General features: G+C 62.9%; 43 protein-coding genes and 11 pseudogenes (1 of these 54 running past the window's edge). 24 read left to right on the top strand and 30 right to left on the bottom strand.

Annotated features, from left to right (window positions below):
* From C9990_RS00005 to C9990_RS00015, 5 genes and pseudogenes are all read right to left on the bottom strand, one after another.
* Positions 1–560 (bottom strand): phosphatase PAP2 family protein (locus C9990_RS00005; protein WP_177410323.1); only part of this gene is annotated, 560 nt, incomplete at its 3' end.
* Between the two features lie 2 nt (positions 561–562).
* Positions 563–1,029 (bottom strand): annotated as a pseudogene (locus C9990_RS32950) (class I SAM-dependent methyltransferase family protein).
* Positions 999–1,505: pseudogene (locus C9990_RS32595) on the bottom strand (class I SAM-dependent methyltransferase family protein); the annotation flags it as partial. The pseudogenes C9990_RS32595 and C9990_RS32950, both read right to left, overlap by 31 nt.
* A gap of 266 nt (positions 1,506–1,771) precedes the next feature.
* Positions 1,772–2,305 (bottom strand): alpha/beta fold hydrolase, encoded by a 534-nt coding sequence (locus C9990_RS32605; RefSeq protein ID WP_256595044.1) that lies wholly within the window; start codon positions 2,303–2,305, stop codon positions 1,772–1,774.
* A gap of 11 nt (positions 2,306–2,316) precedes the next feature.
* A pseudogene (locus C9990_RS00015) lies at positions 2,317–2,925 on the bottom strand (CDP-alcohol phosphatidyltransferase family protein).
* Between the two features lie 304 nt (positions 2,926–3,229).
* Between C9990_RS00015 and hflK (C9990_RS00020) the strand changes: the two are divergent.
* From hflK (C9990_RS00020) to cfaB, 9 genes and pseudogenes are all read left to right on the top strand, one after another.
* A pseudogene (gene hflK / locus C9990_RS00020) lies at positions 3,230–5,150 on the top strand (protease modulator HflK).
* A 12-nt stretch (positions 5,151–5,162) separates the two neighbouring features.
* Positions 5,163–6,140, top strand: a pseudogene (hflC, locus tag C9990_RS00025) (protease modulator HflC).
* Positions 6,137–7,168, top strand: a pseudogene (hflK, locus tag C9990_RS00030) (protease modulator HflK). Before hflC ends, hflK (C9990_RS00030) begins: the two co-directional pseudogenes overlap by 4 nt.
* Positions 7,165–9,029 (top strand): annotated as a pseudogene (locus C9990_RS00035) (heavy metal translocating P-type ATPase). The pseudogenes hflK (C9990_RS00030) and C9990_RS00035 overlap by 4 nt, the downstream one beginning before the upstream one ends.
* A gap of 115 nt (positions 9,030–9,144) precedes the next feature.
* Positions 9,145–9,396, top strand: a complete 252-nt coding sequence (locus C9990_RS00040) for a hypothetical protein (protein WP_065902641.1) — start codon at positions 9,145–9,147, stop codon at positions 9,394–9,396.
* Between the two features lie 68 nt (positions 9,397–9,464).
* Positions 9,465–10,110: pseudogene (locus C9990_RS00045) on the top strand (DUF692 family multinuclear iron-containing protein).
* Complete coding sequence (locus tag C9990_RS32955) at positions 10,076–10,291, top strand: DUF692 family multinuclear iron-containing protein (protein ID WP_371920608.1); 216 nt, start codon at positions 10,076–10,078, stop codon at positions 10,289–10,291. The pseudogene C9990_RS00045 and the gene C9990_RS32955 overlap by 35 nt, the downstream one beginning before the upstream one ends.
* Positions 10,282–11,067: pseudogene (locus C9990_RS00050) on the top strand (putative DNA-binding domain-containing protein). The gene C9990_RS32955 and the pseudogene C9990_RS00050 overlap by 10 nt, the downstream one beginning before the upstream one ends.
* Before the next feature lie 86 nt (positions 11,068–11,153).
* Positions 11,154–12,336, top strand: a pseudogene (cfaB, locus tag C9990_RS00055) (C17 cyclopropane fatty acid synthase CfaB).
* A 137-nt stretch (positions 12,337–12,473) separates the two neighbouring features.
* Here the strand turns inward: cfaB and cls are convergent.
* Positions 12,474–13,911 (bottom strand): annotated as a pseudogene (cls, locus tag C9990_RS32960) (cardiolipin synthase).
* A gap of 130 nt (positions 13,912–14,041) precedes the next feature.
* On the opposite strand from cls, the gene C9990_RS00065 reads away from it, so the two are divergent.
* Complete coding sequence (locus tag C9990_RS00065) at positions 14,042–14,563, top strand: DUF3617 domain-containing protein (protein WP_065902631.1); 522 nt, start codon at positions 14,042–14,044, stop codon at positions 14,561–14,563.
* Here C9990_RS00065 and C9990_RS00070 read toward each other — a convergent pair.
* The 7 genes from C9990_RS00070 to folE2 are packed head-to-tail and all read right to left on the bottom strand — an operon-like array spanning position 14,560 to position 20,185.
* A complete protein-coding gene (locus tag C9990_RS00070) occupies positions 14,560–15,897 on the bottom strand; it encodes a dihydroorotase (RefSeq protein WP_106802244.1) in 1,338 nt (445 codons plus the stop codon). The genes C9990_RS00065 and C9990_RS00070 overlap by 4 nt on opposite strands.
* A gap of 3 nt (positions 15,898–15,900) precedes the next feature.
* Positions 15,901–16,461 (bottom strand): DapH/DapD/GlmU-related protein, encoded by a 561-nt coding sequence (locus tag C9990_RS00075; protein WP_048721911.1) that lies wholly within the window; start codon positions 16,459–16,461, stop codon positions 15,901–15,903.
* On the bottom strand, positions 16,458–16,871 hold the full coding sequence (gene hisI, locus C9990_RS00080) for a phosphoribosyl-AMP cyclohydrolase (protein WP_065902628.1): 414 nt from the start codon (positions 16,869–16,871) through the stop codon (positions 16,458–16,460). Before hisI ends, C9990_RS00075 begins: the two co-directional genes overlap by 4 nt.
* On the bottom strand, positions 16,868–17,746 hold the full coding sequence (locus C9990_RS00085; RefSeq protein ID WP_106802245.1) for a metal ABC transporter substrate-binding protein: 879 nt from the start codon (positions 17,744–17,746) through the stop codon (positions 16,868–16,870). Before C9990_RS00085 ends, hisI begins: the two co-directional genes overlap by 4 nt.
* 11 nt (positions 17,747–17,757) lie before the next feature.
* Positions 17,758–18,624, bottom strand: coding sequence for a metal ABC transporter permease (locus tag C9990_RS00090; protein ID WP_065902624.1), 867 nt, complete (start codon positions 18,622–18,624; stop codon positions 17,758–17,760).
* A complete protein-coding gene (locus C9990_RS00095; RefSeq protein WP_106802246.1) occupies positions 18,624–19,292 on the bottom strand; it encodes a metal ABC transporter ATP-binding protein in 669 nt (222 codons plus the stop codon). Before C9990_RS00095 ends, C9990_RS00090 begins: the two co-directional genes overlap by 1 nt.
* The gene (gene folE2, locus C9990_RS00100; RefSeq protein ID WP_106802247.1) at positions 19,289–20,185 is read right to left on the bottom strand and encodes a GTP cyclohydrolase FolE2; all 897 of its coding nucleotides are present in this window, start codon (positions 20,183–20,185) and stop codon (positions 19,289–19,291) included. Before folE2 ends, C9990_RS00095 begins: the two co-directional genes overlap by 4 nt.
* A 128-nt stretch (positions 20,186–20,313) precedes the next feature.
* Here folE2 and C9990_RS00105 point away from each other — a divergent pair, with 128 nt between their 5' ends.
* Positions 20,314–21,525 carry an N-acetylmuramoyl-L-alanine amidase gene (locus tag C9990_RS00105; protein ID WP_106802248.1) on the top strand — a complete coding sequence of 404 codons (1,212 nt, stop codon included), beginning with the start codon at positions 20,314–20,316 and terminating at the stop codon, positions 21,523–21,525.
* Here the strand turns inward: C9990_RS00105 and C9990_RS00110 are convergent.
* The gene (locus C9990_RS00110; protein ID WP_065902616.1) at positions 21,522–21,890 is read right to left on the bottom strand and encodes a glutamine synthetase; all 369 of its coding nucleotides are present in this window, start codon (positions 21,888–21,890) and stop codon (positions 21,522–21,524) included. The two genes, C9990_RS00105 and C9990_RS00110, sit on opposite strands and share 4 nt — an antisense overlap.
* Before the next feature lie 125 nt (positions 21,891–22,015).
* Between C9990_RS00110 and dksA the strand changes: the two genes are divergently transcribed.
* Genes dksA through C9990_RS00130 form a run of 4 tightly spaced genes read left to right on the top strand, consistent with a single transcriptional unit; the run spans position 22,016 to position 25,306 of the window.
* Positions 22,016–22,420 carry an RNA polymerase-binding protein DksA gene (dksA, locus tag C9990_RS00115; protein WP_106802249.1) on the top strand — a complete coding sequence of 135 codons (405 nt, stop codon included), beginning with the start codon at positions 22,016–22,018 and terminating at the stop codon, positions 22,418–22,420.
* A 26-nt stretch (positions 22,421–22,446) separates the two neighbouring features.
* Complete coding sequence (gene zigA / locus C9990_RS00120) at positions 22,447–23,655, top strand: zinc metallochaperone GTPase ZigA (RefSeq protein WP_106802250.1); 1,209 nt, start codon at positions 22,447–22,449, stop codon at positions 23,653–23,655.
* Entirely contained in the window at positions 23,655–24,299 is a 645-nt protein-coding gene (locus C9990_RS00125) for a DUF1826 domain-containing protein (RefSeq protein WP_106802251.1), read from the top strand. Before zigA ends, C9990_RS00125 begins: the two co-directional genes overlap by 1 nt.
* Before the next feature lie 44 nt (positions 24,300–24,343).
* A complete protein-coding gene (locus tag C9990_RS00130) occupies positions 24,344–25,306 on the top strand; it encodes a GTP-binding protein (RefSeq protein WP_106802252.1) in 963 nt (320 codons plus the stop codon).
* On the opposite strand, the gene C9990_RS00135 is transcribed toward C9990_RS00130, so the two are convergent.
* Positions 25,300–25,695: a DUF3301 domain-containing protein gene (locus tag C9990_RS00135; protein ID WP_106802253.1), complete on the bottom strand. Its 396-nt coding sequence runs from the start codon at positions 25,693–25,695 to the stop codon at positions 25,300–25,302. The two genes, C9990_RS00130 and C9990_RS00135, sit on opposite strands and share 7 nt — an antisense overlap.
* Before the next feature lie 117 nt (positions 25,696–25,812).
* Between C9990_RS00135 and pdxY the strand changes: the two genes are divergently transcribed.
* Positions 25,813–26,685, top strand: coding sequence for a pyridoxal kinase PdxY (pdxY, locus tag C9990_RS00140; RefSeq protein ID WP_106802254.1), 873 nt, complete (start codon positions 25,813–25,815; stop codon positions 26,683–26,685).
* 82 nt (positions 26,686–26,767) lie between these two features.
* Positions 26,768–27,799, top strand: coding sequence for a hypothetical protein (locus C9990_RS00145; protein ID WP_106802255.1), 1,032 nt, complete (start codon positions 26,768–26,770; stop codon positions 27,797–27,799).
* A 21-nt stretch (positions 27,800–27,820) separates the two neighbouring features.
* Here C9990_RS00145 and C9990_RS00150 read toward each other — a convergent pair whose 3' ends face one another.
* Positions 27,821–28,303 carry an acyl-CoA thioesterase gene (locus C9990_RS00150; protein WP_065902603.1) on the bottom strand — a complete coding sequence of 161 codons (483 nt, stop codon included), beginning with the start codon at positions 28,301–28,303 and terminating at the stop codon, positions 27,821–27,823.
* 291 nt (positions 28,304–28,594) lie between these two features.
* Between C9990_RS00150 and C9990_RS00155 the strand changes: the two genes are divergently transcribed.
* On the top strand, positions 28,595–30,358 hold the full coding sequence (locus tag C9990_RS00155; protein ID WP_065902601.1) for a cation:proton antiporter: 1,764 nt from the start codon (positions 28,595–28,597) through the stop codon (positions 30,356–30,358).
* A 79-nt stretch (positions 30,359–30,437) separates the two neighbouring features.
* On the opposite strand, the gene C9990_RS00160 is transcribed toward C9990_RS00155, so the two are convergent.
* From C9990_RS00160 to uvrD, 3 genes are all read right to left on the bottom strand, one after another.
* The gene (locus C9990_RS00160) at positions 30,438–30,845 is read right to left on the bottom strand and encodes an SMI1/KNR4 family protein (RefSeq protein WP_017739032.1); all 408 of its coding nucleotides are present in this window, start codon (positions 30,843–30,845) and stop codon (positions 30,438–30,440) included.
* 136 nt (positions 30,846–30,981) lie between these two features.
* Complete coding sequence (locus C9990_RS00165) at positions 30,982–31,854, bottom strand: Tim44 domain-containing protein (RefSeq protein WP_065902599.1); 873 nt, start codon at positions 31,852–31,854, stop codon at positions 30,982–30,984.
* A 263-nt stretch (positions 31,855–32,117) separates the two neighbouring features.
* Positions 32,118–34,301 (bottom strand): DNA helicase II, encoded by a 2,184-nt coding sequence (gene uvrD / locus C9990_RS00170; RefSeq protein WP_106802256.1) that lies wholly within the window; start codon positions 34,299–34,301, stop codon positions 32,118–32,120.
* A 279-nt stretch (positions 34,302–34,580) separates the two neighbouring features.
* Here uvrD and C9990_RS00175 point away from each other — a divergent pair, with 279 nt between their 5' ends.
* The 3 genes from C9990_RS00175 to C9990_RS32625 all read left to right on the top strand — a co-directional run bounded on the left by C9990_RS00175 (position 34,581) and on the right by C9990_RS32625 (position 38,900).
* Positions 34,581–37,454, top strand: coding sequence for an EAL domain-containing protein (locus C9990_RS00175; protein WP_065902596.1), 2,874 nt, complete (start codon positions 34,581–34,583; stop codon positions 37,452–37,454).
* Between the two features lie 162 nt (positions 37,455–37,616).
* On the top strand, positions 37,617–38,483 hold the full coding sequence (gene hexR / locus C9990_RS00180; protein WP_010168370.1) for a transcriptional regulator HexR: 867 nt from the start codon (positions 37,617–37,619) through the stop codon (positions 38,481–38,483).
* A gap of 219 nt (positions 38,484–38,702) precedes the next feature.
* Positions 38,703–38,900, top strand: coding sequence for a PA3496 family putative envelope integrity protein (locus C9990_RS32625; protein ID WP_106802257.1), 198 nt, complete (start codon positions 38,703–38,705; stop codon positions 38,898–38,900).
* On the opposite strand, the gene C9990_RS00190 is transcribed toward C9990_RS32625, so the two are convergent.
* Complete coding sequence (locus tag C9990_RS00190; protein ID WP_065902594.1) at positions 38,830–39,804, bottom strand: LysR family transcriptional regulator; 975 nt, start codon at positions 39,802–39,804, stop codon at positions 38,830–38,832. The two genes, C9990_RS32625 and C9990_RS00190, sit on opposite strands and share 71 nt — an antisense overlap.
* A 195-nt stretch (positions 39,805–39,999) precedes the next feature.
* Here C9990_RS00190 and C9990_RS00195 point away from each other — a divergent pair, with 195 nt between their 5' ends.
* On the top strand, positions 40,000–41,415 hold the full coding sequence (locus C9990_RS00195) for an acetyl-CoA carboxylase biotin carboxylase subunit (RefSeq protein ID WP_003195732.1): 1,416 nt from the start codon (positions 40,000–40,002) through the stop codon (positions 41,413–41,415).
* A gap of 102 nt (positions 41,416–41,517) precedes the next feature.
* Positions 41,518–43,326, top strand: coding sequence for a sodium-extruding oxaloacetate decarboxylase subunit alpha (gene oadA / locus C9990_RS00200; protein ID WP_106802258.1), 1,809 nt, complete (start codon positions 41,518–41,520; stop codon positions 43,324–43,326).
* An 83-nt stretch (positions 43,327–43,409) separates the two neighbouring features.
* On the opposite strand, the gene C9990_RS00205 is transcribed toward oadA, so the two are convergent.
* The 4 genes from C9990_RS00205 to C9990_RS00220 form a co-directional block, all read right to left on the bottom strand.
* Positions 43,410–44,711, bottom strand: a complete 1,302-nt coding sequence (locus C9990_RS00205; RefSeq protein ID WP_106802259.1) for an autotransporter domain-containing protein — start codon at positions 44,709–44,711, stop codon at positions 43,410–43,412.
* Positions 44,712–44,890: 179 nt separating this feature from the next.
* A complete protein-coding gene (locus C9990_RS00210) occupies positions 44,891–45,571 on the bottom strand; it encodes a GNAT family N-acetyltransferase (protein ID WP_106802260.1) in 681 nt (226 codons plus the stop codon).
* A 10-nt stretch (positions 45,572–45,581) separates the two neighbouring features.
* A complete protein-coding gene (locus C9990_RS00215; protein WP_106802261.1) occupies positions 45,582–46,028 on the bottom strand; it encodes a GNAT family N-acetyltransferase in 447 nt (148 codons plus the stop codon).
* The gene (locus C9990_RS00220) at positions 46,025–46,663 is read right to left on the bottom strand and encodes an FMN-binding negative transcriptional regulator (RefSeq protein ID WP_106802262.1); all 639 of its coding nucleotides are present in this window, start codon (positions 46,661–46,663) and stop codon (positions 46,025–46,027) included. The genes C9990_RS00215 and C9990_RS00220 overlap by 4 nt, the downstream gene beginning before the upstream one ends.
* A gap of 87 nt (positions 46,664–46,750) precedes the next feature.
* Between C9990_RS00220 and C9990_RS00225 the strand changes: the two genes are divergently transcribed.
* The gene (locus C9990_RS00225; protein ID WP_106802263.1) at positions 46,751–48,292 is read left to right on the top strand and encodes a PLP-dependent aminotransferase family protein; all 1,542 of its coding nucleotides are present in this window, start codon (positions 46,751–46,753) and stop codon (positions 48,290–48,292) included.
* A 2-nt stretch (positions 48,293–48,294) separates the two neighbouring features.
* Here the strand turns inward: C9990_RS00225 and C9990_RS00230 are convergent, their stop codons facing one another.
* From C9990_RS00230 to C9990_RS00250, 6 genes are all read right to left on the bottom strand, one after another.
* On the bottom strand, positions 48,295–52,680 hold the full coding sequence (locus C9990_RS00230; protein WP_256595045.1) for a dermonecrotic toxin domain-containing protein: 4,386 nt from the start codon (positions 52,678–52,680) through the stop codon (positions 48,295–48,297).
* Positions 52,681–52,776: 96 nt separating this feature from the next.
* Positions 52,777–52,902 (bottom strand): hypothetical protein, encoded by a 126-nt coding sequence (locus C9990_RS32630; protein WP_256595046.1) that lies wholly within the window; start codon positions 52,900–52,902, stop codon positions 52,777–52,779.
* Between the two features lie 116 nt (positions 52,903–53,018).
* Positions 53,019–54,110: a polyamine ABC transporter substrate-binding protein gene (locus C9990_RS00235; RefSeq protein WP_106802264.1), complete on the bottom strand. Its 1,092-nt coding sequence runs from the start codon at positions 54,108–54,110 to the stop codon at positions 53,019–53,021.
* Positions 54,107–55,141, bottom strand: a complete 1,035-nt coding sequence (locus C9990_RS00240; RefSeq protein ID WP_065902575.1) for a histone deacetylase family protein — start codon at positions 55,139–55,141, stop codon at positions 54,107–54,109. The genes C9990_RS00235 and C9990_RS00240 overlap by 4 nt, the downstream gene beginning before the upstream one ends.
* 133 nt (positions 55,142–55,274) lie before the next feature.
* Positions 55,275–56,267 (bottom strand): AraC family transcriptional regulator, encoded by a 993-nt coding sequence (locus C9990_RS00245; protein ID WP_106802265.1) that lies wholly within the window; start codon positions 56,265–56,267, stop codon positions 55,275–55,277.
* Positions 56,268–56,317: 50 nt separating this feature from the next.
* Positions 56,318–57,284 carry the 3' portion of an asparaginase gene (locus C9990_RS00250; RefSeq protein ID WP_106802266.1) on the bottom strand. Its footprint extends 11 nt past the window's final position, so 967 of the gene's 978 nt are visible here — the last part of the coding sequence; the start codon falls outside the window, past its right edge; its stop codon occupies positions 56,318–56,320.

Here is a 57,284-nt window from a genome sequence, read left to right on the forward strand (position 1 = left end):
GGCAGGGCGCCTGTGGGTAAGTCGATAAAGTGGTGTTGATAAGTGGTCAGCACTGAAATCCCGATCAACGCGAACCAGCCATGCACCACCCAGCGCCAGAAGCCCTGCGTATGGCGTTGGTACATGACCCACAGGATCACCAGCAGCGCGATGTGCAGCGAGGGCGCCTGGTTGAACGGCTTGTCGAACCCCGCCAGCACGGCGAACAGCCAGCCAAACACGCCGTCCAGTTCCGGGCGTTCGAAGGTGAAGCGCAGCGGCCAGATCAGGAAGCAACTCACCGCGATGACCTGCGCCGTCAACAGGCGCAGGGCATGTTGCTTGAGCTCGTGACGGCTATTGGGCAGCAACAGCGAGAAACCGTAGAGCAGATCGATGGACCAGTAGGGCACGATGGTCCAGGCCCAGAAGGGCATATGGGTTTCCCAGTCGAACACCAGCGTGCCGACATCGCTGCGCTGGCTGGTGACCCAGGTGGCGAAGCCATAGGTACTGAAAAACAGCGGCGCCAACAGCAGCAGCCATAGCACCGCTGGCTTTAACAGGCCGGGTTCGCGCATGTTCAGATCTTCTGTGCTAGGGACACGGTAAAGATGCCCCACTCGTCCACACGCTGGGTGATCTTGCGGAAACCGGCGGCTTCCACCAATTGGTCCATTTCCGCCTGGCTGCGGCGGCGCATCACCCAGGCCTGGCCCTGGCGATGGCTGGTCAACGCACGGGCGATCAGTTCCAGCTGCGGGTGCCACGGCTGGCCGGTGTAGACCAGATAACCGCCAGGCTCCACGGCCTCGGCGAGACCCGCCAGTGAGCCGCCGACCATGCCGTTGTCGGCAAACAATTCATACAGCCCGGACACCACCGCAGCGTCGGCTTGGGGTCCAGTGCGGCCAGGTCCAGTCGGTCGAATGCATCGCCTTTGACGAACTGCGCGATATCCCCAGGCCCTTCTCGCGGATCAGCGCGCCACCGTCGCGCGTTGATGTCGCTGTAGTCGCGCAGCAGGATCGACTCCGGCAGCGGCGACACACCTGCAAGGCTTCCAGGATGTAGCGGCCGTGGCCGGCGGCGATGTCGACGATGCGCACTTCGCGCTGCTCATCGCGCAGCCGGATCATGGCCAGGCGCAGCAGTTCTTCGACATTCAACTTGCGCTGGCGAATGCCACGCCAGCCGATGGAATTGAGGTAATTGGTGTCGATCATCCGCCCCAGCCCGCCCTTGCCGGTGGGCTTGTTGCGGTACACGTAATCCAGGGTACTGCCGGAGTCGAAGCCGGTGTCGAAACCGAGTTTCACCCCGTCCGACAGGTTCTTGCCCAGGCCCATGCTGGCGCGGGTCAGGCGCCAGTACAGGTCGCGCAGGGAATTGCGCGGCAGCGGCGCGGCGAGGGCTTCGGACTCGGCGCAGGTGGCACCCAGTTTGTCGGCGTCCAGCAGGCAAGCGCGGTCCAGCGGCTGGGTGAAATTCTGCAGGATAAAGCGCCGGGCACTGCTCACGGCCACCGCGCGGGCGTTCGCCAAGGGTGTCGTGGAAGAAACCGGAAGGATATGCAGCTCTTTTTTCAGGCTGCCAAGGGTCGAAAAACTGTTGCTGGGGTTTGCGGTGCACCACAAAGTCGGAGCCGGAGATCAACAGTTGGGTCGGCACCTGGATCGCCTGGGCATCGGCCACGACGCGGTCGGCCGCTTCGTACAGGCCAAGCAGCACATTGACCGAGATGGCCTTGGTGATCAGCGGGTCGCTGTCGTAGGACGCCACGCGCTCAGGGTCATGGCTGAGGAACTTGGCCTTGACGTAGCTGTTGACGAAAAAGTTGCCGCGAAACTTGCGCATCAGCGCCAGCCCTGGCCGTGCGAACGGCACGTACAGCTTGACCTTGAACGCCGGCGAGGCGAGTACCAGCGCGGATTTTCGGCGCGTAGTCATGCACCCAAGTGGCTGCGATTACCGCGCCGACGCTTTGCGCGACCACCGCGAAGTTTTCTTCCTCGATGCTGTAAGCCGCGCCGATATGCTCGCAGAAGGTCTGCACGTCGCGGGCGCTGGTGGCGAAGCTTGGGCTGTCGCCGCGCGCGCCCGGTGATTGGCCGTGGCCGCGGGCGTCCCAGGCGAAGAAGTCGAATTGCGGCAGGTCGAGTTCATCCACCAGGTGCGCGATGCGCCCCGAATGCTCATGACCGCGATGGAACAGCAGGATCGCCTTGCGCGGCTCATCGCCCGCAGGCGCAGTAGCCGGCCAGTGCCGATAGAAAAGCTCGACGCCATCATGGGTACTGAAGGTGTGCTCTTGCTGTTCGCGCATCGCAAAAATCCTTATGCAATCGGTGGAGTATCTGAGTGTTCCTTGAGGCCCTGGCGCACCGGTTGACCAGGGTGTAGGCGAGCAGGGCGGCGACCAGCCACATCACGGTGTCGACCCAGCCCGCGCCGAGCCAACCCAGTGCAAACACCGGTGGCCAGCACGCCGAGGACGAAGGCCCGGTCACTCTTGCCCATCGGCCCGTCGTAGCGGCGCGACGCACCGACCATGGGCCCGAGCACGCCGGCGTATTCGCTGAATACCGCCAGCAGCGCCACCAGCAGCACCGGCGCCAGGCTCACACCGGGGATCAGCGCGAAAGGCAGGATCAGCGTCGATGACGTTCAGTTCAGGTAGGCGCCCAGGCGCGACTGCTGGCCAAATTCACGCGCGAGCATGCCGTCGATGGCGTTGAGGGCCATGCGCAGGATCATCCACAACGGGATCAGCGCAAACAGCCAGAGGTGTTGAGCGAAGCTGGCGATCAGCAGGCCGACCAACAGGGAAACCACGCCGGCCAGGACGGTGATCTGGTTGGCGGTGGTGCCGTTGTCGTAGAGGCGCTGCACGAGGGGGCGCAGCAGGTTTTGAAAACGCGGCTTGAGCTGATAGATCGAAATCATGGGGAGTGACGCTTCCTTGTCCGTGAGCCCGCGAAAAACTGGTTTGGAGTGTGCCGATTATTCATGGCCTGCACCAGTGATGGCGCGTGTTTATGGGGGTTTTGTCACGCTATCGGAGGCGTCGCCGAGCAAATCAGCAAGCGGGCCGCCCCACGAATGCGGTGGGTAAGGGTGAACAGCGATAAATGACAGACCGCCATCGTGGGCAAGCCCACTCCCGCAGGGGTTTTACGCGGGTTTCGAACAAAAATTTCACGCTGCGTGTTATATCGTAACGAATTGTGTACAACTGGGCGTTAAGTAGATGCAAGTGGATCTAGAGGCTGACGGCGCTTCGGTGGAAGGCCTGCCGCGTTTTCAGCAAGGGCTGTTCCATGCCCGTCGATTGCGCCAGGCCGGCATCAGCCTGACGGCCCTGGCCGTTGCCGGTTGGGTGCTGGCGCTGTTTGTCGCGCTGTTTGCGCCGCTGTCGATCTGGCCGGTGGTGTTGATCAACTGTGCGTCGGCGCTGCTGGTGCTGGTGGCCGGGTTGCAGTCGGCGTGGTGGGTCGCCGATTGGCGTGCCCAGGCGCTGGAAGAACCGGTGGCGGCGTTGACCGAACAGCCCGATGACCCCGTCACCTGGCATCGAAGCCTGGCCAACCGCCTGGGCAGTGGCCTGCTGGCCCAGATCGGTGCGCCGGTGTTGTGGCTGTGCGGTTGGGCGCTGCTGGCGCTGGTGAGTGTTATCGAGTTCTGGAACCTGGCGCTGCCCGCCGCGGCGGTGGGGCAGTCGGCCAGTGTCGGTGCCGCGCTCGGCTTGGCACTGGCGTTTGGTCTGCTGGTGTTCGAACGGCGCCTGGCTCAGGAAACCGCCACGCAATGGCCGGAAGCCGCGCAATTGGCACAGTTGAACGGGTGGCGATTGTGTGCCTGGTGGTCAGCGCGATCTGCCTGCTGTTTGCCGGCGCAGCGTCTGTCTGGCCGCTGCGCCTCGCCACACTGATCGGCCTGTTGCCCGCCCTGGTGGCGCTGGAGTTTCTGCTTCGGGCCGTGCTGTCGCTGTTCAGCCCGCGCCAACCGCGCCTTGAGCCGCGCTTGATGGCGCAGAGCTTTATTGCCGACCTGCTGCGCTGGCCGCCGCAACCGTTACTCGCCTTGCAGCATGAGCTGCACAACCGCTTCGGCATCGACCTGCGCCAGATCTGGGCGTTTACCTACATGCGCCGTGCATTCCTCCCGGTGCTGCTGGTGGTGCTGGCTGTCGGCTGGACACTGACCGGCGTGCATGAAGTGCCGCTGCAGGGGCGTGGGATTTATGAACGCTTTGGCAAGCCCGTCGAGGTGTTCGGGCCCGGCCTGCATACAGGTCTACCCTGGCCGTTGGGCCGTGTCATCAACGTGGAAAATGGCGTGGTGCATGAGTTGGCCACCAGCGTCAGCGAAGCGGCTGCGCCGGAACTGGCGCCTGCCGAGGGCCCGGCGCCGTTGATCGCCAATCGGTTGTGGGACGCCAGCCATGTGAATGACAAATCCCAGGTGATCGCCAGCAGCAGCGGCGACAAGCAGAGCTTCCAGATCGTCAATGGACGTGCGTTTGTCTACCGCATCGGCCTCACCGACCAGGCCGCGCTGGCCGCCACCTACCACAGCGCGGACGTGCCGACCCTGATTCGCAGCACCGCCAGCCGTATCCTGGTTCACGACTTTGCCTCGCGCACCCTCGACGAATTGCTCGGCGAGCAACGCACTCGCCTCGCTGACGAAATTGGCAGCGCGGTGCAGGCGGACCTGCAAAAACTCGACAGCGGCGTGGAAATCCTCGCCACGGTCGTGGAAGCCATCCACCCACCGGCCGGTGCCGCCAATGCCTACCACGGCGTGCAAGCCGCGCAGATTGGCGCCCAGGCCCTGATCTCCCGCGAGCGCGGTGCCGCCAGCGAACAGACCAACCAGGCCTTGCTGCAAGCCAGTACTGCGCGCGACCAGGCGCTGGCCAGCGCGCGTGAAGTGAATGCCGGGGCCCAGGCGGCCGACCTGCGCTTTGCTGCCGAACAAAAGGCCTACGCCACGGCTGGCCAGGCCTTTGTGCTGAGCAGTACCTCGGCCAACTCAGCCAGGGCCTGGCCCACGCCAAGCTGCTTATTCTGGATCACCGCCTGGGTGCCGATGGCGCGCCGACGATCGATCTGCGTTCTTTTACCTTACCGGCCGATCCTTCGGTGCCGCGTAAAGCCGTTCAATAAGGAGTCTGTCTGTTGAGCGCTCATTCTCACGATCATCATCATGGCATCACCACCGCTCATCATGGTGATGAACACGCGGCAGGCCCGTTCCCCTGGCGGCGCATGGCCTGGGCGGTGCTGCTGGTGCTGTTTGCCGTAGCGGCGGCGAGCCTGGTGCAGGTGCGTTCCGGTGAAGCCACGGTGATTACTCGCTTCGGCAACCCGTCGCGGGTATTGCTGGAGCCGGGCCTGGGCTGGCGCTGGCCGGCGCCGTTCGAAGCGGCGATCCCGGTGGACCTGCGCCTGCGCACCACGTCCAGTGGCTTGCAGGATGTAGGCACCCGCGACGGCCTGCGCATCATCGTGCAGGCCTATGTGGCGTGGCAGGTGCAGGGCGATGCCGACAATGTGCAGCGCTTCATGCGCGCGGTGCAGAACCAGCCGGATGAAGCGGCGCGGCAGATTCGCACCTTTGTCGGCGGCGCTGGAGACCACGGCCGCCAGTTTTGACTTGTCGAGCCTGATCAATACGGATGCCAGCCAAGTGCGCATTGCCGATTTCGAGGCTCAGTTGCGCCAGCAGATTGATCAACAATTGCTCACTACTTATGGCGTGCGCGTGGCCCAGGTCGGCATCGAGCGGCTGACGTTGCCGTCGGTCACGCTGACCGCGACGGTCGACCGCATGCGTGCCGAACGCGAAACCATCGCGACCGAACGCACCGCGTGGGCAAGCGTGAAGCGGCGCAGATCCGTTCCGCCGCCGAGCGTGATGCGCGCATCGTGCAGGCCGATGCCACGGTGAAAGCGGCTGACATCGAAGCACAGTCGCGCGTCGAAGCAGCGCAGATCTATGGGCGTGCCTACGCCGGCAACCCGCAGCTGTACAACTTGCTGCGCTCGCTGGATACCTTGGGCACCGTCGTGACGCCGGGTACCAGGATCATCCTGCGCACCGACGCGGCGCCGTTCCGTGCATTGGTGGACGGGCCGAAGGACGTCCAGCCATGATCGAGCGTGGCAGCCCGGACAGCCCGTGGATCCAGGCTGGGCGCCTGACCTTTGGCGCTGTACGCGGTGACGGTATTGGCGGCATTGGCCTGGGCGTTTTCCAATGTGCGGCAGATCGACCCGCAGAACCGTGCCGTGGTGTTGCACTTCGGCGCGCTGGATCGCATCCAGAATGCCGGCTTGTTGCTGGCCTGGCCGCAGCCGTTCGAGCAAGTGGTGCTGTTGCCGGCGGCGGATCGCGTGATCGAGCGGCGCGTGGAGAACCTGCTGCGTTCCGACGCTGCGATCCAGGCCGACCGCGTGGCCAGTTTCGCCACCCCGTTGAGCGACGCACTGGCCGGCTCCGGCTACTTGCTGACCGGCGATGCCGGCGTGGTGCAGCTGGATGTGCGGGTGTTCTACAAAGTCACCGAGCCCTATGCGTTTGTGTTGCAGGGCGAGCATGTGCTGCCGCGCTGGACCGCCTGGTGACCCGCAGCGCGGTGGCCCTGACTGCCGCGCGGGACTTGGACACGATCCTGGTGGCGCGCCCGGAACTGATCGGCACCGACAACGGCGCCGCGCAACGGCGCGAAAGGCTGCGTGGAGACCTGGTGCAAGGCATCAACAAGCGCCTCGCGGAGTTGACGTCCACTGGCCTGGGATTGGGCATACAGGTCACCCGCGTCGACGTGCAATCAAGCCTGCCGGGGCCGGCGGTAAATGCCTTCAACGCCGTGCTCACCGCCAGCCAGCAGGCCGACAAAGCGGTGGCCAATGCGCGTACCGACGCGGAGAAACTCACCCAGACCGCCAACCAGGAGGCCGACCGTCTGGTGCAGGTTGCCCATGCCCAGGCCAGCGAACGCCTGGCCAATGCGCAGGCGCAGACTGCTACCGTCGCGAGCCTGGCCCAGGTGAAAGACCCCGGCTTGCTGCTGCGTTTGTACCGCGAGCGGCTGCCGAAGATTCTCGGCCAGGCCGGCGCTGTGACCACCGTCGATCCTAAAGACGACTCCCGCTTGATCATCCAGGGAGCCGAACAATGAGCGCACCCATGTTGACCTCCGCCGAGCAGCGCAGCCGCCCGGCAATTGACCCTGGCGATGCTCGCCCTGGGTTTGCTGGTGCTGGGCCTGGTCTGGCGCTGGCTGGCGCCGGACCAGGGTGGCGTCAGTCAATTGCTGCTCGGCGTTGCGTCCTTGCTGGTCGCGGTGCCGGTAATGCGCTCGGCCTGGTACAGCCTGCGCTTCCCCAGCCTGCATGGCATCACCGACCAGTTGATCGCCCTCGCGATGATGGGGGCGTGGGCCACCGGTGACCTGCTGACCGCCGCACTGCTGCCGATCATCATGATTTTCGGGCACGTGCTGGAGGAGCGCAGTGTGATCGGCTCCAGGAGGCGATCCACGCCCTGGGTAAATTGACGCGCCATGCCCGTCGGGTGCACGCCGATGGCAGCATCCATGAGGTGGATAACGGCACGCTGAACCCGGCGATATCGTTGAAGTGCGCGCCGGTGACCGCGTGCCGGCCGATGGCGTGGTGCTGTCGGGCCAGGCCAGCCTGGACACGGCGCCGATCACTGGCGAGTCGGTGCCGCTGGAGGCCCATGTCGGCGTCCAAGTGTTTGGTGGCGCGATCAACCTCGACGGCCTGTTGCGTTTGCAAGTGACCCGCACCGGCAATGAGTCGACGCTGGGCAAGGTCATTGCGCTGATGCAGAACGCCGAGCGTTCCAAGCCGCCGATCACGCGGCTGCTGGAGCGTTACGCCGGCAGCTACATGGTGCTGGTGCTATTGCTGGCGGCGGTGACCTGGTCTGTGACCAATGACGCCCAGGCGATGTTGGCTGTGCTGGTGGCGGCGTGCCCGTGTGCGTTGGTGTTGTCGGCCCCGGCCACGGCGATTGCCGGGATTGCCGTGGCGGCACGGCATGGGATTCTGATTCGCAGCTCGGCCTTCCTCGAAGAGTTGGCGGACCTGACCTCGCTGGTGGTCGACAAGACCGGCACCCTGACCTTTGGCACCTTGCGTTTGCAGTCCATCGAGAGTGTATCGACGGATCGCCAGGCGCTGCTCAACCTGGCGGCCAGCCTCGGCTCGGCCAGCAGCCACCCGGTCAGCCGCGCGTTGGCGGGGCTGGCGACGCCGGAGCAACGGCTGGCGCTCAGCGATATCCGCGAGCGCCAGGGCCTGGGCGTGGTGGCACAGACCGAACAGGGCGAGGCGGCGCTGGGGCGTCCGGAGTTGTTCGAGCAATTGGGTATCGCCGCGACGCCTGTTCTGACCACGACGGCCCGATTGCCGGGCTGGCGCTGAAGGGGCAATTCGTCGCCTGGCTATTGCTCGCCGACAGCGTCAAGCCCGAAGCCCGCCAGGCGCTGCAGGAACTGCGCGACCTCGGCCTGGGCCGCCAACTGCTGCTGACCGGCGACCGCCAGAGTGTGGCCGACAGCCTGGCGCTGGACGTGGGCATCAGTGATGTCGAAGCCCAGGCCCTGCCGGAAGACAAGCTCAACCGCGTGCTCGGCGAGATCGACAGCGGCTTTCGGCCCATGGTGGTGGGCGACGGCATCAACGATTCCCTGGCGCTCAAGGCCGGTGTGGTCGGCGTGGCCATGGGCGCGGGCGCGCGGATATCGCGCTGGCCTCGGCGGATGTGGTTGATCGGCAGCGACCTGCGCCGGCTGGGCACTGTGTGCGCTTGAGTCGCCAGTGCCGGCACACGTTGCAGGTCATCATGTGGGCTGGACGCTGGCCATCGTGGTGTTTGCCGCCTTCGGCTGGCTGGGCGCCGCCGGGGCCATGATTGCGGCGGTGCTGCACAACCTCAGCACTTTGCTGGTACTGGGCAATGCCGGGCGTTTGCTGCGGTTTCAGGAGCCGCTGCTGAAGCTTGAGGAATAATTTTCGAATTATTTTTGTAGCGCTGTAACGCCGGCAGAGGGCCTCACTCTAGTGGTGTGTCGAGACTGAACAATCCGTTCAGACCGACTCCACTACCGATCATGAGGACTACAAAATGAACATTAAATCCGCTGCTGCCGGTGCCGCTCTCGCCATGGCCGCCGCTACGATGTTTGCCGGTGTTGCTACCCAGGTCCAAGCCGCAGACGCCTCGGTTCATTGCTATGGCGTCAACGCCTGCAAAGGCCAGAACGACTGCAAAACCAAGGACCATGCGTGCAAAGGCCAGGGTTCTTGCAAAGGCCAGGGCTTCCTCTCCATGAGCAAGGCCATGTGCGACCAGAAAGGCGGCACCGTCGGCGAGTAACCGGCAACCGAGTGCAACCGCAGCGGCTGCCTCCCACCGCTGCGGACACTTTTACCTTGGAGTGTCCTATGCCCACTTCTCTTGCGAGCCGGTTACGGCCTGGGCTTACGCAGCGAGTACTACCAGCAGATCCTCGAACAATCGCCGCCGGTGGATTGTTCGAAGTGATCTCCGAAAATTACCTGGTGCAGGGCGGCAAAGCCCTGTACTACCTGGACGCAATCGCCGAGCGTTATCCGCTGGTGATGCACGGTGTGTCCCTGTCCATCGGCGGGCCGCATGCCCTTGATACCGATTACCTGAGCAGCCGCCCTCGCCGAACGCATCCAGCCGGCGTGGATTTCCGATCATCTGTGCTGGAGCCGCGGCAGCGCGCACCAGCTGCATGACCTGCTGCCGTTGCCCTACACCGAAGAAAGCCTTTACCGTGGCCGCCCGCGTGCGGCAGGTGCAGGATGTTCTGCAGCGCCCAAAACGTCTCCAGCTATGTGGCGTTCGAAGGCCGATGAATTTACCGAGTGGGAATTCCTCAACGCGCTGACGCACTTGTCGGGGTGCCAATTGCTGCTGGACGTCAACAACGTCTACGTCAGCTCGCGCAACCACGGGTTCGACGCCTGGACCTTCATCCGCAACCTGCCGCCTGCGAAGCATTCGCCAACTGCACCTGGCCGGGCATATGGACTACGGCGATTATGTCGTCGATACCCATGACCAACCGGTATGTGATCCGGTGTGGGCGCTGTACCAGCAGACGTTGGAGCACCTGGGGCCGGTCTCGACGCTGTTGGAGCGCGATGATCATTTCCCGCCGTTCGACGTGTTGCTCACCGAGTTGGACAAGGCTCGCGCGTTGGGTGCTAGCGCCCTGGCCCGGAGATCCTTATGCGCCTGACCGATTGGCAGCTGGCGTTTGAACAGCATGTGTTATCTGAAACCTCGCTGGCCGACAGCAGCTTTGCCGCCACTTTGCTGGGTGGGCCGACGCTGGACGTGGACACGGGCCTGGCGATTTATCACAACGCCTACCTGTCACGGCTGCAGGACGTGTTGCGGCATGACTTCAGCGCCATCCGATATTGGCTTGGGGACGATGAGTTCGCCCGCGCTGACCGAGGCCTACGTGCGGCGTTATCCGTCGGCCCATTACAGTTTGCGTTGGCTGGGCGAGCGGTTCCCGGGGTTTATCCTCGAACACCTGGTGGCCGAACAGAGTGCGCCGCTGGCCGAGCTGGCGCGCTTGGAATGGCCTTCACCCTCGCATTCGATGCGCCATCAGGGCAGCCGCTGACCCTGGACGACATGGCATCGTTGCCGCCTGAAGCCTGGCCGGCGCTGCAGGTCAGTCTGGCGCCCTCGGTGCAGCAGTTGCTCTGCCACTTCAATACGCTGGCGCTCTGGCGGGCCAGCAAGGAGGAGTCCGCCTTCCCGCCCAGCCAGGCGTTGGCGTTGGCGCACATCTGCCTGGTTGCGTCATCAGAATGTGTGCCATTACCGCAGCCTGGAGCCGGCAGAAGCCTGCGCGCTGGCCGTATGGTGACCACCGGCTGGAATTTTTCAGAACTGTGCGAGCAGCTGCAGGTCACTTATGCAGAGGGAGCCCCATTGCAAGCGGTCACGTGGCTTAAACAGTGGATCCAGGACGGTTTGCTCGAGCGCCGAGCCCCATAGAAGAACGCTATCAATCGATAGCCTCCTACTTTGTCTTCGGATGGTCTACCCTCACACCAGACGTCTGAAACAAGGGGGGACTACTCATGCTCGCGCAACTTCCACCGGCCTTACAGAATCTTCAGCTACCGCTGCGTCTTCGACTCTGGGATGGCATGAATTCAACCTGGGTCCCGATCCCAGTGTGACCATCGTGGTGAAGGACCCCACGGTTGTCTCCAAGCTCACCCATCCCACGCTCGATTCATTGGGCGCAGCCTTTGTCGAGGGCAAACTGGAGCTGGAAGGCTCCATCAGCGAAGTGATCCGGGTGTGTGATGAATTGAGTCACGCCCTGATCGATGACGACGAGGGGAGTCGTCCGGTGCGCTCGATCCACGACAAGGCCACTGACGCAGCGGCGATTTCCTACCACTACGACCTGTCCAACGAGTTCTACCAGCTGTGGCTGGACCAGGACATGGCGTATTCCTGCGGTTATTTCGAAACCGGCAGCGAGTCCATCGACCAGGCCCAACAAGACAAATTTCGCCATCTGTGCCGCAAGCTGCGCCTGCAGCCGGCGAGTATCTGCTCGACGTCGGCTGCGGTTGGGGCGGGTTGGCGCGGTATGCCGCGCGGGAGTTCGGCGTCAAAGTATTTGGCATCACCCTGAGCAAGGAGCAGTTGGCGCTGGCCCGGGAACGGGTCAAGGCCGAGGGGCTGGAAGACCAGGTCGACCTGCAACTGCTGGATTACCGCGACCTGCCCCAGGATGGCCGTTTCGACAAAGTGGTCAGCGTGGGGATGTTTGAACACGTCGGCCATGCCAACCTGGCGGAATACTGCAAGACCCTGTACGGCGCGGTACGCGAAGGCGGCCTGGTGATGAACCACGGCATTACCGCCAAGCACACCGACGGTCGACCTGTGGGCCGTGGCGCCGGTGATTTTATCGAACGTTATGTCTTCCCCAACGGCGAGCTGCCGCACCTGGCGATGATGACTGCCGAAATCAGTGAGGTCGGGCTGGAAGTGGTCGATGTCGAAAGCCTGCGCCTGCATTACGCGCGCACCCTGGACCACTGGAGCGAGCGGTTGGAAGACAACCTGGAAGCGGCGGCGAAGATGGTGCCGGACCAGGCGCTGCGTATCTGGCGGCTGTACCTGGCCGGTTGCGCCTATGCGTTTGCACGCGGCTGGATCAACCTGCACCAGATCCTCGCGGTCAAGCCGCACGCCGATGGCAGCCATGAACTGCCGTGGACGCGGGAAGATATCTACCGCTGAAACACAATCATGACAGCTGCGGTGATCTACATGTGGGAGCGGGCTTGCTCGCGAAAGCGCTTTATCAGTGACTCATCGAGTACTGATGTAACGCCTTCGCGGGAAAGCCCGCTCTCACATGGATCGCGTATTGATCGCTAGAGAATGGGTGAAATAAGCCGCGCGACCCGCATGCCCAGTTGTTGCAGGCGGCGGGTTTCGCGGCTTTCTTCCTGGCTGACTTCATGGGCCAGGGCGAAGTCGTCGAGCAGCATCTGTTCCACTTGCTGGGCGAAGGCTTCGTCGACCGTGAGCAACATCACTTCGAAATTCAACCGGAATGAGCGGTTGTCCATGTTCGCACTGCCGATGGCGCTGATCTCGCTGTCGACCAACACCACCTTCTGATGCAAAAAGCCCGGCGTGTAGCGGAATACACGAACCCCGGCGCGTACCGCTTCGATCGCATACAGGCTGGACGCGGCGTAGACGATGCGGTGGTCGGGGCGCGACGGCAGCAGCAGGCGCACATCCACCCCACGCAGCACCGCCAGCCGCAGCGCGGCAAACACGGCTTCGTCGGGGATGAAATACGGGCTGGTGATCCACACGCGCTCGGTCGCCGCGTGGATGCCTCGACGAAAACAGCGAGCAGGTTTCATACGGGTCGGCCGGACCGCTGGCGAGCAATTGGCAGAGCACACCGTCTTCCGGGTAGGCGTCCGGCAGGATCAGCGGCGGCAACTCGCGTGCGGCCCAGAACCAGTCTTCGGCAAACGACTCCTGCAGGCACGCGACCACCGGCCCGGTGACCTGCACATGGGTATCGCGCCAGGGCGCCAGCGGCGGCTTTTTGCCGAGGTATTCATCGCCGACATTATGCCCGCCGACAAACCCGGTGACGCCATCCACCACGACGATCTTGCGGTGGTTGCGGAAGTTGACCTGGAAGCGATTGAGCCAGCCGCTGCGGGTGGCGAAGGCCTTGACCTTGACCCCGGCGTCGCGCAGCGATTGCACATAGTGATGGGGCAGGGCGTGGCTGCCGATGCGATCGTAGAGCACATGAATATCCACGCCCTCGGCGGCCTTGGCTGTCAGCAAGGTGTGCAGTTGGCGGCCCAGTTCATCGTCGTGAATGATGAAGAACTGGAACAGCACGGCCGTCTTCGCGCGGCGGATGGCGTCGAAGATCGCGCTGAAGGTAGCCTCGCCATTGATCAGCAGGCGCACCTCGTTGTTCGCCAGGCACGGCATGCGGCCCAACTTGGGCATGGCGCGCAGCGAGGCGTAGGCGCTGGAGTTGCGCGCGGCCAGGGCTTCCTCGACCCACGGGCGCCAGTTCAGCTCAGTGATCGCGGTGTGCATTTCCTGGTTGGCTTGGCGCCGCGCCTGGATGTAGGCGTCGAAGGTGCTGCGGCCGAAAATCAGGTAGGGAATCAGCGTCAGGTAGGGCATGAACATCAGCGACAAGGCCCAGGCGATCGAGCCTTGGGCGGTCCTGACGGTCAGCACCGCGTGGATCGCGGCGAGGGTCCCGAGAAAGTGCAGCGTGGCGATGAAGTAGGCGAGCAGGTGCGGGCCAAAAAAATCCATGGACGACATGACTCCAGACAATCCAGTGCCTAACAGACCATGAACGGCTGCGAATGTCGCTATTTTATTTGCCGTGCAACACTGGCACTTTTGCGGCGTCTAACGCCCACAATTGCCCAGGAGTTACCCGATGAATGCTCGTCTGCTTGGTTTGGCCATGGTTATTGGTGTGTCGCTGCCCGTGGCGGCGCAGGCGCAGATGCTGGCGCCGGGCTTGTGGGAATTGACCACCAGCAACATGAAAGTCGATAACCAGGACCTGCCGGACCTGTCGTTGATCCTCGGTCAGCTCAAGCAACAGATGACCCCCGAACAACGCGCGATGCTGGAAAAACAAGGCATCACCATGGCCGGCAAAGGCGTGCAGGTGTGCCTCACGCCGGCGCAAGTCGCCTCTGACTCGATCCCCCTGACCGACCCGCAATCGGGCTGCAAACAGGAAGTGACCGACAAGACCGGCAACCAGTGGAAATTCCGCTTCAGCTGCCCGAAAGCCCAGGGCACTGGCGTCGCAACCTTCCAGAGCCAGAAAGAATTCACCACCACCGTCAACGGTACCTTCAATGCCACCGGCATCCAGCAGAAGGGCAGCCTGGACAGTCATGCGCAGTGGCTCGGCAACGATTGCGGTACGGTCAAGCCGCGCGCTTAACGCAGGAAATGCAGCGGCAAGCCCTGGCAGCTGTCGACCACCTGGCCTTTGTGCCAGGCCAGGTGGCCAGACACCAACGTGGTGCTGACGCTGTGGCGAAAGCGCCGCTCGGCAAAAGGCGTCCAGCCGCAGCGGGCCAGGATCGGCTCGTCGCTGACCGGCTTGCCTGCAGGCTCGGGTTTGATCAGCACCAGGTCGGCCCAATACCCTTCACGTAAATAACCCCGATCCGGGATGGCGAACAAGTCGGCGACGCGGTGGCTGGTTTTCGCCACCAGGGTGGTCAACGGCAGCAGCCCGTCGGCGACCAATTCCAACAACGCCGGCAGCGCGTGCTGCACCAGCGGCAGACCCGCTGGCGCGTCCCGGTACCCCAGCTGCTTTTGCGCCCAGGTATGCGGCGCATGGTCAGTGCCAATCACATCCAGGCGATCACTCAACAAGGCCCGGCGCAGGGCGTCGCGGTCGGCGCGAGTCTTGATCGCCGGGTTGCATTTGATCTGGTGGCCAAGGCGGTGATAGTCGCGGTCATCGAACAGCAGGTGGTGCACACAGACTTCCGCCGTGATGCGCTTTTGCGCCAAGGGCAGGTCTTCAAACAGCTCCAACTCTCGGGCGCTGGTCAGGTGCAGTACGTGCAAGCGCGTCCCCAAGCGCCTGGCCAACTCCACGGCAAAAGAAGACGAGCGATAACACGCCTCGGCATCGCGGATCAGCGGGTGGGCAACCGCCGGGATCTTGTCCCCGAAGCGCTCGCGCAGGCGCTGTTCATTGGCCTGGATGCTCGGCGTGTGTTCGCAGTGGGCGAGGAGCAGGGTGGGCACCTCGGCAAACAGTCGCTCCAGAACCTTCGGGTCGTCTACCAGCATGTTGCCGGTGGAGGCGCCCATGAACACTTTGACCCCGGCCACTTCGCGCGGATCGAGCGCGGCAATGGTGTCGAGGTTGTCGTTGCTCACGCCGAAGTGAAAGCCGTAGTTGGCCACCGAGTGCAGGGCCGCGCGGCGCTTTTTATCGGCCAGGGCTTCCAGGGTCAGCGTGGCCGGGTTGGTGTTGGGCATGTCCATGAAACTGGTGATGCCACCGGCCACGGCCGCCCGGGACTCGCTGTAGAAACTGCCTTTGTCCGGTGCGCCAGGCTCGCGGAAATGCACTTGGTCATCGATCATGCCCGGCAGCAGCCACTGGCCTTGGGCGTCAATGGCCACCGGCGCATTGCAGCCCTCGATGCTGGCGGCGATCTTCTCGATGCGGCCGTTGGCAAGCAGTACGTCGGCGTCGAATTCCTGGCCCTCATTCACCAGGCGGGCGTTGCGGATCAGCAGGCGGCTCATGGTTCAGAACTCGTTTTGCAGGGCTTTGTAGCCGCGCACCAGGTCGACGTTGGTACGCGCCACGTCTTCGGAAAACTCCGAGGCGCTGACGCTGACCGGCGGGAATTGCGACAGGTCGGTGTTGGGCCCGATGCGCGTGGTGGAGGGCACGTAAAACGCGGCGGGCAAGTCGCGGCCGTCGACCACCGAGTTGTGGCGCACTACGCAGCCGTCGCCCACGGCGCAATTGAACAGCACGCTGTTGAAGCCGATGAACACACGGTCGCCGACGGAGCAGGGGCCATGGACGATGGAGCGGTGTGCAATCGAGGTGAACTCGCCGATGGTCACCGCCGCGCCGGACTTGGAGTGGATGACCACGCCGTCCTGGATGTTCGAGTTGGCGCCGATGGTGATCGGGTCCATCGCGCCGCTGGCGTCGACTTCGTCGGCGCGGATCACGGCGTAGGGGCCGACGAACACGTTCTCACCGATGATGACCTTGCCGCAGATGATCGCGGTCTTGTCGACGTAGGCCGATTCGGCGATCACCGGCAGATCGCCGGAAGGGTTCTTGCGGATCATGCAGCGGGCTCCGTAATGATGTGAACGTAATGACCGTCGATGGCGTTGTAGAAACAGGTCGGGCGGCCGGTGTGGCAGGCCGGGCCTTGCTGGTCGACGATCAGCAGCACTGCGTCGCCGTCGCAATCGAGCCGCGCTTCCACCAGCTGCTGCCAGTGGCCGGACGACTCGCCTTTGCGCCACAGCTGCCGGCGCGAGCGCGACCAGTAGCAGACCTGCCCGGTGGCCAGGGTTTCGGTGAGGGCCTGGCGGTTCATCCAGGCCAGCATCAATACCTCGCCGCTGCCGTGTTGCTGGGCAATGGCGGCGATCAGCCCATCGCTGTTCCACGCCAAGGCATCGAGCACCGGGTCGAGTGGAAAGCGGCTGCCGAGGGCAGCCTCTTCCAGTTCGAGCATGCTCACGGTCATGGCTTGCCCAAGGCGGCGCACAGGGTATTGAGGTTGTATTCGAACAGCCCGGTGAAGGTGCTGGCCGGGCCTTCGGCGGCCAGGGCATCGGAGTACAGCGTGCCGCCGATCTGCGCGCCGCTTTCGTCAGCGATCTGCTTGAGCAGGCGCGAGTCCTTGATGTTTTCCATGAACACCGCCTTGACCTTGTCTTTGCGGATCTGGGTGATCAGCGCAGCGACTTCGGCAGCCGACGGTTCACGCTCGGTGGACAAGCCTTGGGGCGCGAGGAACTCGATGCCATAGGCCTGGCCCAGGTAACCGAAGGCGTCGTGGGAGGTGACGATGCGACGGTTGCCCGGCGGCAGTGCGCCGAACTTGGTCTTGGCTTCGGCCAGCAGGCGGTAGATTTCTTTCAGGTAGACCTGGCTGTTGCGCAGGTAGTCGGCCTTGTTGGCCGGGTCGGCGGCGACCAAGGCCTTGGTGATGTTGTTCACGTAGATTTCGGCGTTGGCCAGGTTGTGCCAGGCGTGCGGGTCGGGGATGGTTTCGCCGTCCTCTTCCATGGTGTGGGAAATCACGCCCTTGCTGGCGGTGACCACGGTGGCCTTGGTTTCGGTGCTGGTCACCAGGCGGTCCAGCCAGGGTTCGAAGCCCAGGCCGTTCTTGATGATCAGCCTGGCCTTGAGCAGCGCCTTGGCGTCGTCCGGGGTGGGCTCGTAGGTGTGGGCGTCGGAATCCGGGCCGACCATGTTGCTGATCTGGATGTGATCGCCACCGATCTGGTGGGTGATGTCATCGAGAATACTGAAACTGGTAACCACCTGGAGTTTGTCAGCGGCCTGGGCCGTCGATAACGACAGCACCAGACTGAACAGCACGAGTAGAGCGCGCATCGGGAAACACCTCATTGGGATGACAGCAAGGGCGGGCGGCGCAGCAAGCCGTGCACCGGACCGAAGACCACGGACAGCAAATACCCGACGCCAGCCACCAGCACGATCGCCGGGCCGCTGGGTAGCGAGTAGTAGAACGACAGCAGCAAGCCAAACCACACCGACAGGCATCCCAGCACCGCCGATACCGCGATCAGCACCGGCAGGCGCCGGCTCCAGAAACGTGAAGCGATGGCCGGCAACATCATCAAACCCACCACCATCAACGCGCCGATAGCCTGGAAGCCGATCACCAGGTTCAGTACCACCAGGGTCAGGAACAACCCATGGGCGAGCGGGCCGAGGCGACTGACGGTTTGCAGGAACAGCGGGTCGAGGGTGTCCAGCAGCAGCGGTTTGTAGATCAGCGCCATGGCGAGCAGGCTGAAACCGGAGACCCAGAGCATGCCGGTCAGGGTGGTTTCATCCACCGCCAGCGCGGAGCCGAACAGCAGGTGCAAAAGGTCCAGGCGCTTGCCGGCGATGCCCAGGATCAGCACCCCGGCGGCGAGCGAGATCGGGTAGATGGCGGCGAGGCTGGCGTCTTCGCGCAGGCCGGTGCGGCGGGTGATCCACGCCGACAGGCCGGCCATGCCCAGGCCTGCGCCGAGGCCGCCGATGGTCAGCGCGGGCAGGCTCAGGCCAGCGAACCAGAAGCCCAGCGCGGCGCCGGGCAGGATGCCGTGGGCGACGGCGTCACCGATCAGGCTCATGCGCCGCAGGATCAGAAACACCCCCAGCGGCGCGGTGCTGCAAGCCAGTACCAGGCCGCCGATCAAGGCGCGACGCATGAACACGAAGTCGAGGAAGGGCATCCACAGGTGGGCGGCGAAGTGCATCAAGCCACCTGCATGTGCGGTTGCGGGCGGATCAGCTCTTTACTGGCCCCGAACACGCAGCCGGTGCTCTTGATCTGCACCACTTGCTGGGTGTGGTGGCGCACGGAGGCGAGGTCGTGACAAACGATCACCACGGTGCGGCCTTCATCGTGCCAGGCGTGCACATGTTTCCAGCACAGCGCCTGGCCTTCTTCGTCGAGGGCAGCGTGGGGTTCGTCGAGCAGCAACACTGGCGCTTCGGCCAGGCTCATGCGGGCGAGCAGGGCGCGTTGCAGTTCGCCGCCGGACAAGGCCATCAACGGGCGATGTTCAAGGCCGCTGAGGCACCAGTCTTCGAGTACTGCTTGCAGGCGTTCGCTGCGTTGCGGCGGCGTGAGTCGGGTGCCCCAGAAACCGGCGGCAACCAACTCTTGCAGGCTGATGGGGAACTGGCGGTCGAGGTGCTGTTGCTGAGGCAGAAACGACAGGCCGCCGCGGCGTGGAACATCCACGGTGACTTTACCGGCGAGCGGTTTCTGCAGGCCTGCGATGACTTTGAGCAAGCTGCTCTTGCCGGTGCCGTTGGCGCCGATGATGCCGGTGAGGCTGCCTTTTTCCAGGGTGAAATCCACCGCCGGCGTCAGCGGTTGGCCGGGGGCGCCCCAGCGCAAAGCGGTGCAGGTGATCATGCAGAGGGTCTCGTCCAGCGGCTTTCAGCCACGGCATCGTGCGCGTGCAGGCTTTCGGCGTGGATCACTTTCAGGTGGAAGGCGTTGATGGCATCCGAGCGCTTCAAGGCGAGGTTCAGGCGGCGGGCAGCGTCTTCGCAGAACATCAGGTTCTGCCCGTTGGCCAGGGCGAAGGCTTGTTCATCCGCGCGTTTTACAGCGGTTTGTACGGCGGTGCCGAGGGCCGCCTCGACGTCGTCGATCAGCGCGGTGATGGGCAGGTCGGGCTGTTGGCCGTCCAGCTCGATCAACAGCTGCGCACTGCTGCGCTGGCTGTGGGGCGTGGCAACAATGCCGTTGGCGCTGCCGAGCCAGGTGAGGACGTCTTCATGTTGCAAAGGTGTGTTGCCGAAATCTTCAACAAATTGCTGCTGAATCAATTGCCTGGCGAGGGCGGCCGAGCAAGGGCAGGTTGAGGAATAAGTAACGTCAATTTTTAGTTCCACGTGGAACATCTGGTTTTGCAGACGCGCTTCGATGCTTACCGGATAGCTTTTCCAGCCGGCCAGCGGGCTGACCAACGCCGGGCGTTTGAGCAGCAAATCGGTGTGGATCCGCAGGTAGGCGTTCTTAGATAAACCTTCATGACTGTCGAGAAAACGCTGCAGTACATTACGCAGAAGTGCCGGCGTAAGGGGCTGCTGGTCGAGCACCTCCAACGCCAGGTACAGGCGTGACATATGAATGCCACGGGCGGCGCCATCGTCCAGGCTGACGCCGGCATCGGCGGTGGCGGCCAGGCGATGGCCGTCGATGAGGATCGGCAAGGCGATACCGCACATACCGACCCAGTCGAGTGGCAAGGCTTGGCGTGAAGCCTGCGCGGCGATATCCGGCAGAGTCAGCGCATTCATGAGCAGGTCCATCGTTGGAAATAAAAAGACATGTTATATTATAACTATTGAGTCGACGATGATTTTTCTGCTCCAGCCTTTTTTCAGTCATGTCGAGCAGGGACGCTCCTTTATTTGCGGTATTTGTCATGCACAGACGTCAGCTCCTAAACCTGCTTCTGGCCAGCCCGCTGTTCACCTTGCCTTTCACCGCGTCGGCCACGCAGATTCGCAATGCGCGCCTGTGGCGCTCGGACGACAAGCTACGGCTGGTGTTCGACCTCAGCGGGCCGGTGCAATACAAAACCTTTTCGTTGAGCGCACCCGAGCGCCTGATCATTGACCTCAGCGGCGCGGGGCTCAGTGGGGATTTCTCCCAGTTGATGCTCAAGGGCAGCGGGATCACGTCGATTCGCTCCGGGCATTTCGGCAAGGGCGATACGCGGATCGTGCTCGACCTGGCCGCGCCGATGCAGCTCAACAGCTTTTTGTTGCCGCCCCAGGACGGCCAAGGGCACCGGCTGGTGCTGGACCTGACCGGCGCCACCCATGCGCCGCGCCAGATCGCGGCGCAGCCTGCGCCGTTGGTGGCACCGGTGGACAAGGCTCATCCCAAGCGCGACATCATCGTGGTGGTCGACCCCGGCCACGGCGGCAAGGACCCCGGCGCCGTCGGCTCCAAAGGCCAGCGTGAGAAAGACGTGGTGCTGTCCATCGCCCAGCTGTTGGCCAAGCGGCTGAAGCGCGAGAAGGGCTTCGATGTGAAGCTGGTGCGCAATGACGACTTTTTCGTGCCGCTGCGCAAACGCGTGGAAATTGCCCACAAGCACAACGCCGACATGTTCATCTCGGTGCACGCGGATGCCGCACCACGGATTACCGCGTCGGGCGCTTCGGTGTATGCCTTGTCCGAAGGCGGCGCCACGTCCGCGACCGCGCGCTTCATGGCGCAACGTGAAAACGGCGCCGACCTGCTCGGCGCCACCAGCCTGCTGAACCTCAAGGACAAGGACCCGATGCTGGCCGGGGTGATCCTGGACATGTCGATGAACGCCACCATCGCTTCCAGCCTGCAACTGGGCAACTCGATCCTGGGCAGCCTGGAAGGCATCACCTCGTTGCATCAGAAACGTGTAGAGCAGGCCGGCTTCGCGGTGCTCAAGTCACCGGACGTGCCGTCGATCCTGGTGGAAACCGGGTTCATCTCGAATGCGCGGGACAGTGCGCGACTGGTCACCGCGCGTCATCAACAGGCGGTTGCCGATGGCCTGTTCGAAGGTTTGAAGAAGTACTTCCAGAAGAACCCGCCGATGAACAGCTACATGGCCTGGGTGCAGGAACAGAAGGATGCCCAGGCCTAGCAGCCGGTTATCCGGCTGCAGGTGAACTTGGCGCTGGCGCCACCCGAACTGGAGAACCGGTTGAGGGTGGTCCAGCCCACGCGCCGTGTGTAGCCCACCCACGCCTCACCGTCCGAGGCCAATCCGGTAAAGAACGTCAGCTGCCCATAGCGGCTGTTGGTCTGTGCCCAATAGCGTTTGCCGATCACCTCGAAGCCGCGCAGGTACGTGGTGCTGCCGACCGTTGCCACGCTGTAGGCATTGCCCAGCGGGTCGACACACGCCAGCAGGTTGGCGCTGCGCGTGCAGTTGGCCAGCAGGCTCGGTGTCTGCGCGCAGGCCGGGCCTGCCGCTGCCAATAACAGGGCGCACCACAGATATTTCATAGGGCTTCTCGGGGCAGGGAGGGTTCCAGCATTGCGCCCTTCGTCGTGACGAGCAAGGGGGATTGGCTTATTTGTATTGTTATACTATAACATTAAACCACAGCCTGACCCGTGAACCGCTCCCCATGACTGAACAAGACCTCCTGGCCCAGCCACACGCCGACTACATGAATGAAGCCCAGCAAGGCTTCTTCCGTGCGCTGTTGCTGGTCCAGCGCAATGAACTGCAAGCGCGTATCGATGCCGAGTTCCAGCAGCTGCGCGAGCAGGAAACCAACAGTGATCCCGCCGATGTGGGCAGCGCCGAAGAGCAGCGCCAGTGGCAGCTGCGCCTGCTGGAGCGGGAAAAAAAGCTCCTGGACAAGATCGACGACGCCCTCGAACTGCTGGCCCGTGGCGAATACGGCTGGTGCCGCGAAACGGGCGAGCCCATCGGCCTGCAACGCCTGCTGCTGCGTCCTACCGCCACACTGTGTATCGAAGCCAAAGAACGTGAAGAGCTGCGCGAACGCCATAAACGGGCGATTTGACCGGCCACCCTGATGAGGAATACCTGATGCCCAATCGTCTCCCCGTTACCGTGTTGTCCGGCTTTCTCGGCGCCGGTAAAAGCACGCTGCTCAACTACGTCCTGCGCAACCGCGACAACCTGCGCGTGGCCGTGATCGTCAATGACATGAGCGAAATCAATATCGACGGCAGCGAGGTGCAGCGCGACGTCACTCTCAACCGGTCCGAAGAAAAACTGGTGGAGATGAGCAACGGCTGCATCTGCTGCACCTTGAGGGAAGACTTGCTCGAGGAGGTCGGAAAACTCGCCAAGGAAGGTCGCTTCGATTACCTGCTGATCGAATCCACCGGCATTTCCGAGCCGTTGCCCGTGGCCGAAACGTTTACCTTCCGCGACGAAAACGAGCAAAGCCTGGCCGACATCGCGCGCCTGGACACCATGGTCACCGTGGTTGATGGCATGAATTTCCTGCTCGACTACCAGGCCGCCGAAAGCCTGGCTTCACGCGGCGAAACCCTTGGCGAGGAAGACGAGCGCTCGATCACCGACCTGCTGATCGAGCAGATCGAATTCGCCGACGTGATCCTGATCAGCAAGATCGACCTGATCAGCAGCCGTGAGCGTGAGGAGCTGATGGCGATTCTCGAGCGCCTGAACGCCCAGGCGGAAATCATCCCGATGGTCATGGGCGAAGTGCCGCTGCACAAGATCCTCAATACCGGCCGTTTCGACTTCGAACGTGCAGCGCAGGCCCCGGGGTGGCTGCAGGAATTGCGCGGTGAGCATGTGCCGGAAACCGAAGAGTACGGCATCGCCTCCACCGCCTATCGCGCGCGCCGTCCGTTGCATCCGCAGCGCTTTTTCGACTTTATCGACCGCCCATGGGTCAACGGCAAACTGCTGCGCTCCAAGGGCTTCTTCTGGCTGGCCAGCAAGCACCAGGACGCGGGCAGCTGGTCCCAGGCCGGCGGCCTGATGCGGCACGGCTTTGCCGGTCGCTGGTGGCGTTTCGTGCCAAAAAGCCAGTGGCCCCAGGATGAAGAAAGCGTCGCGGCGATCATGGGTAACTGGCAATTGAGCACTGGCGATTGCCGTCAGGAACTGGTGTTTATCGGGCAGAACATCGACTTCGCGCGCCTGCGTGCCGAGCTCGATGCCTGCTTGCTCACCGACGAAGAACTGGCCTTGGGCGTCGACGGTTGGCGCTTGCTGGACGATCCCTTTGGCCCTTGGTATGACGAGGCGGCCGCCTGATGCTGGCCCCGGTTATTCCGCTGCGCCCGGTGATCCGCCAGACCCGCGGCGAAACCCCGCTGGCGCTGTCCGACATCCTCGAAGACGGCGTCAACCTGGCGCTGTGGCAGCGCCAGCTGCCGCTGCACATTGCCGAGTTCGGCGCGTTGCTGGTGGCGCTCAATGAGCCGTTGGCCGATTCGCTGGTCGTGGAGTTGAGCCGCGAAGACGCCGCGCCGAACTTGCAGGGCCTGGCGTCCAGTTGTCGCGATCTTGAAGGCTATGAAGGTTTTATCGCTGATGTGGCGTGGCTGGTCAGCGCGTTTGCCTGCCTGCTGGGTGCCAAGCGAATCGGTGTGCGCCTGCGCCTGTTGGACAAGGCCATGTGCCCGCGCTTTCACGTGGACCATGTGCCGGTGCGGCTGATCACCACCTATGCCGGGATCGGCAGCCAATGGTTGCGCGAAGGTGTGATGGACCGTCGCCTGCTGAGCCGGCCGGAGGCCGAGCCTACCGAGCGAATCGAGCAGATTCACTGCGGCGAGGTGGCCTTGCTCAAGGGCACGAAATGGCATGGCAATGAAGGTCATGGCCTGATCCATCGCTCGCCCGCCCTGAAGATGGATGAACGCCGCTTGATCCTGACGCTGGATTGGCTGGCATAACCGCGTAGGATCTAGCGTTCTACACGGTCTGAATGAAGCGTCTCATGCTGCAGAACATTCCCACCCACGTGATTGCCGGACCTTTGGGCGCCGGCAAGACCAGCCTGATCAAGCACCTGCTCGCGCAACGCCCGGCCAACGAGCGTTGGGCGGTATTGATCAACGAGTTCGGGCAGATCGGCCTGGACGCTGCGCTGCTGACCCAGGATGACGACGGCATTGCCTTGGGCGAAGTCGCCGGTGGCTGCTTGTGCTGTGTGAATGGTGCACCGTTCCAGGTAGGCCTGGGCCGTCTGCTGCGGAAGGCCAAGCCGGATCGGCTGTTTATCGAGCCCTCCGGCCTGGGGCACCCGGCGCAGTTGCTCAAGCAATTGCGCCAGGCGCCGTGGCAGAACGTGCTGGCGGTTCAGCCCTGCGTGCTGGTACTCGATGCCCAAGCCCTGGCGGCGGGTAAACCGTTGCCACCGGCGCAGCAGGAAACGCTGGCCAGTGCCGGGCTATTGGTATTGAACAAGGATGAGATGCTGGATGCCGTGCAGCGCCAGGCTGTCGAACGGCAGTTGCCGGATTGCCCGGTGTACTGGACCCGCCAGGCCCAGTTACCACTGCAGCAGCTACCCGGATTAAGCGCACAGGCCGCCGCCGCGGTGGATAACTTCGCCGTGCCCGAGGGGCTCGCGCAACTGCCGGCGATCTGGAACGATCCCACGCTACCGATTTGCTTGAGCCAGGCCCAGGAAGGCGGTTGGAGTATTGGCTGGCGCTGGCACCCGAGTCAGCAATTCGATGCCGTGCGGGTATCCGGATGGCTGGAAAGCCTGGAATGGCGCCGCGCCAAGCTGGTTATCCACAGCGCCGAAGGCTGGATGTCCGCCAACGCCGTGGATAACGCTTCGCTTGCCTGGCAACCCAGTGAATGGCGCCGCGACTCGCGGATCGAATTGATTTTCAGCGCACCACAGGACGTGGCCGCGTTGCAGATGGCGCTCGCGGCCTGCCGTCAGTGACGATTCTTGGCCGCGTGGTCCTCGCGCCATTGGCTCAGCTCAATCACATCGGCACTGGGCAATGGCGTCTTGATCTCGAACGGGTAGGGCGCCAGTTCGATCTGCGCGCTGTGGGCGCCGAACTGGGTGATCGTCCCCGGATGGCGGGTCTCGCCGGTGACGGTGAATTCGAAATTGTAGATGCGCGCCAGGCGTCGCCGACCACTGGCATCCTTCACAAAACCGATGCGCTTGAGCGCCACCGCACCGTCGAGCAGCTCGATATCGAGCTTGGCGCAATGCTGCTTGACCCGTTCCAGCGCCCGCTCGCGCAGGCCGTGGTTGTGCCACACCCAGGCGGCAGCGGTCGCCAGCAGCATCAACACGAAGATGTTTCCCAGGGTCAGCATGCAAAGAACTCCAACAAAGTGAGAGCAGCTTAACTGTGTCGCCGGTCTGTCGTACAGGCTGCGTTTAGTCGCATACTGCGCGGCCAGAATTTCAATGGCTTTACGGAAATCTCCCGCATGAAACGCACACCTCATCTGCTTGCGATCCAGTCTCATGTGGTCTTTGGCCACGCCGGAAACAGCGCTGCCGTGTTCCCCATGCAGCGGGTCGGGGTGAATGTCTGGCCGCTGAACACCGTGCAGTTCTCCAACCACACCCAGTATGGCCAATGGGCGGGAGAAGTGTTGGCGCCGCAGCAGATTCCGGCGCTGGTGGAAGGCATTGCCGCGATCGGCGAGCTGGGCAACTGCGACGCGGTATTGTCCGGTTACCTGGGCAGTGCGGACCAGGGGCGCGCGATCCTCACCGGTGTGGCGCGCATCAAGGCCATCAACCCCAAGGCCCTGTACCTGTGCGACCCGGTGATGGGGCATCCGGAAAAAGGCTGCATCGTGCCGCAGGAAGTCAGCGATTTCCTGCTGGAAGAAGCGGCGGCGATGGCCGACTTCCTGTGCCCCAACCAGCTGGAACTGGACAGTTTTGCCGGACGCAAGCCGCAATCACTGTTCGATTGCCTGGCCATGGCCAAGGCGTTGCTGGCGCGCGGGCCGAAGGCGGTACTGGTCAAGCACCTGGATTACCCCGGCAAGTTGCCGGATGGCTTCGAGATGCTGCTGGTGACCGCTGATGGCAGCTGGCACCTGCGCCGGCCGCTGCTGGCGTTTCCGCGCCAGCCGGTGGGCGTCGGCGACCTGACCTCCGGGCTGTTCCTGGCGCGTGTGCTGCTCGGCGACAGCCTGTTGGCGGCCTTCGAATTCACGGCGGCGGCAGTGCATGAAGTGCTGCTCGAAACCCAGGCCTGCGCCAGTTACGAATTGGAGCTGGTGCGCGCCCAGGACCGCATCGCCCATCCGCGTGTACGCTTCGAGGCCACGCCCATCGGGTTGTAGGCCTCCGCCGGATTGAGCCAGGCCAAGAGCGTCCGGTATTATCGGGCGCTTCTTGTCCCCCTGTGCTTTTCAAGGAAGATCCATGTCGCCATCCCTTAGGGTTTTCTCCGCGCTCAGCCTGGCCTCGCTGCTCAGTGCCTGCAGTGTCAACGGCAGCTACCCGGACGCCACCGAACCTGATGCGGCGAAGCTGCGCTTTATCTCCAACACACAGAACTCCACGCTCGATCTCTTCGATGCGCAGCACTGCGCAGGCCGTACCACCGGCATGCTCAACAACTTCATGATGGCCGATACCCGGCGCCGCGCCGACATGAGCGTGCCGCCGCCACCGAAAACCCGTGGCCTGCTGGAAGTGAAGTTGCCCGCCGGCCAGCCGCTTTTTGTGCGACTCAACACCAACGGCGGCTCCTACGTATGCGCCAAGGCGTTCAATTTCACGCCCGAAGCCGGCAAGGAATATGAAGTGACCTTCGACGTCGACGGGAGCAACTGCATTACCACGTTCCGTCGCCTGTCACGGTTCAATGGCAAAGACGCGCGTACGCCACTGCCAATGTTCGAAACCCCGTTGCTGGCATGCGCAGGCAGCACGCCGATGTTCCCCAGGCAGCTGCCCGAAACCGCCCAGCGCACAGCGTTGATCAACACCATCGTCGACACCAACGTGCAGCTGTTCAAAATGATGAACCCTGATACGCCGGCCGAAGCACCGACGACCGCCAAAGCCCTTGAGGAGCAGATTGCCAAGCGCAAGGTGGCGATGGGATCGTTTACGTTGCCGCAGGATTACTGGGCTCAATATCGCCAGAACTACGCACTGTTGAATGAAGAGGCTGCAGCCCAGCAGACACGCACGCTGGGGTTCTATAAGGAGGTTTATCGCTTCCGGCTCACGCTTATCGAGGACGCGGTGCTGCAACAGTGGCTGAACCCGACGGACCTCGGCACGCGCGAGCGGGTCAAGGCCAACGACAAGATGATGACCACGTACTACACCAATACACGCACGTCAGTGATGATCGAGGTGCTCAACCATCACATGGAGCGCATGAGCCAGTTGGACCAGCGCTTTGATGTCTGTGCCCACTACGACAAGTGCTGGCACCTGTAGGCGTGGGCGCGCTCGCGCTTACTAGGCGTCTGCCTTGATCTCCTGGTAGCGCTTCTCCAGCTCCTGGCGAATCTGCCGACGCTGCTGGGCCTGCACGAACCGGCGCTTGTCTTCGCTGTTGTGGGGCTGCAGTGGTGGCACGGCGGCGGGTTTGCGCTGGTCGTCCACGGCCACCATGGTGAAGAAGCAGCTGTTGGTATGGCGCACCGAGCGTTCGCGGATGTTCTCGGTGACCACCTTGATGCCCACTTCCATCGACGTGTTGCCGGTGTAGTTGACCGAGGCGAGGAAGGTCACCAATTCGCCGACATGGATCGGTTCGCGAAAGATCACCTGGTCGACCGACAACGTGACCACATAGCGACCGGCATAACGGCTCGCGCAGGCGTAGGCCACTTCGTCGAGGTACTTGAGCAGGGTGCCGCCGTGGACATTGCCTGAGAAGTTGGCCATGTCAGGGGTCATCAATACCGTCATCGACAGCTGGGCGTTTCCGGGTTCCATAGCACACTCACGGGTTGTAGGCATTGGTTGGGGGGCACCTCTGCGGGTGCTGGAATCTTTGCAGCGCCATCCTTTACGGGACGCCGGTGGGCGGCTTGCCGTCACGCGTGCACCGATCTGTTTCCATATATTGCACCGGCTTTCCGGCGGAAGTCGCGGTGTTAACCTTCAAAAGCCCATCTCAGGGCATTTCTTACGATCAAGGCAGACTCTTCCTCTCGCTCTTTGCGACCGTTCAAAGGCGCGGACGGATGCAGGAAGAGCGCCAGTACCCTCAAGGAGCCCCTCGCCATGCACGCCATCAGCTTTATCCAGGACCTGGCCGTGATCATGTTGGTGGCCGGGGTTGTCACCATCCTGTTTCACCGCCTCAAGCAACCCGTGGTGCTGGGGTACATCGTCGCCGGCTTCATCATCGGCCCCCATACGCCGCCTTTCGGCCTGATCCACGACGAAGACACCATCAAGACCCTCGCCGAGCTGGGGGTGATCTTCCTGATGTTCTGCCTGGGCCTGGAATTCAGTCTGCGCAAGCTGTTCAAGGTCGGTGCCACGGCGTTTATCGCGGCGTTCCTGGAAATCATCCTGATGATCTGGATCGGCTACGAGATCGGCCGCTGGTTCGACTGGAATACCATGGACTCGCTGTTCCTCGGCGCAATCCTGGCGATCTCCTCGACCACCATCATCGTCAAGGCACTCAATGACCTGAAGATGAAGAACCAGCGCTTCGCCCAGCTGATTTTTGGCGTGCTGATCGTGGAAGACATCCTCGGGATCGGCATCATTGCCTTGCTGTCGAGCATTGCCGTCAGTGGCACGGTCAGCTCCGGCGAGGTGTTCTCCACGGTCGGCAAGCTCTCGCTGTTCATGATCGTCGCACTGGTCATCGGCATTTTGCTGGTGCCGCGCCTGCTGGCCTACGTAGCTAAGTTTGAAAGCAACGAAATGCTGCTGATCACCGTACTCGGCCTGTGTTTCGGCTTCTGCCTGCTGGTGGTCAAGCTGGAATACAGCATGGTGCTGGGCGCGTTCCTGATTGGCGCGATCATGGCCGAATCGCGCCAGTTGATTAAGATCGAACGCCTGATCGAGCCGGTTCGCGACATGTTCAGCGCCATCTTCTTCGTCGCCATTGGCTTGATGATCGACCCGCAGATCCTGCTGCAATACGCCTGGCCGATTGCGGTAATCACCGTGGCGGTGGTGCTGGGCAAGATGCTGTCCTGCGGCCTGGGCGCGTTTATCGCCGGCAATGATGGCCGGACCTCACTGCGCGTAGGCATGGGCCTGTCACAGATTGGCGAGTTTTCCTTCATCATCGCCGCGCTTGGGATGACCTTGCAGGTGACCAGCGACTTCCTGTACCCGGTGGCGGTTGCCGTTTCGGCGATCACCACGTTGCTCACGCCGTACCTGATTCGCGGTGCCGACCCGTTGTCGTTGAAGATTGCCGCCGTGATGCCCAAGCGCCTGAGCCGGGTGTTTGGCCTGTATGGCGAGTGGCTGCGCAGTATCCAGCCGCAGGGTGAGGGTGCGATGCTGGCGTCGATGATTCGCAAGATTATCCTGCAAGTGGGGGTGAACCTGGCGCTGGTGGTGGCGATCTTCTTCGCCGGCAGTTACTTCGCGGCGCGCATTGGCGGGTATCTGGAGGGGTGGATCAGTGATCCAAGCTGGCAGAAGGCATTGATCTGGGGTGGGGCGCTGCTGTTGTCGCTGCCGTTCCTGATTGCGGCTTACCGCAAGCTCAAGGCGTTGTCGATGTTGCTGGCAGAGATGAGCGTGAAGCCGGAAATGGCCGGGCGGCACACCCAGCGTGTACGACGCGTGATCGCCGAGCTGATCCCGCTGTTGTCGCTGCTGGTGATCTTCCTGCTATTGGCGGCCTTGTCGGCCAGCATTCTGCCGACCAACAAGTTGCTGGTGCTGATCGCCGTCGTCACGGCCGCAGTGGCGGCCGTGCTCTGGCGGTGGTTCATCCGCGTGCATACGCGCATGCAGGTCGCCTTGCTGGAGACCCTGGATAACCACAAGGACACGCCGGAGCATTGAGAGCAACGGTGGCGAGCTTGCTTGCGCTGGGCTGCGCAGCAGCCCTGAACAGTGATCTCGCCACACACGCCTTGTGGGATCAGCTTTCCAGCCAGACGTCCCGTGCCCAGTGCCACACCGATTCCCAGGTTTCTTCGGTGACGAGTTCTTCTTCGCCGGACCACAGCACCACGGTGCCGTCTTCTTCGACGCAGTAGTAGTCGTCACCGTCCTGGCAGATCGGGATCATGCTGCGATCAACGCCGGCATCCCAGGCGTTGGCGGCCACGTCGGGCAGGTAGGTGTGGGATTGCGGGTCGGTGACGGTCACCGGCTCCAGGCTGCCGTAGACCACGTCGCTGACGGTCAGCAGGAATTCGCGGAACACAAACGGGATGTCGATGAACAGTTGTTCCTCGATTTCCACCAGTTGGTCTTCGTCAGGCAGTTCCAGAGGAACCGGGACCGGTTCGTTGGCTTCACGCAATTGTTCGATGATTTCTTCCACGGCCGGGATCCTCTTGCTAGATGGCGCGGTTTATAGGGGCGTTTTATACAGTAGCTCGCTATAAGTGCAACCGTGAAATAGAAAACCCCGGACAGGTCCGGGGTTTTTTGTTACGGCTTGCTCAAGCGCGCGGGTATCAGCCGTTCTGGCGGATACCGGCGACCAGCCAAGGCTGGTTGTCGCCTTGGGCGCGTTCCATGTTCCAGCTTTCGCTGAACACTTCGCCCTGGTCGAAACGCGAGGTCTTCGACACACCGCTGAAGGTCAGGGTGGCGATGGTCTTGTCGGCGCGGTCATCCACACCTTCCAGCTGTACGCGCAGGTCGTCGATGTAGGTCGACTGGAAGGCGTCGCCCAGGTCGGCGCGTTCGCGTTTGAGGAACTCCAGCAGTTGTGGGGTCACGAACTCGGAGATCTTGTCCATTTCGTTGGCGTCCCAGTGCTGCTGCAGGGACTGGAAGTGGCTGCGGGCCGCTTCGACGAAACGCTCTTCGTTGAACCACGCCGGTGCGTTGATCACCGGACGGGCGGCGGCAGGCGCTGCCGAACCACCGAAGATCGAACCCATGGCTGGCTTCTGCTCGAACACTTCACGCTGCATCGGCGCGCCGGCTGGAGCCAGGTGCTCCTGCTGCTTGCGTCGACGGGCGGCGATGAAGCGGAAGATCACAAAGGCGATGACCGCCAAGATCAGGATGTCGAATATCTGCATGCCCTGGAAGCCGCCGCCCATGAACATGGAAGCGAGCAGGCCACCGGCCGCGATACCGGCCAGAGGGCCCAACCAGCGCGAAGCACCGCCGGCCTTGGCCGCGGCGCCAGCAGCACCGGCTGCGCCTGCGGTGGCGGCTGCACCGCCCATGCCGCCGGCAGAAGGAGCCATTTGGCTGGTCTGGTGAGTCGGTGCCGAGCCCATGCTTTTGCCGCCACCGAAGCGCTTGGCGTTGGCGTCGAGGCTCATCGTCAGGCCGATGCACAACGCCATGGCGATGCTAAGAAAACGTTTCATAAAGGGAATTCCCATTTGTGGATTGCACGCGCGCCATGTTGCACAGGTGTAGTGACAGTGGCTAGCGACATAATGTTTCGGGCTTTTGCGTAAGACCGAATCAGAATGGTCTGTAGGACTTAATACAGATATTGGCCCGTGCAGGTGAAAAACAAGGGAGGGTCACAATTCTTCACATTGTAGGAGCTGGCTTGTCGCCCCGCAGCGATGGCGGTCTTAGGACCGCCATCGCCAGCAAGCTGGCTCCTACAAGGGGAAGGGTGTCAGATGGCTTCGAGCTTCGCGTAGCCCATCATCAGCCATTTGCTGCCTTCAGCGAAATTCACCTGCACCCGTGCCTGGGCGCCGGCGCCTTCGAAGTTGAGGATCACGCCTTCGCCGAAAATCGCATGCTTGACCTGTTGGCCCAGGCTGAACGGGGTTTCCGGGATTTCGGAACCGGCAAACAGGCTGCTGGAGTTCTGCTGCTGGCCACCACCGAACGGGCGGCTGACGCTGTTGGACAGGCGCACTTCCTGGATCAGCCCCTTCGGCACCTCACGGACGAAACGCGACACCTTGTTGTAGGTCTCGCTGCCGTACAGGCGTCGGGTCTCGGCGTAGGTCATCACCAGGTTCTGCATCGCCCGAGTAATGCCCACGTAGGCCAGGCGGCGTTCTTCCTCAAGGCGGCCAGGCTCTTCCAGGCTCATCTTGTGCGGGAACAGGCCTTCTTCCATGCCCACCAGGAACACGTAGGGGAATTCCAGGCCCTTGGCGCTGTGCAGGGTCATCAGCTGGATGCTGTCTTCATGCTCATCGGCCTGGGTATCGCCGGCTTCCAGCGAGGCATGGCCGAGGAAGGCCGCGAGCGGGGTCAGCTCTTCGTCTTCCTCGGTGTTCTCGAACGCACGCGCGGCGCTGACCAGTTCCTCAAGGTTTTCTACTCGGGCCTGGCCTTTCTCGCCTTTTTCCGCTTCGTGGTAGGCGATCAGCCCGGATTGCTCGATCACGGTCTGGGTCATCAAGTGCAGGGGCATTTCCGAGCACTTGGCGGCGAGGTTCTCGATCAGTTCGACAAACACGCCCAGTGCCCCGGCAGCGCGGCCGGTCAGGCCTTTATTGGCGATCAGTAAGCGCATGGCTTCCCACATCGACACATCGGCGTGGCGGGCGTGGTCGCGGATCGCTTCCACGGTTTTTTCGCCGATGCCGCGGGCCGGGATGTTGATCACCCGCTCCAGCGCCGCGTCGTTGCCACGGCCTTCGAGCAGGCGCAGGTAGGCCATGGCGTTCTTGATTTCGGCCCGCTCGAAGAAGCGCTGGCCGCCATAGATGCGGTACGGGATGCGTTCGCGCAGCAAGGCTTCTTCCAGCACCCGCGACTGGGCGTTGGAGCGGTACAGAATCGCGATATCGCTGCGCGCCAGGCCGGTCTTCAACGCGCTTTCGATGGTTTCCACCACGTAGCGCGCTTCATCGTGCTCGTTGAACGCGGCGTACAGGTTGATCGCCTCGCCTTCGCCGCCGTCGGTCCACAGCTCTTTGCCCAGGCGCCCGGTGTTATTGGCGATCAGGGCGTTGGCGGCCTTGAGGATGCCGGCGGTGGAGCGGTAGTTCTGCTCCAGGCGGATGGTGACCGCGTCCGGGAAATCTTCGGAATACTGGTAGATGTTCTCGATTTTCGCGCCACGCCAGCCATAGATCGACTGGTCGTCATCGCCCACCACCATCAAGCTGTCGCCGCCCTTGGCCAGCAGGCGCAACCAGGCGTACTGCACGGCGTTGGTGTCCTGGAACTCGTCCACCAGGATATGCCGGAAGCGTTTCTGGTAATGGGCCAGCAAGCCTGGGTTGTCGCGCCACAGGTCGAGGGCGCGCAGCAGCAGTTCGGAGAAGTCGATGACGCCGGCCCGCGCGCAGGCGGCCTCGTAGGCTTCATAGATGCTGCGCATGGTGGCCAGGAACAGGTCGCCGCTGGCCTGGATATGTTGCGGGCGCAGGCCTTCGTCTTTCTGGCCGTTGATGAACCATTGCGCTTGCCGCGCTGGCCAACGCTGTTCGTCGAGGCCCAGCTCGCGGATCACGCGCTTGACCAGGCGTTGCTGGTCATCGCTGTCGAGGATCTGGAAGGTCTGGACCAGGCCCGCTTCCTGCCAGTGCGCCCGCAACAGGCGGTGCGCCAGGCCGTGGAAGGTGCCCACCCACATGCCGGCCGGGCTGATGCCCATCAACTGCTCGATGCGATGGCGCATCTCGGCAGCGGCCTTGTTGGTGAACGTCACCGACAGGATGGAGTGCGGCGACGCGTTCTCGACCTGGATCAACCAGGCGATACGGTGCACCAGCACTCGGGTTTTACCGGAGCCAGCACCGGCCAGGACCAACTGACGGCCAACGGGGGCGGCTACGGCCTGGCGTTGGGCATCGTTGAGGGAGTTCAGCAAAAGGGAGAGATCATCGCGCATCGGCGCATTCTAGGGTGCCGGGGGGGCTCGGGCAAATCCCAATGCCGGGCGGGCGACGGAAAACATCCAGGCTGATCCGCGCCGGGCAAACATTCTGCATCGGGTGATGACTGGTCGGTCAATGGCCGCAGCCCCCGCCGTGTCTCGCTCAAGCCGTCTGGCGCCTAGGTTTGCGCTGGATAAACGTGAGGTTTTTATGACGTGGAGCAGTTTGGCCCAAGCGCGTGCTTGTGTATGCTCCGTCGACGTTTCGGGCTCACCATTATAAGAACACTGCCTATGACCCTCAGCACCGACCTGTTCGGCCCCACGATGGCGCCCGCGCAGGTCATCCACAAACATTACGCCACCGAGATGGCGGTCGAGCGCACGCGCCTGCTCTACCAGGGCTCGTTGCTGCCTACCTTATTAATGCTGGTCAACGGCCTGGTCTGCGCCTGGCTGCTGTGGAACCCCAAGCAATACCTGCTGGACAGCATCTGGCTGGTCTGGCTGCTGGCGTTGGTGGCGATGCGCGTGATCCAGGTGGCGGCGTTTGACTCGGCCATGCCCAGCCGCCAGGCCCAGCCGATCTGGCGTCGCATGTTCATGCTGGGTTCAGCGGTCAGCGGGCTGACCCTGGCCGTCGCGGCCATCGCGCTGGTACCGGTGGACAGCTTTATGCAGCAGGCCTGGGTCTTTGGCCTGATCGGCGCCGCGACGCTGTCGGCCAGCGTGGCCTATGCCGTGAGTCTGCCGGCGTTCCTGTCCTTTTCCCTGCCGTGCCTGGTGCCGGCCATCGCGTACCTGTTCTGGAACGGCGCCCCGCAGCAACAAGGCTGGGGTGTCCTCGGCCTGATCCTGCTGGCGTCCTTGAGTGTGGTGGCGTGGCAGGTCAATCGCTTGATCCAGCGCGGGCTGCTGCGACGCTTCCAGAACCAGGCGCTGATCGAGCATCTGCAACAGGCGCAGCAGCGCAGCGAACAGTTGAATCAGGAACTGGTGCGCGAAGTCGAGCAGCGTCGCCAGGTCGAACAGGAACTGCGTGAAGCGCAGATCGGCCTGCAGGACCGCGTGGCGCAGCGCAGCCAGGAACTCGACGCCGCCAGCCTGGCCCTGAATAAAAGCGAGGCGCGCCTGGCCATGGCCCTGCAAGCCAGCGAACTGGGCCTGTGGGACTGGAACCTGCAGACCGACGAGGTCCACCACACCCAGCTCAAAGAGTTGTTCGGCCTGGAACCCGAGTACGTCACGGCGATGCTCAGCCACCTCAAGCCGCGCCTGCACCCCGAAGACCTGCCGTTGCTCAAGCGCGCGCTGGTGGAGCACCTCAAGGGGCGCAGCGAGGACTACCAGGTCGAATACCGCGTGCGCCATGGCGATGGCCATTGGGTGTGGATCGAAGACCGTGGCCGCGCCGTCGAGCGCACGCCCAGCGGGCGCGTCACGCGCATGCTCGGTACGCGCCGCGACATCAGCGCCGGCAAGGCCCTGGAAGAACAGCAGCGCCTGGCCTCGACGGTATTCGAGGCCGCCAGCGAAGGCATCGTGATCCTCGATCCGGATTACGCGTTGATTGCGGTCAACCAGGCCTTCAGCCGCGTCACCGGCTTCGACATCGATGACATGCTCGGCCGCAATGTGGTGGAGCTGCCCAGCAGTCGCGATGCGCGGCGCCACTTCCCGGTGATCCGCCAGGCGCTGCTCAGCCACGGCACCTGGCAGGGCGAACTGGTGGAGACGCGCAAGAACGGCGAGCTGTATCCGCAGTGGCTGCAACTGAACGTGGTGCGCGATGTTCGCGGAAAAGTCAGCCATATCGTAGGGTTCTTCGCCGATTTGTCCGCGCGGCGCGAATCCGAGGAGCGCATGCGCTACCTCACGCATTACGATGAATTGACCGGCCTGGCCAATCGTTCGCTGTTCCGCGAACGGTTGCGCGAAGCCCACCAGCGCGTGCGCCTGGGCGGGCGGAGCCTGGCGCTGCTGCACATCAACCTCGACCGTTTCAAATTGCTCAATGACAGCCTCGGCCATGAAGTCGCCGACCAGCTGTTGCAGAAAATGGCGCGGCGCTTGATCAACGCCTTGCCGGAAGCCGACACCATTGCGCGGCTGTCCGGTGATGAATTTGCCGTGCTGTTCGATGCCTATGGCAACCTCTCGAGCCTGGCGCGGGTGGCGACGCGGCTGCTGGCCAAGTTGCGGGTGCCGGTGACGGTGGAAGGGCACGAGTTGGTGGTCAGTGCTTCGATGGGGGTCAGCCTGTTGCCGGATAACGCGCGGGAAATTTCCGCGCTGGTCAGCCAGTCGAACATGGCCATGCAACATGCCAAGCATTTGGGCGGCAACAATTTCCAGTTCTACACCGACAGCCTGCAAGCCAGCACCCTGGAGCGCCTGCAGCTGGAAAACCACCTGCGCAAGGCCATCGAGGAGCGCCAACTGACGGTGTTCTACCAGCCGAAACTGTGCCTGGCCACCGGCAAGCTGAATGCCGCCGAAGCGCTGATTCGCTGGGAGCATCCGCAATGGGGCATGGTGCCGCCGGGGGACTTTATCGGCCTCGCCGAAGAGACCGGCCTGATCGTACCGCTGGGCGAATTCGTGCTGCGCCAGGCCTGTTGGCAGGCGTGTGAGTGGCAGCGCCAGGGGCTGGCGCCGATCCGGGTGTCGGTGAACCTGTCGGTGCATCAGTTGCGCCAGGGCAAGCTGGTCAGCCTGGTACGCCAGGTGTTGGAAGAGACCGGGCTGGACCCGCAATACCTCGAGCTGGAGCTGACCGAGAGCCAACTGCTCGACAGCGTCGAACACATCATCGCGACCTTCCAGCAGCTGCGCGACCTGGGTGTGAAGCTGGCCATCGACGATTTTGGCACCGGTTATTCATCCCTCAGTTACCTCAAGCGCATCCCCGTGGACTACGTGAAGATCGACCAGACCTTCATCCGGGGCCTCGGGCAGGGTCGGGAGGACGCAGCGATCACCCGGGCGATCATCGCCATGGCGCATGGGCTGGCGCTCAAGGTGGTGGCCGAAGGCGTGGAAGATCAGCAACAGCTGGATTTCCTGCGCGGCGAGCGTTGCGACGAGGTGCAGGGCTACCTGATCAGTCGGCCGATGGCGGCCGAAGGGCTGGCCGATTTGTTACGGAAAAATGCAGTTTTTCCTTAGCCGCACGGCTTCAACCCCAGCGGCTACAATTCGGCCGCCCTTAGATTCAAAGGCGGACAGGGCGATTTAGTGATGCATCGGACGGGCAAAACGACAATTCTTGTAGTATAACTACAAGCTTGCTACATCCCTGGCACCTGCCAATAACAAGAGTCCTGCCCTTTGAACCTGTTGCAACATATCGCCCAGTCGCGCCACCTGTTACGCAAATCGGAACTCAAGGTTGCCGATCACGTGCTGCTTGACCCTGCGGCAGTGATGCACAGTTCCATGGCCGACCTGGCTCACAGCGTGGGCATCAGCGAGCCGACCATCGTGCGCTTCTGCCGCGCCATCGGTTGCTCCGGGTTCCAGGACTTGAAACTCAAGCTGGCGCAAAGCCTGGCCGCCGGTGCGAGCTTCGGCCAGTTTGCGATTCATGAAGACGATTCCGTCGCCGACTACAGCCTGAAAATCTTCGACACCACCTTGCACACGCTGATGGAAGTGCGCGAGAAGCTTGACCCGGTGGAGCTGCAAAAGGCCGTGACCGCCATGTCCCAGGCCCAGCGCGTCGAGTTCTACGGCTTCGGTGCGTCTGGTGCGGTGGCCGCCGATGCCCAGCACAAATTCTTCCGGCTGCTGCTCACCGCAGCGGCCTACAGTGACCCGCACATGCAGGCCATGTCGGCGGTGACCTTGAAGCCCACCGACGTGGCGATCTGCATTTCCCAGTCGGGCCGTTCCAAGGACCTGCTGATCACCGCCAACCTGGTGCGTGAAAGCGGCGCGACCCTGATTACGTTGTGCCCGAGCCAGACGCCGTTGGCGGAGCTGTCCACGGTCAACCTGGCGATCGATGTGCACGAAGACACCGAGATCTACACCCCGCTGACCTCGCGCATCGCCCACCTGGTGGTGATCGACGTGCTGGCGATGGGCGTGGCAATGGCGCGCGGCCCGAGCCTGGTCAACCACCTCAAGAGTGTGAAGCGCAGCTTGCGCAGCCTGCGTCTCTCGCCCAAATCAGTCAAAGCCCTCGACGATTAATCAGGTGTACACAGATCGATGTGGGGGCTGGCTTGCCTGCGATGGCGGTCTGTCAGCTCGCGCATTCATTGACTGAACTACTGCTATCGCCGGCAAGCCAACTCTCACACAGGATGTGCACAGCGCCTGAAGATTCATCGTCCTGTAACCCCCGCGCCGCCAAACCGTCATCCCCCAGGGCCATCCTGAACTCCCCGTACTCGCATTGGGAGACTGAAAATGGCCCGGCACTACGAAGACAGCAACAGCTCCGTCAAAACCCGTCGTCAGCAGGAAGACCAGCGCCGCATGGCGTTCCGTCGTGCAATCGAAGACCGCTGCGACGAGCGCCAACTGCAGCAGAGCATCACTGACTACCCGGAACTCCACTGGCAGGCACCCTTGGCTGCCCAGCGAAACGCTCAGCCAACGCGCTGATCTGCACCCGTTCGCTGCGGATAAAGCCCAGGAACGCATGGGCCACCGGTGACAGGCGCTTGGCCTTGGCCTGCACCAGGCACCAGCTGCGATACAGCGGCAGTTCTTCCACCGGCAGCTCCTTGAGCCCGCCGGTGGCCAGCTCCAGGTTGACCGCGTGGCGCGTCAGCAAGGCCACGCCCAACCCGGCGTTCACGCATTCACGCTGCGCCTCGGCCGAGGCCACTTCCACCGTCTGGGTGAAGTGCACGCGTTTCTCCTTGAAGTATTCCTCGCACGCCAGCCGCGTACCGGAACCCGGTTCGCGCAGCAGCAGTGTGTAGGGCTCCAGGTCCTGCAGGCGCAGCGGGCCTTGCAGGCTCAACGGATGTTCAGGTGGGGCCACGGCCACGATCGGGTTGTTGAGGAACGGCAGGAATTCCAGGCCCATGTCCTGGGGCACCATGGACATGATCACCAGGTCGTCGCGGTTGTCCGAAAGCCGTCGAATCACCTGGGCGCGGTTGACCACCGTCAGGTGCAACTGCACCTCCGGGTGCTGGCGCTTGAAAGCCGCAAACAGGTGCGGCACGAAGTATTTGGCGCTGGATTCCACCGCCAGTTTCAACTGGCCCTGCAGCGAGCCTTGCATGTCCGACAGCTGCATATCGAGGTTTTCCAGGCGCCCGAAAATGTCCCGGCTGGCGCGTTGCAGGGCTTCGGCGGCTTCGGTCATATAGAGCTTCTTGCCGACGTAATCGAACAGCGGCTGGCCGATCAGCTCTTCCAGCTGACGAATCTGTAGGCTAACGGCCGGTTGCGTAAGCGACATTTCCTCGGCTGCACGGCTGTAGGAACGCAAATCGCACACTTCATTGAAGATCTGCAATTGACGTAATGTCATACGCATCAATGACTTACGCATTATTTTGTAATCCCGGCCTACCCCTGATGCATCGACTATAAGTCTTTACTTATACACAGCCCAATAATTATTGATTTTTGTTAATCCCTGTTGGGGCTTAGTGTGTGTCTCGCGACTGTCATGAAACATTTGGTCACGCGCCGACCCGGATCCAGTGGGTTGAAGACGCAGCAATCGGCTCAAGGGAATTTCCAAGTGATAAAAAAGATCCTGATCGCCAACCGTGGTGAAATTGCCGTACGAATCGTGCGTGCCTGCGCCGAGATGGGCATTCGCTCGGTCGCGGTCTATTCCGACGCCGACCGTCACGCGTTGCACGTCAAGCGTGCCGACGAAGCCCACAGCATCGGGGCCGAGCCCCTGGCCGGCTACCTGAACCCGCGCAAGCTGGTGAACCTGGCCGTGGAAACCGGCTGTGATGCGCTGCACCCCGGCTACGGTTTCCTCTCGGAAAACGCCGAACTGGCAGACATTTGCGCTGAACGCGGGATCAAGTTCATCGGCCCGTCGGCTGAAGTGATCCGTCGCATGGGCGACAAGACTGAAGCGCGCCGCAGCATGATCAAGGCCGGCGTGCCGGTCACGCCGGGGACTGAAGGCAACGTTGCCGACATCCATGAAGCCCTGACCGAAGGCGACCGCATCGGCTACCCGGTGATGCTCAAGGCCACGTCCGGTGGTGGTGGTCGTGGTATCCGCCGCTGCAACAGCCGTGAAGAACTCGAACAAGCCTTCCCCCGCGTGATTTCCGAGGCCACCAAGGCCTTCGGTTCGGCGGAAGTGTTCCTGGAAAAATGCATCGTCAATCCCAAGCACATCGAGGCGCAGATCCTCGGTGACAGTTTCGGCAACGTGGTGCACCTGTTCGAGCGTGACTGCTCGATCCAGCGCCGCAACCAGAAGCTGATCGAAATTGCCCCCAGCCCCCAACTGACCCCGGAACAGCGCGCCTACATCGGCGACCTGTCGGTGCGCGCGGCCAAGGCGGTGGGTTACGAGAATGCCGGTACCGTGGAGTTCCTGCTCGCCGAGGGCGAGGTGTACTTCATGGAGATGAACACCCGGGTGCAGGTGGAACACACCATCACCGAAGAAATCACCGGGATCGACATTGTCCGCGAGCAGATCCGCATCGCCTCGGGCCTGCCGCTGTCGGTCAAGCAGGAAGACATCCAGCACCGTGGCTTCGCGTTGCAGTTCCGCATCAACGCCGAAGACCCGAAGAACAACTTCCTCCCCAGCTTCGGCAAGATCACCCGTTACTACGCGCCCGGCGGTCCCGGCGTGCGCACCGACACGGCGATCTATACCGGCTACACCATTCCACCGTTCTACGACTCCATGTGCCTGAAACTGGTGGTCTGGGCGTTGACCTGGGAAGAAGCCATGGACCGCGGCCTGCGTGCCCTGGACGACATGCGCCTGCAAGGCGTGAAGACCACCGCCGCCTACTACCAGGAAATCCTGCGCAACCCGGAATTCCGCAGCGGCCAGTTCAACACCAGTTTTGTCGAAAGCCATCCTGAACTGACCAACTACTCGATCAAGCGCAAACCCGAAGAGCTGGCCCTGGCCATCGCCGCCGCCATCGCCGCCCACGCAGGCTTATAAATAAGCAGCTGCAAGTTGCAAGCGGCAAGCTACAAGTTAAAGCGGATCAGCGTTTACTTGCAGCTTGTAGCTTGAAACTTGCCGCTATGAGGAGATCCGAATATGACTAAGAAAATCTTCGTAACCGACACCATCCTGCGCGACGCCCACCAATCGTTGCTGGCGACCCGCATGCGCACCGACGACATGCTGCCGATCTGCGACAAGCTCGACAAAGTCGGCTACTGGTCGCTGGAAGTCTGGGGCGGCGCGACCTTCGACGCCTGCGTACGGTTTTTGAAAGAAGACCCATGGGAGCGCCTGCGCAAGCTGCGCGCCGCGTTGCCTAACACGCGCCTGCAAATGCTCCTGCGCGGCCAGAACCTGCTGGGCTACCGCCACTACAGCGACGACGTGGTCAAAGCCTTCGTCGCCAAGGCCGCCGTGAACGGCATCGACGTGTTCCGTATCTTCGACGCCATGAACGATGTGCGTAACCTGCGCGTGGCCATCGAGGCGGTGAAAGCTGCCGGCAAACATGCCCAGGGCACCATCGCCTACACCACCAGCCCGGTGCACACCATCGAAGCGTTTGTGGCCCAGGCCAAGCAAATGGAATCCATGGGCTGCGACTCGGTGGCAATCAAGGACATGGCCGGCCTGCTGACCCCGTACGCCACCGGCGAACTGGTCAAGGCGCTGAAGGCCGAGCAGAGCCTGCCCGTGTTCATCCACTCGCATGACACCGCCGGCCTGGCCGCGATGTGCCAACTCAAAGCCATCGAGAACGGTGCCGACCATATCGACACCGCGATTTCCAGCTTCGCCTGGGGCACCAGCCACCCGGGGACCGAGTCGATGGTTGCCGCGCTCAAAGGCAGCGAATTCGACACCGGCCTGAGCCTGGAGCTGCTGCAGGAAATCGGCCTGTACTTCTACGCCGTGCGCAAGAAGTACCACCAGTTCGAAAGCGAATTCACCGCAGTCGACACCCGCGTGCAAGTCAACCAGGTGCCGGGTGGGATGATTTCCAACCTCGCCAACCAGCTGAAAGAGCAGGGCGCACTCAACCGCATGGGCGAAGTGCTGGCCGAAATCCCGCGGGTGCGTGAAGACCTTGGCTTCCCGCCGCTGGTCACGCCGACCTCGCAGATCGTCGGCACCCAGGCGTTCTTCAACGTGCTGGCCGGGGAGCGCTACAAGACCATCACCAACGAAGTGAAGCTCTACCTGCAAGGCGGCTACGGCAAGGCGCCGGGCACCGTGAACGAGAAACTGCGCCGTCAGGCCATCGGCAGCGAAGAGGTGATCGACGTGCGTCCGGCCGATTTGCTCAAGCCGGAAATGACCAAGCTGCGCGGCGAGATCGGTGCGTTGGCCAAGTCTGAAGAAGACGTGCTGACCTACGCGATGTTCCCGGACATCGGGCGCAAGTTCCTCGAGGAACGCGACGCCGGCACCCTGGCCCCTGAAGTGCTGCTGCCGATCCCTGAAGCCGGCGGTGTGGCGCGTGCTGGCGGCGAAGGCGTGCCGACCGAGTTCGTCATCGACGTGCACGGCGAAAGCTACCGCGTGGACATCACCGGCGTCGGCGTGAAGGCCGAAGGCAAGCGCCATTTCTACCTGTCCATCGACGGCATGCCGGAAGAAGTGGTGTTCGAACCGCTCAACGAATTTGTCAGCAGCGGCGGCAGCAAGCGCAAGCATGCCACTGAGCCGGGCCACGTCAGCACGGCAATGCCGGGCAACATCGTCGACGTGCTGGTCAAGGAAGAGGATGTGGTCAAGGCTGGCCAGGCCGTGCTGATCACCGAGGCCATGAAGATGGAAACCGAAGTGCAGGCGTCGATCGCCGGCAAGGTCACCGCTGTGCATGTGGCCAAGGGCGACCGGGTCAACCCGGGCGAGATCCTGATTGAGATCGAAGGCTGATACAGCCTTCGACATAACCGTTTAATCCTCGGGGGAGCAGGTGCTCCCCTTTTTTTTGCCTGTCGATCGGGCTTCCCGGTGCCTTAGAACGCCATCGCCCATTGGCCCATCAACCCCTGGTTGCGACTGTGGCTGCCAAACTCGGCGCTGTAGGCCAGGCCTACGCTGTGCTCGTCCGACAGCGCCAGCTCCACGCCGGTGCGCAGCGCCAGGCTGTCACGGTCCAGGGACGTGCCGCCGACGGTGAACGCGCTGTTGAAGTCCTCACGTTTTTCCCAGGCGAAGGACTGACGTACGCGGCTGCTGGTGTCGCCATAAAGATGCTTCCAGCTTGTGCTCAGGTGCGGCTTGAGGATCATCTGGTTGGCCAGCGTCACGTCATGGGTCACGCGCAGGCCGAAGGTGCTGCTGAGGTTCTGCTGGGTCTGCGTACCCACGTTCAAGGCGCTGTAGCCGCCTTTCTCCTGGAAGCGTTCGCGGTGATAACGCTGGAAACCCACGCCGGCAAAGGGCTCGGCGCGCCAGTCAACGGTCTGCAGCTGATAGCCCAGCTCGGCAAATGCGTTTTGGCTCCGCGCCTTGTACTTGCCCGAGAGGTGATCGCGGTGATTGATGAAGTCGAAGTCGACCGTGCGTTTGTTTTGCCCGGTATGGCTGCTGTACAGCGCGCCGAAGCGTAGCGCGAGTGGCCCGTCCAGGCGGACGGCGTAGGCGCCGAGGTGCCAGCTGTCCACTTCACCCTTGAAGCGCCTGGCGCTCAGGTCAGTGCCGGATTTGCCGCCCACCACACCCACCCGCCATGCATCGTCGATTGCGCCGTCAGCCCCCAGTAACAGGCCTTGGCTGCTCTGTTTCAAGCCGGCACTGCCGTGTTGCGCATCAAGGCTGCCGCCATTGCCCAGGCCTTGCAGCCATACGCGACCGGTGTCGCCGGTGTCTTTATCCAGCTGGCGTATGGCTGCCAACAGGTTGGCGTTCAAGGCTTTCTGGCTGTTCTGGGTGGCAGTGCCGAGGTTGGCGTTCTGGCTTCCCGCCAGTTGCTCGAGCACTGCACCTATTCGGCTCGGCTCCAGGGTGCTCAGGTACAGGCCGTAACGTTCGAGCCGGCTTTTTTCCCACTCGTTGAACTCATCCGACGCCAGCAACCCATCCACGGCGGCGTCCAGCACCCGAGCGACGCTCAGGGCGTTTCGGCTGGTCGCCCGGTCGGCAAAGTAGAAGTCTTCAGGCGCCGGCAGCGCCGGCGCGGAATGACCCTTGTTGCCGGGCTGTTCGAACCATTCACTGTCTGGCTCCATATCGCCCCTGGCCTGTGCGTATTGAGCGCCGAGGGCACCCAGCGCCAGGGTGATGGCGAGCGCGAGTTGTTTGTGTATGCGCGGCATGTAATCCCACCTCTTGATGTATGAGGCGGGGAATTTAGCGAGGCTGCGGGGGGATAAATGTCAGGCCGGGCGACCCTTGCTTGCGGGAGATGTCGCTAGTCTGCAGCGATAATTGCGGCTATCGCCAAGGGATTGGGCCGACGCGCATTGCGCCGCCGGCCCAGCGGTTGAACCACGTCTCAGAGCGCCTGCTGGCGACACTCCGCGAGGCTCTTCAACTGCCCAGGGCCCGACTGGTTGGCCGCTGACAACCAGGCCTCGAAACCCGCGCCAATCGCGGGCCATTCCGAATCCAGGATCGAGTACCACGCGGTATCGCGGTTTTGCCCCTTTACCACCATGTGCTGGCGGAACACCCCTTCAAAACTGAACCCCAGCCGCTCGGCCGCGTATTTGGAGCGGGCGTTGCCGTTGTTGCACTTCCATTCCAGGCGGCGATAGCCCTGTTCGAACGCATGCTTGGCGAGCAGGTACACTGCTTCGGTGCTTTTCGGCGAGCGTTGCATCGGTGCGCCGAAGGTCACGTGGCCGATTTCGATGCGGCCCTGGGCCGGGACGATGGACATCAGGCTGAGGATGCCTTGCACCTGGCCGCTCGCCCGGTCGATCACGCTGAAGAAATACGGATCGCTGTGTTGCGCATGGTTGTTGAGCCAGTCATTGAAGGCGCCGCGCTCGGGGAATGGGCCGTAAGGCAGGTAATCCCACAGTTTCGGGTCGGCGCCGGGGCCTTGCAGGGCTTGGAACAGGTCGTCGCCATGGCGTGCCGGGTCGAGTTTTTCCAGGCGGATAAAGCGCCCTTCGAGCAGTTGGACCGTAGGCGCCGGGACGCCTTTCCAGTCGGCGGGTGAGATAGGCATGCTGCGCTCCTTAAAGACCTTTGCGAAATTGAATGAAACCCGGACGTTCGGCGATGCGCTCGTACAGTTGGATCGCCGTGGCGTTGGTCTCGTGGGTCAACCAGTGCACCTTGGCACAACCATCAGCCTTGGCGGTGGCATAGACGAACTCGATCAGTTTGCGGCCAACGCCGGTGCCGCGCTGGGCCGGGTCCACCAACAGGTCCTGCAGGTAGCACGAGTTCTCGATGCTCCAGTTGGAACGGTGGTAGATGAAGTTGACCATGCCCACGGCCTTGCCATCCTGCCAGGCCAGCGCGGAATGGGTCGGCTCCTGTGCATCGAGCAGGCGTTGCCAGGTGCTCTGGGTCACGGCGTCCGGCAGCTCGGTGTTGTAGAACTTCAGGTACGCCTGCCACAGCGGCAGCCAGGCGGCGTGGTCGGCGACAGTGACCGGGCGGATGTCGATCTGGCTCATTCTGGAACTCCTTGGGGAATAAAGCGGGCGAGGGTCTGGTCGCGCACATCGGCGCTGGCGGCCAGCCCTTTACGAACACCGTCGATGTCGGCCTGGCTGCGGTTCTGGCTGAGCTTGCGCTTGCCGATCAGGCGCTCGATCGGCAGGGCGAAGCCGACGATGGCCTTGAGCATGCCGTCGATGTAATCGGCCGGGGCGTCGCTGACCTTCCACGGCTGGGTACGGTTGCCTTCATGGCGATCAGTCAGGGCGCTGACCAGTGCAAGCAGGCGCTCGGCGTCGGTAAACACTTCAGCCTTGCCGTAGGCATGCACCGCCAGGTAGTTCCAGGTCGGGACCACCTTGCCGTGCTCGGCCTTGGCCGGGTAGAACGCCGGGCTGATGTAGGCCTCGGCGCCGGCAAAGATCACCAGGGCCTCGCTGCCGTTTTGCAGGTCGCGCCATTGCGGATTGGCCTTGGCCAGGTGCCCGTAGAGGGTGCCATTGGGGCCTTCATCGGGGTTGAGCAGCAGCGGCAGGTGGCTGGCTTGCAGGCCTTGCTCGCCAACGGTCACCAACTGCGCCAGGCGCGTGTGCTGAATCAGTTGCTGCAATTCGGGCAAGTCTTCGAGGGCAAAGGCGCGAGGTGTGTACATGAATATTTTCCTTGGCGAATGCCTGCATCGTAGGCAGGCTAATGGTCTGTTGTAAGAGCCATCTCAGGCCAATTTCATAGGTCCAATATGCCGCCCCTTTCGCCGCCTCTTTCATTCAACCCTGCCGGCATCGAGCTGGACCGGCGCCAAGGCCTGACGCGCCAGCTGTATGAGGCCCTGCGCCAGCGGGTGCTGGACGGACGCCTGGCCAGCGGCACGCGCTTACCCGCCAGCCGTGACTTGGCAGCGGCCCTGGCGATTTCGCGCAACAGCGTGGTGCGTGCCTACGATCAACTGTACGCCGAAGGGTTTATCGAAGGCCGAGTCGGTGATGGCACCTATGTGGCCCAACTGCCTCAGCCGAAAAAACTATCCACAAAAGTGTCCACAGGGTTACCCACAGGCTTATCCCCAGCCTTATCCACAAAATGGACAGATTTGCCCGAAGATCTCGATAACGAAGTTATCCACAGACCGGGCCTGGCCCGGGTGAAAAACAACCATCTTTCACAGCCGCCTGCGGGCCCGCCCAGGGCGTTTCGCGTGGGTGTACCGGCTTTTGATCTGTTTCCGTTTGAGGTATGGGCCAAGCTGAACGGGGCATTCTGGCGCAAGCCGGACCTGGAGCAGTTGTGCTACGGCGACCCGGCGGGCGATGCTCGCCTGCGTGGCCTGATTGCCGCTTACCTGCGCAGCTCGCGGGGCATGCAGTGCGCGGCTGAGCAAATAGTGATCACCTGTGGCGCACAGCAGGCAATCAGCCTTTGTGCACAGTTGCTGGTGGAGCCGGGCGACGGTGTTGCGGTGGAAAACCCGGGTTACCGCGCTGCCGGCCATGCATTCGCCCTGGCCGGTGCGAACCTGCAGGGCGTGCCGGTGGACAACGAAGGCATCGACTGCCACACCCTCAACAGCCTGAAAGATTGCCGCCTGGCCTATGTCACGCCGTCCCACCAATACCCGTTGGGCGTGGTCATGAGCCTGGCGCGGCGCCTGGAACTGCTGGCGTGGGCCGAGCGCACCGGCGGCTGGATCATCGAGGACGACTATGACGGCGAGTACCGCTACAGCGGCGCACCGCTGGCGCCCCTGGCCGCGCTGGACCGCAGTGGTCGCGTGCTCTACGTCGGCACCTTCGGCAAAGTCGCGTTCCCGGCCCTGCGCCTGGGGTATCTGGTATTGCCGCCGGGGCTGGTGGATGCGTTCTCGCGGCGCCGTGCGGTGGACATGCGCCACTCGGAAGTCAGCACCCAGGCGGTGATGGCCGAGTTCATGGCGGCCGGGCACTTCCAGCGCCATATTCGCCGCATGCGGCGGGCGGCGTTGAGTCGCCGCAATGCGGTGCTGGCCGGTTGGCCGGGCGGCTTGCCGGGCGTCGGCGAATTGCCCAGTGTGGCGGCGGGGCTGCACATGACGGTACGCGTGGACAGCCTGGCCCGCGAGCAGCAATTGGTTGAGCAGGCCCAGGGCGTGCGGGTCGAGGTAAATGGGCTGAGCAGTTATTGGCTGGCGCACTCCACCACGCCGGCGGACCAGCGCGCCGGCCTGGTGCTGGGCTTTGCCGCCGTGCCCGAAGCGGCCATCGCCGAGGCCCTGGCTAAGCTGCGCAGGGCCTGGCAGGCCAGTTGACCTCAGCTCTGGAAGAACAGTGAACGAGCCAGCTGCGGGCTGATTTCGCTGCGATAAATCGCAATCTGATCGCCGTCGCTCAGGCCGGTGCGATGGATCGCGCCGCCGAGTCGCTGCTGTTCACGGGTCTTGAGGTGGCCGGCGGTGAAATGGTCGAGCTCGGCGTGCGGCGAATCGTAATGAAAGTGCGCATACCACAGCACTTCCTGGGTGTTGTGATCGCTGATCGCGTACTCATCCAGGTAGTCCTTGCCGGGGCCCTTGAGGCGCCGGCGGGTGATCACCTTGGCAATGTTCACCGCCCCCTGGCTGTGCAGCCACTGCACCCGCGCGGCAGTCGGCAGTTGCTGTTTGGTCATGCTGATGCGGGTACTGGTGCCCAGCGCATAGAGCCGTTGCGTGGCCTCGTTGAGTTGGCGGTTGAGGGTGGCGGCAGACGGGCGATCGCTCTCCGTGAGGTTGCGTTGGGTCAGCGCCTCTTCGATGTTGCTCGCTGCCAGCTCCATGCGGGCGGCGTGCTGGTGCAGCATCTCTTCGATTTCCACCGGGATTCGCCCGGCTTTCCTCGACTGCACCAGGAGGCGCTGGGTCGCGGAGGGCTCTTCATCCAGCAGGTTTTGCGCGTTGCTCATGCTGATATTGAGGTCCACCGCCACCGGCCGTTGTGGCCTTGGGGTCGGCGTCGTGCGCTCGACCCACACCCCGGGGCTTTTTTCGTGGAAGGTCGCAATGACCTTGCCCGTGACCGGCGCCTTTACGTCCAGGAGCCCCTCGTCAGAGGGGCGTGGCTCGCCTACTACCACCGCGTTGAAGCGGGTCTTGATGACCTTCTTCTTCGGCGCCTGCTGCGTTTTCGACGGGCCGGCCTTGGTCTCCCGCGGCTTGCGTTCTTTCAACAGTCGGGCCAATTCATGCACGGCTTGCCTGTTGAAATCGTCGATGCGTTGGCGAAGGCTCTCCAGCGGTTCCCTCTGCACGTAGTCCGGGTGTTCGGCGTGCAGGTCCAGCAGGCGTTGATCGACCAGGGAGAATTGTTCGACCAGGCTGTTGAGCACCTCGATCCGCTCGCCCGGGTCGCTGACACTGGCGTCGGGCATGGCCTCGATCCATGTTTGTATGTTGAGGTCGGCGATGTTCACGATTTCATTGAGCTGGGTGTGGGCATCGACGAAGGCTTCACCGCTGCCTTCCCTGATGCACAGGTAGCGATTCAAAGTGATTTGCAGGGCCTTGAGGTCGTGAAGCTTGAAGTCAGGCAAGGCATGGAGAGTGTTCTGGATGACTTTCATGCCGTCGATGCCCAGTTCCTGCAGGTGCAGGTAACGGGTTTGCGCGTATTCGAGGCGGCTGATCATGTCCAGGTTCAGCTGCGACATTTTCTCGGCGAGTGCGGTCTGTCTCTCGGTTTGCATAGGCGCGAGGGCTTCCATCTCATCGAGCGTCGACAACAGTTCTGTCCGGAACGTCGGCAGGGTTTCAGAGACGGCGAAGCGCGTGAGCAGCAGTTGCTGGTTCAAGTAGTCGATCATGTCGCCCTGGTAGTTGGGCACCGTATCGATGACGTTCAGTGCCCGAAGCTGGCGGATGGGCACGTCATACTCGGCCAGGCGCGTGTCCAGTTTTTCGATGAATGCCCGGCGTTGTTGGTTGGTGGAGGGGCCGGGTTGCGGGTCTATTGCCGCGTGTGCCATGGCAACCTCGGCTTGCCCGCGCTTCTGGCCTGCATTGAAGGTGGTGAGCTGGCCCCTGAGCTCGGCGATCCGCGATGGTTTTTTGGCCTGGGCGGCCTTGCGCCGATTCCTGAACCCGGCGCCACGCAGGCGTAGTCGCGTGTCGACAAACCATTGGCCGGCCAGGTTACTGACCAGCAACGGGCCGACGTGGGAGGGGCGCTGCGGATCGACAATCATGACGTTGTCGTTCTCATCCAGCATGACCTCGAACCAGCGCTCCTTGACCGGTGCGTACCATTTTTCACCCAGGGCAGAGAGATTCAGGTGGGGACCGGGTTCTTGGCTTGGCTCCCTAAGCCCTGCGGGTTTATCGACTTTGAAGCGATCCAGTGTTGCCGCAAGGCTCGCGGGTAAGCGATTGAGTGCGCCACTGTTGTGCAGCGGCCCCAGATGGCGTGCCGGCAGTTCGGCATCGGGCAAGTTGGGTTGCTGCGTCACCACGATCTTGCGCGGCGGCGGCGTGGGGCGATGGGCGCTCGCTGGCGGTTCAAGTCTCGGCGGCTGTGCCTTGAGTGGGCGGGGCTGCGGCGGATGGCGCAGGGCAACATGCAGCACCAGGGCCATGCCCAGGTTGAGCAACAGGTCGACCTGCGCCGTCCAGGAGGTCTTGCCGTCAGGCCCGGGCTCGGCTTGGGTGGCTTCCTGCAGGTCGTCCATGATTTGCCAGATCCAGGCGGCAATCCCCACCGTGCGCCCCAGAAATGGCAGCGCCGCGCTGAAAATCAGCCAACCGGCCTGCCGGTAGGTGGCCCAGCGTTTCTTCACGTTGGATACCGATTGCCGGTTGGCCAGTTCAACCATCGCATGGGCGTTGTCCTTGAACAGGGTCGCCAGGTGATCGTTGCCCAGCACCTCATCACTCAAGGCAATGGGGCCGCTCATTTGCACCACTACCTGCGGTTCCACCAACCCGCGCACCACGGTCCATGGCGAGGGCAGGGCGGCAGGGAAGACGTACTGCTCGTAATTGAAGCGGCTGTCGTTGGGTAACCAGGCCAGCACCGAGTCGCGCAAGCTGCGGTGATGTTTGATGGCATACAACAGGTTTTCGCGTGACGGGAACTGCACCAGCACCGGGTCCAACAGGGGGCGATACAGCAGGCAGGGGCCTTGGGTGTGATCGCGGGGGCCGATCACGAACATATTCGCCACCGCATCCGGTTCCCGGCCGGGTCGCAGGGTGGGGATAAATGCCAGGCGACGGATGACAATCTCTTGCCCCTCGACCTGTCGGTCGTGCGCTTGCGCCTGCACGGCGGCGGCGACATAACGGTAACCGCGATCATCGATGCCATGCTCGCCCTGGATTTTCCACTGCAGGGCCAGCAGCGGCAGTTGCGTCCGCAGGTGCGAGGTGTAGAGGGTTTGCCGGCTACGGGATTGCTCTGGGTCATCGAGCAGGGTTGTCTTGATCAGCGTGGGGTAGTGTTGGCCGATGTCGAGGGTTTCGATCACGCCCTTGAGGTAGTCGTACGTCAGCCATGCGGGACCTGTGCCGCCGTTGTAGTGCACGGTGGGCGTGCCGGTGGGCAGGCCGGTGAGGTTCTCCAGGGCCAGGTCGATCAGGCTGCGCCGGGTGATGTCGCTGGCGCCGGGCAGCACAAACGTGCCCCAGACCACAGGGCTCTCGATGCTGATCTCGACCTTGTCCAGGCTCAGGCTCGCGCCATTCCTCTGCCGATTGATCTGTTTTTGCAGTTGCTCGCGTGCGTAATCGCGGATCGGAGGAATGCCGTCCTGGAACGTTCGACCGAGGTTGTGGGTATGCACCTCGGCCAGTTCGATCACGTACCGGCTATAGATCGACACGTCGAGGTCCGAGGCGTTGGCGAGCCAGTCGGGGAGCTGCTCATGAATCTGGCGGATGCTCGACAGCGAGTGCTCGCTCAGGTCCTCGATCACCGGCAGGATCCGCGCGACAGCCTGGCCGGTCGTGACCGCCACGGGAGCGACCTCGAAGCCGGCCGGGCCAATCGAACCGATCGCCTGCAGTTGCAAGGCGATCAGGTTGCACGCCAGGCTGTCGAAGAAATCTGCGCTGGGTTCGTACAGCCGCCATTGCACGCCGACATCCAGTTGATATTGGACCAGGCTGGCGGGCAGCGACTCACCGAGCTTTTCCAGCGACTCGAACTTCTCATAACCGTTGAGCAGCGAGTAGGCCAGAATCCGCTCGCTCTGCTCGTGTTTGCCGATCAACACCGCCATGTCCGACAGGCCGATATGCGTGGATTGGTTGTTGTGATGGCCATCCATGTCGATCAGGTAGGCGTGGGTCTGGAACGTATCGAAAGCCTTGCGCTTGGCCTGCTCCGGAAAGTGGAACAGCAACCTGGCCATGGCGCAGTCGTGTTCGTCCCAGCCCTCCTGCGTGGTGACGTTCCACACGTTGCGCAAGGAATGTGAGAGCAGCTGCCAGCGCGGGCCAGACATACCGTTGGAGGTATTCCAGTAGTCGAGTTGCTGCTCCTGGTAGGCGGTGAAAATCAGGGCTGCCAGCTCATTGATCAACCGCGCGATGGCATCGATCTTCACCGGCAGGTGTTCGGCGCGCGGTGCCTGTGGCTGCGCCGTGAGGAAATGCTCGCCGTCGATATAAATCACCGGCTCCGGCGACAGGGCCTGGTTGGCCAGGACCGAGGTCAGCGACTCCATGGCGGGGGGCGTTGACTGAATGAGGTCGTCGGCGATGCGCCAGTGTGGCGTGACGACGGTGGCCAGGTCCGGGTCGATATTCAGTGTCGGGTATTGCTACTTGAGGGCGGCGCGCAACAGGTTGGCGGCGACTTCGCGGATGGACGGGCCGGTACTCAGTTGCGTCAGCAGATCGTAGGTGCTGGGCGGGCGGTTACTGGTGGGGATCGAGTCGGTGGGCATTTGCAGCTCCTTGGCCGGTATCAGGCGTGAAGAGCTGCAAGGTAGAGTCTGGCAAGGCGGGCGAGACGGTAAATAAGTAGTAACGGCCGGGGCCTGCACGCCCCGGCCGTGGCCGATCAGGTCCCGGACTTGATCTTGGTCCAGGCGCGGGTCCTGGCGCGTTCGGCGTCGCGGCCCAGGGGTTTCAAGGTGTAGAGCGTGGCCATTGCCGCTTCGGTGGGGTACAGGTTGGGGTTGTTGCGGATCGCCGGGTCAACCTGTTCAGTCGCGTCCTTGTTGGGATTGGGGTAGCCGACGAAGTCACTGATTGGCGCGATCACACCGGGTTGCAGCAGGTAGTTGATGAAGGTGTAGGCGTCCTGCGGGTTCTTCGCGCCTTTGGGGATGGCAAGCATGTCGAACCAGATCGGCGCGCCTTCCTTGGGCAGGCGCATGTCCACTGTCACGCCGTTCTTGGCTTCCTTGGCGCGGTTGGCGGCCTGGGAAAAGCTGCCGGAATAGCCGACGGCGACGCAGATGTCTCCGTTGGCAATGTCGGCCATGTACTTGGAGGAGTGAAAGTAGGTGATGTACGGGCGGATCTTCATCAGCAGCGCTTCGGCTTTTTCATAATCCTTGGGGTTGCTGCTGTTGGGGTCCAGGCCCAGGTGCTGCAGGGCCAGGGGCAGGATCTCCGACGGCGAGTCCAGCAGGGCGACGCCGCACTGCTTGAGTTTGCTGATGTTTTCTTCCTTGAAGATCAGGTCCCAGCTGTCCACCGGCGCGTTGTCGCCCAGCGCCGCCTTGACCTTGGCCGGGTTGAAGCCGATCAGGATGGTGCCGTACATGTAGGGCACGGCGAATTTATTGCCGGGATCGTTGGCCTCGATCAGCTTCATCAGCTTGGGATCGAGGTGGTTCCAGTTCGGCAACTGGCTGCGGTCCAGGGGCTGGAACACGCCGGCCTCGATCTGCTTGGCCAGGAACACATTGGAAGGCACCACCACGTCATAGCCGGAGTTGCCGGTGAGCAACTTGGCCTCCAGGGCTTCGTTGGTGTCGAAGATGTCGTAGACCAGTTTGATCGCCGGGTTCTGCGCCTTGAAGTCATCCAGGGCCTTGGGCGTGATGTAGTCGAACCAGTTGTAGACGCGCAGGGTTTTTTCTTCGGCGTGGGCGGCAGTGCTGAGCACCGCCGCGCACAGTACAAGCGACTTGAGCATGTTCATTCGGCTGACCCCTCAAAACCTTCGAGAACGTTGACGGCATTGATGCCGATTTCTTCCACGGCGTAGCCGCCTTCCATCACGAACAGCGTGGGCGTGCCGAGCTGCGCGATGCGTTTGCCCATGGCCAGGTAGTCCGGGCTGTCGAGCTTGAACTGCGAGATGGGATCGTCCTTGAACGTGTCCACACCCAGGGAGACCACAATGATGTCGGCGCCGTAGCGCTCGATTTCCCCGCAGGCCTGCTCCAGGGCCGCGCTCCAGGTGTCCCAGCCGGAACCGGCTGGCAGCGGGTAATTGAAGTTGAAGCCTTCCCCGGCGCCCTCGCCCAGCTCATCGGCGTAGCCGAGGAAGAACGGAAACTCCGCTTCCGGATGCCCGTGGATCGAGGTGAACAGCACATCGCTGCGTGCATAGAAAATCGACTGGGTGCCGTTGCCGTGGTGGTAATCCACGTCGAGGATCGCGACTTTCTTATGGCCCTGGTCGAGAAAGGCCTGGGCGGCGATGGCGGCGTTGTTGAGGTAGCAATAGCCGCCCATCAAGTCGCTGGCGGCGTGATGTCCCGGTGGCCGGCACAGGGCGAAGGCGCTGCGGGCGCCGTGTTGGATCGCCTGTTGCGCGGTGAGCGCGACCTGCGCCGCGCTGTAGGCCGCTTGCCAGGTGCCGGCGGTAATCGGCGCGCCGCCGTCGAAGCTGTAATAACCGAGCTGGCCGTGCAGGCTGGTGGGCAGCACGCGGCGCAAGGTGCGTGCGGGCCAGGTGTAGGGCAGCAGGTCGCCGTCCTGGTTGAATTCTGTCCAGCGTGCCCAGGCGCCTTTGAAAAAGTCGAGGTAGTCGTGGCTGTGAACGCGTTGCAGCGGTGCCAGGCCAAAGTCCTGCGGCGCTTGCACGGGGCCCAGTTCGCGGTCCTTGACCCGCTGCAGCACGTGGTCGGCGCGCGAGGGCATTTCGAAGCAGGGCATCAGTTGCCCGTCCATCAATTCGCAACGGCCATGGTGCAGGTGGTGATCGTCCGAGTAGATCGTCAGCATATTGTTGTTCTCCGCAGGCGGTATCGGTGCATGCAGTCTTGCGGGCGACGGCGATTATGAGAACGGCAGGAGCGGCCAAAAGGGGATAAATGTGGCCAGATTGTCTGTCCGAAATTCGCCCCTCAATGGGGCGTCATGGTCGAAATTGGCTCGGCGCCACGCCGCTCCAGCGCACGAACGCATGGCGAAAACTGGCGGTCTCGCTGAACCCCAGGGCCTCGGCGATCCTATAGATCGGCCACTGATCTTCAGCCAGCAACTGTTTGGCGCGTTCAAAGCGCAGTTCGTCGAGCAGTTCCTGGTAGCTGCAGCCCAGGTCATGCAGGTGTCGGCGCAGGGTACGCGCCGAGCACTTCATCTGCTCGGCCAGGCCTTCGAGGCCAGGTGCGGCGTGCAGTTGTGCCGCGAGCAGCTGGCGGATCCGTCCCAGCCAGGCTTCGCGCCCGGTGAATTCGGTGTTCTGTTTACGGCAGCGCTCGGCCATGGCCTGATGGGTCACGGTATCGGCGAGGGGCAAAGGCTGGGAGAGCCAGCGTTGGTCGAAGGCGAACGCATTGGCGGTGGCCTGGAACTGCAACGGGCAGTCGAAAGACTCGGTGTAGCGCGCCTGATAATCCGGCGCATCATGCTCAAAGCGCGCGCCCAGCAAGGGCAGCGGATGGCCAAGCAGGTCGTCGCAGATGACCTTCAGCGATCCCAGGCACAGCTCGACGTTGAAGGTGGTAAGCGCCGGGTTCTCGCGATAATCGCCGGCGGTGAACCAGATACGCTCGCCGTCCTCCTCAAGGCTCAGTTCGAACAGTGTTCCCAATAGCGCCGGATATCGCAGGGCCAGGCGCAGAGCGTCACCGAAAGTGGCACTGGTGAGCAGGGCATAGCCGAGCATGCCGTAGGACGAAACGTGCATGCGCCGCCCCACGATCAGGCCGATATCGCGCTGCAACGCCACGGCATTGGCGCACACCTGCATCTCCTGGTGGGTGGCAATACGCGTGTCGGCGCGGCTCAAGTCCGCCGCGCAGATACCGCTACCGGCCAGCAGCGCTTCGGCGGGCAGGCCTTCGGCCTTGAAGGTGCTGAGCACCAGGGAGACGGCATTGAGGGTGGTGAGGTGGGAGTGCAGCATGCGGACTTCCAGCCAGGTGATGGCTGGAAGTGGAGCAAGTTATATGCCGGTCAGCTCAGTTCGCCACACAGGTCGAGTTCCACCAGGCGGCGGACGTCTGCGGTGGCGAGGCCGGCACCGAGCAGCGCTTGCAGCTTGCCGAATGCCGCTTCGCGGGTCATGCCGCCCCCGGACAACACACCGACACCGCGCAAGCGGCTACCGGCTTCATACACGTCCAGTTCTACGCCGCCTTCATGGCATTGAGTGATTGCCACCACCACCACGTCCCGATCCTGCGCGCGCTGGAGGCTGGCCAGGAACGCCGGGTTATCGCTGGGCCCGGTGCCGCTGCCGAAGCATTCGAGCACCAGTGCCTGGATCCCACTGTCGATCAGTGCATCCACCTGCACGGCGGCAATGCCCGGCACCAGCGGCAATACGCCGACATTGGCCAGGGCCTTGGGCTGGCGGTAGTCCAGGGCGGCGGGGAGCGTCTCGGCCTTGGCCACGCCACCGTTACGCTGCAACGCAGCAAACGGATGGCGACCAAAACTGCGGATTTTCGCGCAGCGGGTCGGGGCCATCAGCGCGCCGTGGAAATACAGGTGCACACCCGGGGCCAGGCCTTTGCCCAGCGCTGCCAGCGAACCGCTGACGTTTTCCCAGGCGTCGCTGTCAGGCACGCCGGCGGGCAGCATCGAGCCGGTAAATACCACGGGCACCGGCAAACCCAGCAGTTGGAAGCACATGGCCGCCGCGCTGTAGGCCAGGGTATCGGTGCCGTGCAGGACCAGCACCGCGTCGCAGCCTGCGTCCACGGCTTCAACCACCGCGACGCGCAGGCGCTGCCAGTAGGCGGGAGTCATGTTGGCGCTGTCGATCAGCGGCGCCATTTCCCGGAAGCGCCAGGCGGGCACGGGCTCGTTGGCGAGTTGTTCGCGCATGCGGGCTTCGAAACCGGATGCGGGCGCCAGGCCGTTTGCGCTGGCCTGCATGCCGATGGTGCCGCCGGTGTAGAGCACCATGATGTTGTTA

It is taken from the genome of Pseudomonas sp. S5D5, from assembly GCF_003013355.1.
Taxonomy (GTDB): domain Bacteria; phylum Pseudomonadota; class Gammaproteobacteria; order Pseudomonadales; family Pseudomonadaceae; genus Aquipseudomonas; species Aquipseudomonas aylmerensis.

Excerpts from the sequence above, each read along its gene's own strand:
- C9990_RS32605 (WP_256595044.1), bottom strand. The coding sequence starts at position 2,305 with ATGCGCGAACAGCAAGAGCACACCTTCAGTACCCATGATGGCGTCGAG.
- C9990_RS00040 (WP_065902641.1), top strand. The coding sequence starts at position 9,145 with ATGAACATTAAATCCGCTGCTGCCGGTGCCGCTCTCGCCATGGCCGCC.
- C9990_RS32955 (WP_371920608.1), top strand. The coding sequence starts at position 10,076 with ATGGACTACGGCGATTATGTCGTCGATACCCATGACCAACCGGTATGT.
- C9990_RS00065 (WP_065902631.1), top strand. The coding sequence starts at position 14,042 with ATGAATGCTCGTCTGCTTGGTTTGGCCATGGTTATTGGTGTGTCGCTG.
- C9990_RS00070 (WP_106802244.1), bottom strand. The coding sequence starts at position 15,897 with ATGAGCCGCCTGCTGATCCGCAACGCCCGCCTGGTGAATGAGGGCCAG.
- C9990_RS00075 (WP_048721911.1), bottom strand. The coding sequence starts at position 16,461 with ATGATCCGCAAGAACCCTTCCGGCGATCTGCCGGTGATCGCCGAATCG.
- hisI (WP_065902628.1), bottom strand. The coding sequence starts at position 16,871 with ATGACCGTGAGCATGCTCGAACTGGAAGAGGCTGCCCTCGGCAGCCGC.
- C9990_RS00085 (WP_106802245.1), bottom strand. The coding sequence starts at position 17,746 with ATGCGCGCTCTACTCGTGCTGTTCAGTCTGGTGCTGTCGTTATCGACG.
- C9990_RS00090 (WP_065902624.1), bottom strand. The coding sequence starts at position 18,624 with ATGCACTTCGCCGCCCACCTGTGGATGCCCTTCCTCGACTTCGTGTTC.
- C9990_RS00095 (WP_106802246.1), bottom strand. The coding sequence starts at position 19,292 with ATGATCACCTGCACCGCTTTGCGCTGGGGCGCCCCCGGCCAACCGCTG.
- folE2 (WP_106802247.1), bottom strand. The coding sequence starts at position 20,185 with ATGAATGCGCTGACTCTGCCGGATATCGCCGCGCAGGCTTCACGCCAA.
- C9990_RS00105 (WP_106802248.1), top strand. The coding sequence starts at position 20,314 with ATGCACAGACGTCAGCTCCTAAACCTGCTTCTGGCCAGCCCGCTGTTC.
- C9990_RS00110 (WP_065902616.1), bottom strand. The coding sequence starts at position 21,890 with ATGAAATATCTGTGGTGCGCCCTGTTATTGGCAGCGGCAGGCCCGGCC.
- dksA (WP_106802249.1), top strand. The coding sequence starts at position 22,016 with ATGACTGAACAAGACCTCCTGGCCCAGCCACACGCCGACTACATGAAT.
- zigA (WP_106802250.1), top strand. The coding sequence starts at position 22,447 with ATGCCCAATCGTCTCCCCGTTACCGTGTTGTCCGGCTTTCTCGGCGCC.
- C9990_RS00125 (WP_106802251.1), top strand. The coding sequence starts at position 23,655 with ATGCTGGCCCCGGTTATTCCGCTGCGCCCGGTGATCCGCCAGACCCGC.
- C9990_RS00130 (WP_106802252.1), top strand. The coding sequence starts at position 24,344 with ATGCTGCAGAACATTCCCACCCACGTGATTGCCGGACCTTTGGGCGCC.
- C9990_RS00135 (WP_106802253.1), bottom strand. The coding sequence starts at position 25,695 with ATGCTGACCCTGGGAAACATCTTCGTGTTGATGCTGCTGGCGACCGCT.
- pdxY (WP_106802254.1), top strand. The coding sequence starts at position 25,813 with ATGAAACGCACACCTCATCTGCTTGCGATCCAGTCTCATGTGGTCTTT.
- C9990_RS00145 (WP_106802255.1), top strand. The coding sequence starts at position 26,768 with ATGTCGCCATCCCTTAGGGTTTTCTCCGCGCTCAGCCTGGCCTCGCTG.
- C9990_RS00150 (WP_065902603.1), bottom strand. The coding sequence starts at position 28,303 with ATGGAACCCGGAAACGCCCAGCTGTCGATGACGGTATTGATGACCCCT.
- C9990_RS00155 (WP_065902601.1), top strand. The coding sequence starts at position 28,595 with ATGCACGCCATCAGCTTTATCCAGGACCTGGCCGTGATCATGTTGGTG.
- C9990_RS00165 (WP_065902599.1), bottom strand. The coding sequence starts at position 31,854 with ATGAAACGTTTTCTTAGCATCGCCATGGCGTTGTGCATCGGCCTGACG.
- uvrD (WP_106802256.1), bottom strand. The coding sequence starts at position 34,301 with ATGCGCGATGATCTCTCCCTTTTGCTGAACTCCCTCAACGATGCCCAA.
- C9990_RS00175 (WP_065902596.1), top strand. The coding sequence starts at position 34,581 with ATGACCCTCAGCACCGACCTGTTCGGCCCCACGATGGCGCCCGCGCAG.
- C9990_RS32625 (WP_106802257.1), top strand. The coding sequence starts at position 38,703 with ATGGCCCGGCACTACGAAGACAGCAACAGCTCCGTCAAAACCCGTCGT.
- C9990_RS00190 (WP_065902594.1), bottom strand. The coding sequence starts at position 39,804 with ATGCGTAAGTCATTGATGCGTATGACATTACGTCAATTGCAGATCTTC.
- oadA (WP_106802258.1), top strand. The coding sequence starts at position 41,518 with ATGACTAAGAAAATCTTCGTAACCGACACCATCCTGCGCGACGCCCAC.
- C9990_RS00205 (WP_106802259.1), bottom strand. The coding sequence starts at position 44,711 with ATGCCGCGCATACACAAACAACTCGCGCTCGCCATCACCCTGGCGCTG.
- C9990_RS00210 (WP_106802260.1), bottom strand. The coding sequence starts at position 45,571 with ATGCCTATCTCACCCGCCGACTGGAAAGGCGTCCCGGCGCCTACGGTC.
- C9990_RS00215 (WP_106802261.1), bottom strand. The coding sequence starts at position 46,028 with ATGAGCCAGATCGACATCCGCCCGGTCACTGTCGCCGACCACGCCGCC.
- C9990_RS00220 (WP_106802262.1), bottom strand. The coding sequence starts at position 46,663 with ATGTACACACCTCGCGCCTTTGCCCTCGAAGACTTGCCCGAATTGCAG.
- C9990_RS00225 (WP_106802263.1), top strand. The coding sequence starts at position 46,751 with ATGCCGCCCCTTTCGCCGCCTCTTTCATTCAACCCTGCCGGCATCGAG.
- C9990_RS00230 (WP_256595045.1), bottom strand. The coding sequence starts at position 52,680 with ATGGAGTCGCTGACCTCGGTCCTGGCCAACCAGGCCCTGTCGCCGGAG.
- C9990_RS32630 (WP_256595046.1), bottom strand. The coding sequence starts at position 52,902 with ATGCCCACCGACTCGATCCCCACCAGTAACCGCCCGCCCAGCACCTAC.
- C9990_RS00235 (WP_106802264.1), bottom strand. The coding sequence starts at position 54,110 with ATGAACATGCTCAAGTCGCTTGTACTGTGCGCGGCGGTGCTCAGCACT.
- C9990_RS00240 (WP_065902575.1), bottom strand. The coding sequence starts at position 55,141 with ATGCTGACGATCTACTCGGACGATCACCACCTGCACCATGGCCGTTGC.
- C9990_RS00245 (WP_106802265.1), bottom strand. The coding sequence starts at position 56,267 with ATGCTGCACTCCCACCTCACCACCCTCAATGCCGTCTCCCTGGTGCTC.